39 protein-coding genes and 2 tRNA genes (1 of these 41 cut by a window edge) are annotated in these 46,093 nt (G+C 61.4%); 29 read left to right on the forward strand and 12 right to left on the reverse strand.

Features of this window, described 5'->3' with window-relative positions; translation table 11 throughout:
• A protein-coding gene (locus tag MSKU9_RS11290; RefSeq protein ID WP_227002470.1) for a hypothetical protein crosses the window boundary here: on the forward strand, positions 1 to 272 show its 3' portion. It extends 271 nt beyond the left edge of the window; 272 of the gene's 543 nt are visible here — the last part of the coding sequence; its start codon lies off the left edge, out of view; it ends in the stop codon at positions 270 to 272.
• A gap of 44 nt (positions 273 to 316) precedes the next feature.
• The gene (locus MSKU9_RS11295) at positions 317 to 1,732 is read left to right on the forward strand and encodes a sugar porter family MFS transporter (protein ID WP_141261543.1); all 1,416 of its coding nucleotides are present in this window, start codon (positions 317 to 319) and stop codon (positions 1,730 to 1,732) included.
• Positions 1,733 to 2,019: 287 nt separating this feature from the next.
• Here MSKU9_RS11295 and MSKU9_RS11300 read toward each other — a convergent pair whose 3' ends face one another.
• The 4 genes from MSKU9_RS11300 to trpB form a co-directional block, all read right to left on the reverse strand.
• Positions 2,020 to 3,342, reverse strand: coding sequence for a bifunctional folylpolyglutamate synthase/dihydrofolate synthase (locus MSKU9_RS11300; protein ID WP_141261544.1), 1,323 nt, complete (start codon positions 3,340 to 3,342; stop codon positions 2,020 to 2,022).
• Positions 3,343 to 3,363: 21 nt separating this feature from the next.
• On the reverse strand, positions 3,364 to 4,233 hold the full coding sequence (gene accD, locus MSKU9_RS11305) for an acetyl-CoA carboxylase, carboxyltransferase subunit beta (protein ID WP_141261545.1): 870 nt from the start codon (positions 4,231 to 4,233) through the stop codon (positions 3,364 to 3,366).
• A gap of 221 nt (positions 4,234 to 4,454) precedes the next feature.
• Positions 4,455 to 5,288, reverse strand: coding sequence for a tryptophan synthase subunit alpha (gene trpA, locus MSKU9_RS11310; protein ID WP_141261546.1), 834 nt, complete (start codon positions 5,286 to 5,288; stop codon positions 4,455 to 4,457).
• Positions 5,285 to 6,514 carry a tryptophan synthase subunit beta gene (gene trpB, locus MSKU9_RS11315; RefSeq protein WP_141261547.1) on the reverse strand — a complete coding sequence of 410 codons (1,230 nt, stop codon included), beginning with the start codon at positions 6,512 to 6,514 and terminating at the stop codon, positions 5,285 to 5,287. The genes trpA and trpB overlap by 4 nt, the downstream gene beginning before the upstream one ends.
• 195 nt (positions 6,515 to 6,709) lie before the next feature.
• Here trpB and MSKU9_RS11320 point away from each other — a divergent pair, with 195 nt between their 5' ends.
• The 3 genes from MSKU9_RS11320 to rho all read left to right on the forward strand — a co-directional run bounded on the left by MSKU9_RS11320 (position 6,710) and on the right by rho (position 10,880).
• A complete protein-coding gene (locus MSKU9_RS11320; protein ID WP_141261548.1) occupies positions 6,710 to 7,675 on the forward strand; it encodes a magnesium transporter CorA family protein in 966 nt (321 codons plus the stop codon).
• 167 nt (positions 7,676 to 7,842) lie between these two features.
• A complete protein-coding gene (locus tag MSKU9_RS11325; protein ID WP_141261549.1) occupies positions 7,843 to 9,156 on the forward strand; it encodes an outer membrane beta-barrel protein in 1,314 nt (437 codons plus the stop codon).
• Between the two features lie 413 nt (positions 9,157 to 9,569).
• Positions 9,570 to 10,880, forward strand: coding sequence for a transcription termination factor Rho (gene rho, locus MSKU9_RS11330; protein WP_141261550.1), 1,311 nt, complete (start codon positions 9,570 to 9,572; stop codon positions 10,878 to 10,880).
• A 165-nt stretch (positions 10,881 to 11,045) separates the two neighbouring features.
• Here the strand turns inward: rho and MSKU9_RS11335 are convergent, their stop codons facing one another.
• Both MSKU9_RS11335 and MSKU9_RS11340 read right to left on the reverse strand, forming a co-directional pair.
• A complete protein-coding gene (locus MSKU9_RS11335) occupies positions 11,046 to 12,017 on the reverse strand; it encodes a quinone oxidoreductase family protein (protein ID WP_141261551.1) in 972 nt (323 codons plus the stop codon).
• A 29-nt stretch (positions 12,018 to 12,046) separates the two neighbouring features.
• Positions 12,047 to 12,502: a methylated-DNA--[protein]-cysteine S-methyltransferase gene (locus tag MSKU9_RS11340; RefSeq protein WP_141261583.1), complete on the reverse strand. Its 456-nt coding sequence runs from the start codon at positions 12,500 to 12,502 to the stop codon at positions 12,047 to 12,049.
• Positions 12,503 to 12,575: 73 nt separating this feature from the next.
• Between MSKU9_RS11340 and mnmE the strand changes: the two genes are divergently transcribed.
• From mnmE to MSKU9_RS11405, 13 genes are all read left to right on the forward strand, one after another.
• Complete coding sequence (gene mnmE, locus MSKU9_RS11345) at positions 12,576 to 13,910, forward strand: tRNA uridine-5-carboxymethylaminomethyl(34) synthesis GTPase MnmE (RefSeq protein WP_193557692.1); 1,335 nt, start codon at positions 12,576 to 12,578, stop codon at positions 13,908 to 13,910.
• A 13-nt stretch (positions 13,911 to 13,923) separates the two neighbouring features.
• Complete coding sequence (gene mnmG, locus MSKU9_RS11350; RefSeq protein ID WP_141261553.1) at positions 13,924 to 15,795, forward strand: tRNA uridine-5-carboxymethylaminomethyl(34) synthesis enzyme MnmG; 1,872 nt, start codon at positions 13,924 to 13,926, stop codon at positions 15,793 to 15,795.
• Positions 15,792 to 16,400, forward strand: coding sequence for a 16S rRNA (guanine(527)-N(7))-methyltransferase RsmG (gene rsmG / locus MSKU9_RS11355; RefSeq protein WP_141261554.1), 609 nt, complete (start codon positions 15,792 to 15,794; stop codon positions 16,398 to 16,400). The genes mnmG and rsmG overlap by 4 nt, the downstream gene beginning before the upstream one ends.
• On the forward strand, positions 16,393 to 17,220 hold the full coding sequence (locus MSKU9_RS11360; RefSeq protein WP_141261555.1) for a ParA family protein: 828 nt from the start codon (positions 16,393 to 16,395) through the stop codon (positions 17,218 to 17,220). The genes rsmG and MSKU9_RS11360 overlap by 8 nt, the downstream gene beginning before the upstream one ends.
• Positions 17,217 to 18,116: a ParB/RepB/Spo0J family partition protein gene (locus MSKU9_RS11365; RefSeq protein ID WP_141261556.1), complete on the forward strand. Its 900-nt coding sequence runs from the start codon at positions 17,217 to 17,219 to the stop codon at positions 18,114 to 18,116. The genes MSKU9_RS11360 and MSKU9_RS11365 overlap by 4 nt, the downstream gene beginning before the upstream one ends.
• Positions 18,117 to 18,198: 82 nt before the next feature.
• Positions 18,199 to 18,274: transfer RNA gene (locus MSKU9_RS11370), tRNA-Lys, on the forward strand.
• Positions 18,275 to 18,599: 325 nt separating this feature from the next.
• Positions 18,600 to 19,340: a gamma-glutamyl-gamma-aminobutyrate hydrolase family protein gene (locus MSKU9_RS11375; protein WP_141261557.1), complete on the forward strand. Its 741-nt coding sequence runs from the start codon at positions 18,600 to 18,602 to the stop codon at positions 19,338 to 19,340.
• Positions 19,337 to 20,113 carry a pseudouridine synthase gene (locus MSKU9_RS11380; protein WP_141261558.1) on the forward strand — a complete coding sequence of 259 codons (777 nt, stop codon included), beginning with the start codon at positions 19,337 to 19,339 and terminating at the stop codon, positions 20,111 to 20,113. Before MSKU9_RS11375 ends, MSKU9_RS11380 begins: the two co-directional genes overlap by 4 nt.
• Positions 20,113 to 20,688: a 16S rRNA (guanine(966)-N(2))-methyltransferase RsmD gene (gene rsmD / locus MSKU9_RS11385; protein WP_141261559.1), complete on the forward strand. Its 576-nt coding sequence runs from the start codon at positions 20,113 to 20,115 to the stop codon at positions 20,686 to 20,688. The genes MSKU9_RS11380 and rsmD overlap by 1 nt, the downstream gene beginning before the upstream one ends.
• 168 nt (positions 20,689 to 20,856) lie before the next feature.
• Positions 20,857 to 23,700 carry a DNA translocase FtsK gene (locus MSKU9_RS11390; RefSeq protein ID WP_141261560.1) on the forward strand — a complete coding sequence of 948 codons (2,844 nt, stop codon included), beginning with the start codon at positions 20,857 to 20,859 and terminating at the stop codon, positions 23,698 to 23,700.
• Complete coding sequence (locus MSKU9_RS11395) at positions 23,697 to 24,455, forward strand: RluA family pseudouridine synthase (protein ID WP_141261561.1); 759 nt, start codon at positions 23,697 to 23,699, stop codon at positions 24,453 to 24,455. Before MSKU9_RS11390 ends, MSKU9_RS11395 begins: the two co-directional genes overlap by 4 nt.
• A complete protein-coding gene (locus MSKU9_RS11400) occupies positions 24,437 to 26,545 on the forward strand; it encodes a hypothetical protein (RefSeq protein WP_141261562.1) in 2,109 nt (702 codons plus the stop codon). Before MSKU9_RS11395 ends, MSKU9_RS11400 begins: the two co-directional genes overlap by 19 nt.
• Before the next feature lie 26 nt (positions 26,546 to 26,571).
• On the forward strand, positions 26,572 to 27,348 hold the full coding sequence (locus MSKU9_RS11405) for a histidine phosphatase family protein (protein WP_227001060.1): 777 nt from the start codon (positions 26,572 to 26,574) through the stop codon (positions 27,346 to 27,348).
• Between the two features lie 60 nt (positions 27,349 to 27,408).
• Here MSKU9_RS11405 and MSKU9_RS18265 read toward each other — a convergent pair whose 3' ends face one another.
• Entirely contained in the window at positions 27,409 to 27,546 is a 138-nt protein-coding gene (locus tag MSKU9_RS18265; RefSeq protein ID WP_162853813.1) for a hypothetical protein, read from the reverse strand.
• A 229-nt stretch (positions 27,547 to 27,775) separates the two neighbouring features.
• On the opposite strand from MSKU9_RS18265, the gene MSKU9_RS11415 reads away from it, so the two are divergent.
• The 4 genes from MSKU9_RS11415 to MSKU9_RS11430 all read left to right on the forward strand — a co-directional run bounded on the left by MSKU9_RS11415 (position 27,776) and on the right by MSKU9_RS11430 (position 31,787).
• Entirely contained in the window at positions 27,776 to 28,249 is a 474-nt protein-coding gene (locus tag MSKU9_RS11415; protein WP_141261564.1) for a nucleoside deaminase, read from the forward strand.
• 120 nt (positions 28,250 to 28,369) lie between these two features.
• A complete protein-coding gene (locus MSKU9_RS11420) occupies positions 28,370 to 29,941 on the forward strand; it encodes a trypsin-like peptidase domain-containing protein (protein ID WP_141261565.1) in 1,572 nt (523 codons plus the stop codon).
• Positions 29,942 to 30,126: 185 nt separating this feature from the next.
• Positions 30,127 to 31,056 (forward strand): bifunctional methylenetetrahydrofolate dehydrogenase/methenyltetrahydrofolate cyclohydrolase FolD, encoded by a 930-nt coding sequence (gene folD / locus MSKU9_RS11425; RefSeq protein ID WP_162851950.1) that lies wholly within the window; start codon positions 30,127 to 30,129, stop codon positions 31,054 to 31,056.
• Positions 31,053 to 31,787: a methylenetetrahydrofolate reductase gene (locus MSKU9_RS11430; protein ID WP_141261566.1), complete on the forward strand. Its 735-nt coding sequence runs from the start codon at positions 31,053 to 31,055 to the stop codon at positions 31,785 to 31,787. The genes folD and MSKU9_RS11430 overlap by 4 nt, the downstream gene beginning before the upstream one ends.
• Positions 31,788 to 31,821: 34 nt before the next feature.
• On the opposite strand, the gene MSKU9_RS11435 is transcribed toward MSKU9_RS11430, so the two are convergent.
• Positions 31,822 to 32,397, reverse strand: a complete 576-nt coding sequence (locus MSKU9_RS11435) for an NUDIX domain-containing protein (RefSeq protein ID WP_141261567.1) — start codon at positions 32,395 to 32,397, stop codon at positions 31,822 to 31,824.
• Between the two features lie 198 nt (positions 32,398 to 32,595).
• Between MSKU9_RS11435 and MSKU9_RS11440 the strand changes: the two genes are divergently transcribed.
• The 5 genes from MSKU9_RS11440 (at position 32,596) to MSKU9_RS17910 (ending at position 35,678) form a co-directional block, all read left to right on the forward strand.
• Positions 32,596 to 33,798 carry an MFS transporter gene (locus tag MSKU9_RS11440; protein ID WP_141261568.1) on the forward strand — a complete coding sequence of 401 codons (1,203 nt, stop codon included), beginning with the start codon at positions 32,596 to 32,598 and terminating at the stop codon, positions 33,796 to 33,798.
• A 46-nt stretch (positions 33,799 to 33,844) separates the two neighbouring features.
• Complete coding sequence (locus MSKU9_RS11445) at positions 33,845 to 34,429, forward strand: LOG family protein (protein ID WP_141261569.1); 585 nt, start codon at positions 33,845 to 33,847, stop codon at positions 34,427 to 34,429.
• Positions 34,430 to 34,485: 56 nt separating this feature from the next.
• A tRNA-Pro gene (locus tag MSKU9_RS11450) sits at positions 34,486 to 34,562 on the forward strand.
• A 182-nt stretch (positions 34,563 to 34,744) separates the two neighbouring features.
• Positions 34,745 to 35,533 carry a polyprenol monophosphomannose synthase gene (locus MSKU9_RS11455; RefSeq protein ID WP_141261570.1) on the forward strand — a complete coding sequence of 263 codons (789 nt, stop codon included), beginning with the start codon at positions 34,745 to 34,747 and terminating at the stop codon, positions 35,531 to 35,533.
• 7 nt (positions 35,534 to 35,540) lie between these two features.
• Positions 35,541 to 35,678 (forward strand): hypothetical protein, encoded by a 138-nt coding sequence (locus MSKU9_RS17910; RefSeq protein WP_154670675.1) that lies wholly within the window; start codon positions 35,541 to 35,543, stop codon positions 35,676 to 35,678.
• A gap of 74 nt (positions 35,679 to 35,752) precedes the next feature.
• Here the strand turns inward: MSKU9_RS17910 and treF are convergent, their stop codons facing one another.
• Positions 35,753 to 38,164 (reverse strand): alpha,alpha-trehalase TreF, encoded by a 2,412-nt coding sequence (gene treF / locus MSKU9_RS11460; RefSeq protein WP_370685925.1) that lies wholly within the window; start codon positions 38,162 to 38,164, stop codon positions 35,753 to 35,755.
• Between the two features lie 741 nt (positions 38,165 to 38,905).
• On the opposite strand from treF, the gene tldD reads away from it, so the two are divergent.
• Positions 38,906 to 40,366, forward strand: coding sequence for a metalloprotease TldD (tldD, locus tag MSKU9_RS11465; RefSeq protein ID WP_141261571.1), 1,461 nt, complete (start codon positions 38,906 to 38,908; stop codon positions 40,364 to 40,366).
• 30 nt (positions 40,367 to 40,396) lie between these two features.
• Here the strand turns inward: tldD and MSKU9_RS11470 are convergent, their stop codons facing one another.
• The 3 genes from MSKU9_RS11470 to MSKU9_RS11480 are packed head-to-tail and all read right to left on the reverse strand — an operon-like array spanning position 40,397 to position 43,528.
• Positions 40,397 to 41,143 carry a pyridoxine 5'-phosphate synthase gene (locus tag MSKU9_RS11470; protein WP_141261572.1) on the reverse strand — a complete coding sequence of 249 codons (747 nt, stop codon included), beginning with the start codon at positions 41,141 to 41,143 and terminating at the stop codon, positions 40,397 to 40,399.
• Complete coding sequence (pdxA, locus tag MSKU9_RS11475) at positions 41,140 to 42,129, reverse strand: 4-hydroxythreonine-4-phosphate dehydrogenase PdxA (protein ID WP_141261573.1); 990 nt, start codon at positions 42,127 to 42,129, stop codon at positions 41,140 to 41,142. Before pdxA ends, MSKU9_RS11470 begins: the two co-directional genes overlap by 4 nt.
• Positions 42,122 to 43,528 (reverse strand): M20/M25/M40 family metallo-hydrolase, encoded by a 1,407-nt coding sequence (locus MSKU9_RS11480; protein WP_141261574.1) that lies wholly within the window; start codon positions 43,526 to 43,528, stop codon positions 42,122 to 42,124. Before MSKU9_RS11480 ends, pdxA begins: the two co-directional genes overlap by 8 nt.
• A 673-nt stretch (positions 43,529 to 44,201) precedes the next feature.
• Here MSKU9_RS11480 and MSKU9_RS11485 point away from each other — a divergent pair.
• Complete coding sequence (locus MSKU9_RS11485; protein ID WP_227002471.1) at positions 44,202 to 45,788, forward strand: glucosyltransferase domain-containing protein; 1,587 nt, start codon at positions 44,202 to 44,204, stop codon at positions 45,786 to 45,788.
• The last annotated feature ends 305 nt before the right edge of the window (positions 45,789 to 46,093 follow it).

Consider the following 46,093-nt stretch of genomic DNA (forward strand, 5'->3'; position numbering starts at 1 on the left):
CGGATCTGGAAACGATACAGGCCCGGGGCACCATCGTGTTTTCACCGCGCGCGCCACTGGTGCTGACGGAACGCCCCGGCGTGACACTATGGCTTGCAAACATGATGGAAGTCATGGAAACGGACGATATGGCAGGGCATACAGCAGATATGCCGGTCGTTTTTAGGGTAAAACGATTTGTAATCGATGAATTGCTGGAACATGATCCTGACCGGACGCGAAGACACGGTGTATCGTTCTTTCTACTGACCGGCCTGACCCGGCAGGAATAATCTGATCACCGGCAACAAGAAAAAGATCAAAGGACCGGACCTTAATGGAAAATCAGCCCGCGGCTACCGGATTTGACACGGCAAGGCTGCGTACCCTCATCATCGGCTGCCTTGCGGCCCTTGCCGGCCTTATGGCCGGGCTGGATATCGGGGTCATATCCGGTGCACTGGATCTGGTGGCCCAGGCATTCCATGCCAGCACGCTGCAGCAGGAATGGATTGTCAGCGCCATGATGGGGGGGGCAGCCGTAGGCTCCCTGTGTGGTGGCTGGATGTCGCACCAGATCGGTCGCAAGCATGCGCTGCTGGTGGGGGCTGCGGTGTTCGTGGCGGGGTCACTGGCCTGTGCGCTGGCATGGTCGATCCCGTCCATGATCGCAGGGCGCCTCATCATGGGGCTTGCGATCGGGGTGGCGGCGTTCACCGCCCCCCTTTACCTGTCCGAAATCGCCAGCGAACAGGCGCGTGGCGCCATGATCTCGACGTATCAGCTCATGATTACGGCGGGGATTTTCATCGCGTTTCTCAGCAACACCATGTTCAGCTATTCCGGTAACTGGCGCGGCATGTTCGCTGTTGCCGCAGTGCCGGGTGTGCTGTTTCTGATCGGTGTGCTGTTCCTGCCCTACAGCCCGCGCTGGCTTATGATGCGTGGCCGGCGTAAGGAAGCGCTGGAAGTACTGGTGGATCTGCGGGACGACCGTAGTGCCGCCATGCAGGAAATCCAGAACATCAGCCGCCAGCTTCAGCAGAAGCAGCGCGGCTGGAGCCTGCTGCGCAACAACCGCAATTTCCGCCGCTCCATCTTCCTGGGCATGACGCTGCAGGTCATGCAGCAGCTCGCGGGCGTGAATGTGGTGATGTACTATGCCCCCAAGATCTTCGCGCTGGCTGGTTACGTTGGCCCCGCGCAGTTGTGGTGCACCGCCATGGTGGGGCTGGTGAACATGCTGGCTACCTTCATCGCCATTGGCCTGGTGGACCGCTGGGGACGCAAGCCCATCCTGTATACCGGTTTCATCATCATGGCCGTGGGCATGGGCTGCCTGGGTTTCATGCTGAACCGGCCCAGCCTGGGACAGACGGAACAGATCATCTCGGTCTTCATGCTGCTGATCTACATTTCCGGCTTTGCCATGTCTGCTGGTCCCCTGATCTGGGTTCTGTGTTCGGAGGTGCAGCCGCTGCAGGGGCGTGATCTTGGTATTTCCATCTCCACGCTGACCAACTGGATCGCCAATATGATCGTGGGGGCGAGCTTCCTGTCGCTGCTGCAATGGATGGGTAACGGGCCGACTTTCTGGCTGTTTGCCGCGTTCAACCTGTTTTTCGTGCTGGTGACGTGGCGCTTCATTCCGGAAACACGCGACATGTCGCTGGAGAAGATCGAACAGCGCCTTATGGCGGGCCTGCCGCTGCGCGAAATCGGGCAGGGCAGGCCGCTGCCTGACAGCGAGTAACCGGGAGACCGGATTGCGTCTGCCCTGCGGCAGGCATGGTGCGGGGGCACGGTAATATAATGGATGGGCGTAGCCTTATGGCTGCGCCCGTTTTTATTTTGCCGTCTCCCTTTCCATAAGAAAAGGCGCGGACGACCAGCGACTGTTCAAAATAACCTGTTGATAAAAATAAAAGTTTTCAGGTGCCGCCTTTTTTCAAGAAGGCGGCGTTCTTCAAAGCTGTTTGGAAAAGCTTCGCCAGAAACTTCTTTATATTCTGTTGGGTATCTTATGGGCGGCCGTGCCCATCAGTCAGGCTCCCAGCCATCAAGCTGCAAGGCCACACCGGCCAGATACAGGCTGCCACATATGATGACGCGGGCAGGTGGAACATCTGGTCCCGCTGTCGCCGCCAGATGTGTCAGGGCGGCATGCAGGGTGGGACCTGCCGTAGCCCGGCCACCAGCCGCCGCGATGATGTCCGCCACGGGCTGCGCCAGATGCTGGTCCTTTTCCGCCACGGCCTGAATGGAGGCCGCATGCGGCAGCAGGGGCGACAGGAAGCCGGTGGCGTCCTTGGTCTGCTTCATGCCAATGACCAGATGGGTGGGGCGGTCCGCCCATTCCGCCATGACCTGTGCCAGTACCTCGCCCGCACCGGGATTGTGGCCGCCATCGAGCCATAATTCCCAGCCCGCAGGCAGCAGCGCTGCCAGGTGGCCGGACAGGCGCTGCATCCGCGCGGGCCAGCGTGCCTGTGCTATGCCCGCCCATGCCCGTTGTGGCAGCGGCAGGCCACTGGCGCGCAGGGTGGCGATGGCAAGGCCCGCATTATCGATCTGGTGCGCGCCACGCAGGCCGGGCAGGGGCAGGTCCAGCGCGCCATGAGGATCATTGTAGCGCAGACTGGCGCCATCCGGTGCGGGGGTGATGGACCATTCATGGTCCCGTCGCCACAGGGGGCTGCCATGCGTGTGTGCCGTGCGCATGAGCACGTCCATGACGGCGGCTGGCTGGTGGCCGGTGGTGACAGGAACACCCGGTTTGATGATGCCTGCCTTCTCGGTCGCGATTGCCCCCAGCGTATCACCAAGGAATGCCTCGTGATCCATCGAGATGGCCGTGATCGCACACGCCGTCGGGCGATCCAGCACGTTGGTGGCGTCATGGCGGCCGCCCAGCCCGACCTCGACAATTGCAAGATCGGCGGGATGGCGCGCGCACAGCATGAAACCCGCCGCCGTCAGGACTTCGAACACCGTGATGGGCGCGCCCGCATTGACCCGTTCGATTTCTTCCAGAACACCGGTCAGTTCGCGTTCCGTCACGATCCGGCCCGCGATACGGAAGCGTTCGGTTACATGCACCAGATGCGGCGATGTCAGCACATGCACCCGCCATCCACCCGCTTCGGCAATGGCACGCATGAGAGCGCATGTGCTGCCCTTCCCGTTCGTGCCTGCCACATGCACAACCGGCGGCAGGTGGCGCTCGGGGTGGCCAAGGCGCGCCAGCAGGGTTTCCAGCCGGGCCAGTGACAGGTCGATCAGGGCAGGATACAGCCGGTTCAGCCGTTCAAGTACCTGTCCTGTCCGGCCAACGAATTCCGGTCCAAGCGTGGGGGCTTTCATGGGGTGCGCCCTTTTTTGGGGTCAGGCCGCAGGCCGTGCCGTGATGTGACGATAGTTGAGCTGACCAATCAGTTGGCCAAGGGTCACAGGCAGGTCGCCACGTTTGACCACCATGTCCAGCATGCCGTGTTCCAGCAGGTATTCCGCGCGCTGGAAGCCTTCGGGCAGCTTTTCGCGCACCGTATCCTCGATCACGCGCTGCCCGGCAAAGCCGATCAGGGCATTGGGTTCGGCAATCTGCACGTCACCCAGCATGGCGAAGGATGCGGAAACCCCCCCCGTGGTCGGGTTGGTCAGTACGACAAAATAGGGCAGCCCCGCTTCCTTGAGCATCTGTACCCCAACCGTGGTGCGCGGCATCTGCATGAGGCTGATCATGCCTTCCTGCATGCGCGCGCCACCCGACGCGGTAAACACGATCAGCGGCGACTGCTGCAGGATGGCCAGGCGGGCGGCAGCCAGAAAGGCCTCACCCAATGCCGCACCCATCGTGCCCGCGATGAATTCGAACGCCATCACGGCGACGACCGCGTTGTGTCCGCCGATCCGGCCATGGGCCACGGCCATGGATTCATCAAGCTGGGACTTGGCGCGTTCATCCTTCAGCCGGTCCGTGTAGCGTTTGCGGTCGCGGAAGGAGAGGGGGTCAACCGGCACCCTGGGCAGTTCGATACGGGTGTATTCCCCGTTATCGAACGTCCATTCCAGCCGTTCGGGCACGGTGGCGCGCATGTGGTAGCCGCAATGCGGGCACACATTCATCGCCTTGTGCAGGTCCTTGGTCAGGATCATCTGCTCGCATGATTCGCAGTTGGTCCACAGGTTGTCCGGCACTTCCCGCTTGAGCAGGCCGCGGATCTTGGGACGGACATATTCGGTCAGCCAGCTCATGTTGCCTCTCCCTTAAGCTTTCTGGAGGCCTGTTCCATACAGGCAGATGAACGATTGGGCCAGATTGTCATTGCAGCGGGCATTCCAGAAAATCATTCGTGAAATGCCTTGCAGGTCATAAAAAAGTTTTTGGTGAAGCTTTTTACCGAAGCGTCTTCAAAAGACGCCGCCTTATTGAAAAAGCGGCATCCAAGAACTTTTGTTTTTTATCAATGTATTATTTATGAGACAGTTTTGCTTACAGCATGCACTGCGTCAGCCAGCCCGCGCAGTTGGTCCAGCACGGCAGGCACGGTCCGGGCAGTTGCTTTTCCATCCGCATCCAGCGTGCCCGCAAGCGTGTTGAGCAGAGCGGAAGCCACGACGGCGGCATCAGCCGCGCGTACGGCGTTTGCGGCCAGTTCCGGCGTGCGGATGCCAAAGCCGATGGCGATGGGCAGGTCTGTGGCATGGCGCAGGCGGGGCAGGGCCTGCGCCAGTTCATCGGTGCTGGCGGTGCGCGTGCCCGTTACCCCGGTGATGCTGACATAATAGACAAAGCCCGACGCGCCATTGAACACGACCGGCAGGCGGTCATCGGGTGTGGTGGGGGCGACAAGGCGGATGATGTCCAGCCCGGCCGCAGCCGCGGGGCCTGCCAGCAGGTCGGCTTCCTCCGGCGGCATGTCCACCACGATCAGGCCGTCCACGCCCGCTTTGCGCGCATCCACGCAGAAGCGTTCGGGGCCATAGGCCTCGATGGGATTGGTGTAGCCCATCAGGATGATCGGGGTCTCGTCATCACCTTTGCGGAAGGCGCTCACCATCTCCAGCACGCGCTTCATGGTCGAACCGCCCTTCAGCCCGCGCAATGCGGCCTTCTGGATGGTCGGGCCATCGGCTGACGGGTCGGAAAAGGGCACGCCCACCTCTATCAGGTCGGCACCGGCAGCCGGCATGCCGCGCAGGATGGCAAGCGACGTATCATAATCGGGGTCACAGGCTTCGACATAAGGGATCAGGGCACCACGGCCCTGCGTGCGCAGGGTGGCGAAGCGGCGGGCGATGCGGCTCACAGTTTCACTCCCAGATGTTCGGCTACGGTGAAGATATCCTTGTCCCCCCGGCCTGAAATATTGATGACAATGATCTGGTCCTTGCCCATGTCGGGCGCGATCTTGGCGGCGTAGGCGACGGCATGGGCACTTTCCAGCGCGGGAATGATGCCCTCGGTCCGGGTGCACAGCTGGAAGGCGTCCAGCGCTTCCTGATCGGTCGCTCCCACATATTCGGCGCGTCCGATGTCACTGAGCCATGAATGTTCGGGACCGACGCCGGGGTAATCAAGGCCCGCGCTGATGGAATGGGCTTCGGTGATCTGCCCGTCCGCATCCTGCAGGAGATAGGTGCGGTTGCCGTGCAGCACGCCGGGTTTGCCCCGTTCGATGGAGGCGGCGGTGCGCCCGCTGTCCAGACCGCAGCCCGCGGCCTCGACACCGATCAGCTTGACTTCGGGGTCGTCAAGGAAGGGGTGGAAGATGCCCATGGCGTTCGACCCGCCGCCGATCGCCGCCACGATCGCATCAGGCAGGCGACCTTCGGCGGCCATGATCTGTTCCCTGGTTTCCACGCCGATGATGGACTGGAAATCACGCACCATCTGCGGATAGGGGTGGGGGCCTGCCACCGTGCCGACAAGGAAGTAGGTGTCATGCACATTGGTCACCCAGTCGCGCATGGCTTCGTTCATTGCGTCCTTCAGCGTGCCGGCCCCCGCCGTAACGGGCACGACTTCCGCCCCCAGCAGCCGCATGCGGAACACGTTGGGCTTCTGGCGCTCGACATCGGTGGCACCCATGTAGATCGCGCATTTCATGCCGAACAGCGCACACACGGTGGCGGTGGCGACACCGTGCTGGCCCGCACCGGTTTCAGCCACGATGCGGGTGCGGCCCATGCGGCGGGCCAGCAGGATCTGCCCCATGACGTTATTGAGCTTGTGGGAACCGGTGTGGTTCAGTTCCTCGCGCTTCATGTAGATTTTTGCGCCGCCAAGCTGTTCGGTCATGCGGCGCGCAAACCACAGCGGACTGGGACGACCGACATAATCCTTGAGGTAATAATCCAGTTCACGCCGGAATTCGGGGTCCGCCTGCGCCGCCTTGTACGCGCCGTCCAGCTCCAGCAGGAGCGGCATCAGGGTTTCAGCGACAAAACGGCCGCCAAAAATTCCAAAACGGCCGCGACCGTCCGGCCCGCTGCGCAGGCTGTTGGCGCCTGCCTGTGTGTCTGTTGCGCTCAACTTCGCTACTCCGCAAGAAATAGGTGCGTGGCTCAATGGTATCATCATGCAGCCGTCCCGGGCCGCTTATCAGGCGGTTCTGGACCGGATGGCGGTAAAATACCAGCCCCGCCGTATCGTGTGGCGTGTCATGATTTGACATGCTTGCTGTCACATGATGGATGAACAACGACCCGAACCACAGAAAGACCGCCCATGTTTCTAGCCCATCGTCCCGGCGCCCCGGCCCGGACCGTTACGACTGCGGAGGATGCGGCCGGTGCGGCGTGGCTGGACCTGCTCAGTCCCACCGAGGAGGAGGAGGCCCTTGCTGCCGAAGTGACAGGCCTGCGCGTGCCCACCCGTGCCCAGCTGGATGAGATCGAAAGTTCATCGCGCCTCTTCATGGAAGGCAATGGCGTCTATCTTTCCACGCCACTGGTGCGCAAGACACCGGATGACTTTTTCGTATCCCCCGTGGGTTTCGTGCTTATGCCCGGTCGGCTCCTGACCATCCGTTATACCGGGTTCAGCGCGTTTGACGTGGTGGCGCGGGAGGTAGCGGGACAGGCGGCCCCGCTGGTTTCCAACGAAGCGGGGATCATGCTGCTGGAAGCCATCGTGGACCGGCTGGCCGATATTCTGGAACATCTGGGACAGGCGCTGGATGGCATGTCCAAGGATGTGTTCCAGTCGGAGGAGCCAAGCCAGGCGCAGGCAGGCGCGCTGCTGCGCAACATGCTGCGTCGGGTTGGCCGGTCGGGCGATCTGAGTTCATCCGTGCGCGACAGCCTGCTGGGGCTGGAGCGGATTTCCATTTTTCTGGGTGAAAACAAGCGTCATGACCTGTCCGAACGGCTGCAGTCGCGGCTGGCCACGGTGGAACGCGATATCCGTTCACTGAACGATTTCGTATCCCAGACAGCCAACAAGGTGCAGTTCCTGCTGGATGCGACGCTGGGATTCATCAGCATCGAACAGAACAATGGCATGAAGATACTGACCGTGGTCAGCTTTATTGGCGTGGCTCCCACGCTGGTAGCGGGCATCTATGGCATGAACTTCCATGATATACCCGAACTGAACTGGAAATACGGCTATTGGTATTCCCTGGCGCTTATGGCCGCGACGGTGGCGTTGCCACTGATCTGGTTCTGGCGGCGTGGGTGGTTGGGGAAATAGTCGTTTTTACCTGACATATCGACTTCATGATTATTATATTATCGAATCATTTCAATGATTTAGGTTTCAATGGCAAGGGAAACGAAATAAAAGAAAATTCATGAATGCCGGAGCGCGCGCGGATTACCGGTGCCTGCCCGGGTGTGGCGGGGAAGGGAAAGGCCATCATGAAACCGAACCGTACGCTGGGATGTTTTCTGGTCATCACCGGTATCCTGGGTGGGCTGTCCACCACGGCGCGTGCGCAGGTTCATGTCTTTTCCGGCCTGCGGCATGACAGCAACACGGGCCTTGCCCGGTGGCTGGGCGACATTACCCTGAGCGCGCAGATCGAAGGTGGGATCATGGCCAATCCCGCGCGTCCCCAGCCCGGTTACAACTATGGCGATTTTCTTGCCGACCATGCCAATCAGGTCCAGCTGAACCAGGCTGAATTCACGCTGCAAAAAGCGATCGACCCGACCCGGAATACATATCAGGTCGGTTTTACGCTGGAGGGCATGTACGGCTCGGATGCACGGTATTATCAGGTTCTGGGCATCAGTGACCGGGAATGGAATGCACGCTACCAGTTGATCCCTGCGCAGGCGCACATGGATGTCCATCTGCCATGGCTTACGCGTGGCGGGCTGGACATGCAGGCGGGCATCCTGCAGGCCCCGATGGGGGTGGAAGGGCTGGACCCGACCTCCCGGCCTTTTTACACGCTGGCCTATACATCCGAATATTCCGTGCCGTTCGAGCATGTGGGCGCGATGTTCAACTGGCATGTGACGCCCATGGTGGATGTGACATTTGGCATTGATACCGGCAACCAGACATCATTCGGGCATGCGGACAACAACAGCGCGCCAGCCGGGTATTTCGGTTTCAACCTGAACCATCTGGCCCATGGCAAGCTGCGCATTGTGGAACTGAGCCGTGTGGGGCCGGAAAATTCGTGGCGTGCCATCGGTCATTATGAAGCCGATCATACCCAGCGGTTCTGGAATGATATCAGCGCCTATTACCAGGTGAATGACCGGCTGAGCCTGACTGCGGAATTCAATTACCTGCATGACGAGGGTACGCGTGGCATTGGCGCACGCGGGCAGTTCGCGGGTGTGGATGCGGAAAGCTTCGTAAGCTTTCTCAGTTACCGCATCAACCGTGACCTGACCTTCAATTACCGTGGAGAAATATACCGCGACAACAATAACGCCATGGTGGCGACTTTCCGTGGGAACAACGCCTACATGCAGGCGCTGGCTGGAACGGGGGGGGCGGTCGTGCCTGGGCCGTCCGCTTCCAGCCATGGCACGACATATGGTGAAATGACGCTGGGTGTCAGCTACCGTCCCCAGCTTGGCCATCACATCGGGGTTTTCATGCTGCGTCCCGAAATACGCTTTGACCGTGCGCTGAATGGCACCATGCCGTTCAATGGTGGACGCAATAATGGCATGTTCACCTTTGGTGGGGATGCGGTCATCGGGTTCTGAACGTTCTGCCCATCAGTCCGTGCCGTTCATGATGGTGGCCATATCATGTCGCCATGCGGTGAACATGCGCATCCATCAGTGAAAATGCGGTTTGCGCCGGTCGGGTGCAGACGAATATTTTGACATGATGGCGCGTTACAGCCGTAATGACAGTATAATCATCACCATGATGCCAGCCGCCCATGGCATAAGGCCATGCGTATGCTTGACGGCAGGCGATTAAAGGCATATGGTCTGCACAGTCCGGAGCAGGCCACTTCCATGGCAGGCTTGGGATTCCCACCTCTCAGTTAAGCTGCATCAAACCGTTTCATCAGAATATGGTCAGAGGCCCCTTATCGGCGCGCCTTCTCAAACTGATTGCTGGCTTCTCTTTTCCTTTCGTGAACTGCCCACTTATAGGCATATCCTGCATGCAACTCGCCGAACTCAAGGCCAAATCCCCAGCAGACCTTCTGGCTTATGCTGAAAGTCTGAACATTGAAAACGCATCTTCTCTTCGCAAGCAGGAGTTGATGTTCACGATCCTCAAGACGCTGGCTGACAACGATCAGGCCATCTACGGGGACGGCACGCTTGAAATCCTGTCTGACGGATTTGGCTTCCTCCGCTCACCGGAAGCCAACTACCTGCCGGGACCGGATGACATCTACATCTCCCCAAGCCAGGTCCGTCGCTTTGGCCTGCGGACTGGTGATACGGTCGAAGGCCAGATCCGCGCCCCGCGCGACGGGGAACGGTATTTTGCCCTGCTGAAGGTCAACGCGATCAATTTCGAACCGCCCGAGGCCGTGCGCCAGCGGATCAATTTCGATAATCTGACGCCGCTTTACCCCGAACGCCGCCTGAAGATGGAGGTCGAGAATTCGACCGTGGGTGGTGCAGCGGAGCCGCCCGCCAATGGCAAGGGGAAGGGCAAGACCCCGAACCGCGATTTCACCTCCCGCGTGATCGACCTTGTCTCACCCATCGGCATGGGCCAGCGCGCGCTGATCGTCGCCCCCCCGCGGACAGGCAAGACCGTGATGCTGCAGAGCATCGCGTCCTCCATTTCCGCAAACCATCCCGAAGTGTTCCTGATCGTGCTGCTGATTGACGAGCGGCCGGAAGAAGTGACGGACATGGCGCGTTCGGTGCGGGGTGAGGTGGTGTCCTCCACCTTTGACGAACCCGCGACCCGTCATGTCCAGGTTACCGAAATGGTGCTGGAAAAGGCCAAGCGCCTGGTCGAGCACAAGCGGGACGTTGTAATCCTGCTGGATTCCATTACGCGTCTGGCCCGTGCTTACAACACCGTCGTGCCGTCATCGGGCAAGGTGCTGACCGGTGGTGTGGACGCCAATGCGCTGCAGCGCCCCAAACGTTTCTTTGGTGCAGCCCGTAATATCGAGGAAGGTGGTTCGCTGACCATCATCGCCACTGCGTTGATCGATACCGGCAGCCGCATGGATGAAGTCATCTTTGAAGAATTCAAGGGCACCGGTAACTCCGAACTGATCCTTGACCGCAAGCTGGCTGACAAGCGTACATTCCCTGCCATCGACATCACCAAGAGCGGCACGCGTAAGGAAGAACTGCTGGTCGATCGTGCCGATCTGGCCAAGATGTGGGTCCTGCGTCGTATCCTGGCCCCGATGGGTACCATGGATGCGATGGACTTCCTGCTCGACAAGCTGAAATACAGCAAGACCAACCATGATTTCTTTGATGCGATGAATACCTGAACGGGTTGTTTCGTGACGGATTGAAAAAACCCCGGCTGCAAGGCCGGGGTTTTTTGTTTTGAAAGGAAGAGGTTTTTGGTGAAGCTTTTTCATAAAGCTTCGGAAGGAACCGCTTTTTTTGAAAAAGGTGGCATCCAAAAACTTCTATTATTTTTCGACCATGATTTAGGGAATCAGGATCGTGCTGCCTGTGGTCTTGCGTGATTCAAGGGCGATCTGGGCCTGTGCCGCTTCGGTCAGGGGGAAGGACTGACCGATACGTGGTTTGATAATGCCCTGTCGCACCAGCGCGAGCAGTTCACTGGCTGCATGTTCCAGCGCGGGTCGTTGCGCGATATATGTCGTAAGGGTCGGTCGTGTCAGGTACAGACTGCCATGGGAGGCCAGCGTACCGACATCCACGCCCGTCACGGCCCCCGATGCGTTGCCATAGCTGACCATGAGGCCGCGCGGGGCAAGGCAGGACAGGCTGGTTTCAAAGGTATCGCGACCAATGCTGTCATACACGACCGGCAGCATCCGGCCATGTGTCAGGTCGCTGACCTGTTCTTTCAGGCGGTCCGTGCCGATGATGACATCCGCCGCCCCATTGGCCCGGGCCAGTTCTGCTTTTTCCGCCGTTGAGACAACGCCAATGGCGCGTGCGCCCAGATGACGCGCCCACTGGCACATAAGCAGCCCCACACCACCGGCAGCGGCATAGACCAGAATATCCTCGCCCGGCTGGACGCGGTGGACCTCGCGCAGCAACATGTGCACGCTCAGGCCACGCAGCATGATGGCGGCGGCGGTTGTTGCGGAAATATCATCAGGCAGTGCCACAAGCCTGTTGGCGGCAATGGTGCGGAACGTGGCATAACCGCCCGGGGTCGTGACATACGCCACCCGCATGCCGGGCTGGATGCCTTCCACGCCGGGGCCGATGGCAGTTACGGTTCCTGCGCCCTCCATGCCCGGTACAGCGGGCAGGGCAGGGAATTTGTAAAGCCCGGTGCGGAAATAGGTATCAATGAAATTGACCCCGATCGCTTCCTGCCGCAGCACCACTTCGCCTGCCGCCGGGGTAGGGACGGGCAGCGTTTCGGTGCGGAGGACATCAGGCCCCCCGTATTCATGGATGCGGATGACGGTATTCATGTCATGTAATCCCTGTTGGGGTAGGGGGGTTATGGCAGCGGTGTTGCGGAGAGGGTCTCCAGGTCGCGCAGGAACTGCCGGTCGCGCGCACCTTCATCACCGGGATAGGTTTCTGGATCGTATTGGGCACAACCAGTAAAATCTATGCGGTGGCAGGGGATCAGGATAGGGATGGGATTTTCCGAACAGGCGCTGATGATGGTGTCAGTCGAAACATCAGCCAGACGCGCTGCATCCTGCCATGAAACCTGCTGGCCCACGGGAATGGTCTGCATGAACTGCCATGCGCGTATCTGCTCAGGTGTGCCATAGGGCGCAAGGGGCAGGCGGCACAGGGTGGCTTCCCCATCAAAATAGGCATCCAGCCATGTGCGGGCTTCCAGCAGCAGTGGCGTTTCCTCCTGATCGCGGCCCCAGCCCCAGTCCAGCGCCACGATCTTTCCATCCTCGGCAGAGACAGTCAGGGGGGCTAGTGGCGAATGCATTGAAAGTTGTGGCATGTGTCACCTTGATCAGGACAAAGAGGTGAACGATAACGCCGTTCCCGGAACCGACAAAATGATGATGGCCACCATGGAGATGTTTGTGCAGGAAAGTGATCGTCATCCCCCCGTTATTTTTGCACTGGCCAGCGGCCTGTCCCGTGCCGCTATTGCCGTCATGCGGCTGAGTGGCCCGGGGACCGCTGGAATTCTCGAAAGTCTGTGCGGTCGTCTGCCAGCACCCCGTCGCGCTTCGCTGCGCGGGTTGTGGCGGCGCGATGGGGATGCGCCCATTCTGCTGGATCGTGCGTTGGTGCTGTGGTTTCCGGGACCGGAAAGTTACACGGGGGAAGACAGCGCGGAACTGCACCTGCATGCGGGACCGGCGGTCATCAATGCCATGGCCGACACACTGGTGGCACTGGGCGCGCGGCCTGCGGAACCGGGGGAGTTCAGTCGTCGCGCCTTTACCCATGGGCGTCTTGATCTCATGCAGGCGGAAGGGATTGCCGACCTGATCGATGCTGAGACCGAGGCCCAGCGGCGGCAGGCGCTGGCGCAGGTCGATGGTGCGCAGAGCCGCCTGTATCAGGAATGGGCTGACAGGCTGCGTGTGCTGCTGGCACATCAGGAAGCACTGATCGACTTTCCTGACGAGGAACTGCCACCGGAAGTCGAGCAGGGGCTGGTGAACGGTCTGCAGGAACTGCATGCGACCATGCAGGATTATCTGGCCACGGGGGATGGGGCCGAGCGCCTGCGGCGTGGGCTGGTCTTCGCTATTGTGGGGGAGCCGAATGTTGGCAAGTCCAGCCTGCTGAATGCCCTGTCGGGGCGTGATGCCGCAATCGTATCTACCCGGGCGGGCACAACGCGTGATGCGATTGAGATCCGGGTTGTCATGGGGGATGTGCCGGTCACGCTGGTCGATACGGCCGGCCTGCGAGAAACCGATGACGAGATTGAAGCCGAAGGCGTGCGCCGTTCATTGTTTCACGTGAAACAGGCGGATTGCGTGGTACATGTATTTGCAGGTAATTCTCCACCATCCAGGCTGGAGGGGGATGGTATAATGGTATGCAACAAGACCGACCTGTCGCCCGCGCCTGATGGCGTGATCGGGATCAGTGTAGTCACCGGTTCGGGCATGGATGTGCTAAAAGGTATTCTGGCTGACAGGGCGCGCGCCCTGACTGCTGATCGTGCCAGCGCACCGTTTACCCGTGCGCGGCATCGTGCCGCGATAGAGGAAACGGTACACCATATTGGTCGGGCACAGACAATGGCGTGGCCGGAAATGCGCGGGGAGGAAATGCGTCTGGCCATGCGCGCCCTTGGGCGCCTGACGGGGGCTGTGGATGTGGAAGCCCTGCTTGATACGGTGTTTGGCCAGTTCTGCATTGGCAAATAGAGGAAGTGCCGGAATGAGTCGCGTATATGATGTGATTGTCGTGGGTGGCGGTCATGCGGGATGTGAAGCCGCATCCGCCGCCGCGCGCACGGGTGCGCGAACAATGCTGCTGACACATCGGCTGGATACGATTGGCATCATGTCCTGTAATCCGGCTATTGGCGGGATTGGCAAAGGCCATCTTGTGCGTGAAATCGATGCGCTTGACGGCCTGATGGGGATTGCGGCAGATCGGGCCGGAATTCATTTCAAGCTGCTGAACCGTTCCAAGGGGCCTGCCGTGCATGGTCCGCGCGCGCAGGCGGACCGTTCGCTCTATCGTCAGGCCATTCAGGATCTGCTGGCCCGGACCGAAGGGCTGGATATTGTTGAAGGGGCGGCGGGCGATCTGCTGGTTGACGGGCAGGGCCGGGTCGAGGGCGTTGTCTGTGAGGATGGTCGTACCTTTACCTGCGGTGCGGTGGTTCTGGCAACGGGCACTTTCCTGCGCGGGACGATCCATGTCGGACATGACAGTCAGCCGGCAGGAAGGGTTGGGGACCGGCCCGCGAATGCACTGGGGGAACGTCTGGCGGCACTGGGGCTGCGCATGGGACGGCTCAAGACCGGGACACCGGCCCGCATCGCGCGCGACAGTATCGACTGGGATACCCTGGCCGAAGACAGGGGCGATGCCGTGCCAGAACCGTTCAGCCGCATGACGGATGCCATTACGAACCCCATGGTGTCGTGCCGTATCACGGCCACCACGCCGCGCACACATGCAATCATACGCGAAAACCTTCAGCTTTCCGCCATGTATGGCGGGGCGATATCAGGGCGCGGTCCACGCTATTGTCCGTCGATCGAAGATAAGGTCGTGCGGTTCGCGCAGCGTGAATCCCATCAGATATTCCTTGAGCCCGAAGGCCTGCCCGGTACACCCGATGGAGAACTGGTCTACCCCAATGGTATTTCCACCAGCCTGCCCGAAAACGTGCAGGTGGAAATGCTGCGCAGCATCCCCGGTCTGGAACACTGCCGGATCGTCAGGCCCGGCTATGCGGTGGAATATGATTATGTGGACCCGCGCGAACTGGCTCCCACGCTGGAACTGAAAACCATGCCAGGCCTGTTTCTTGCCGGTCAGATCAACGGCACGACCGGATATGAGGAAGCTGGGGCGCAGGGACTGCTGGCAGGGGTGAACGCCGCCCGTTGTGCAGCAGGGCAGGATGGTGTGACGCTTGACCGCGGAGAAGCCTATATCGGCGTGATGATCGATGATCTGACCACGCAGGGCGTGTCCGAACCCTATCGCATGTTTACGTCCCGTGCCGAATATCGCCTGACCTTGCGGGCTGATAATGCCGATCTGCGGCTGACCTCGCGTGGACTGGAATGGGGGTGCGTAGGGAATGCGCGCGCACAACGATATCGTGCGGATCGTGCGGCGATCGAGGTCGCCACAGAGCGTGCACATAGTGAAACTTATAACCCGGAAACATTGCGCAGGGCGGGGGTAAATGTTTCGGCCGATGGGCGTGCGCGCTCGCTTGTGGATGTGCTGGCCACGGATGTATCGCACGAAACACTCGTCCGGATCGCGCCATGGTTTGCAGACCTGCCGTCCCGTGTTGCCCAGCATCTGGCGACCGAAGCCCGCTACAGTGGCTACATTTCCCGGCAGGATCGCGAAATCCGCCAGCTTGCCAGTGAAGGGCGCATGGCCCTGCCAACGGATCTGGACTATGGTCAGGTCGGTGGCCTGAGCACGGAAATGCAGGAACGGCTTGCGCGCGTCCGGCCTGTAACGTTTGGCGCGGCGCAGCGCATTCCCGGCATTACGCCCTCGGCGCTGGTTGCCCTGCTGGCGCATGTACGGCAAAGGCAGGTTGCGGTATGATGGACGTGCCCGATGTTTCACGTGAAACACGTGACAGACTGGAGCGCTATGCCGATATCCTGTTGCGGTGGAACCAGCGGATCAATCTTGTCTCGCCCCATGATCTGCCGCATTTATGGTCGCGTCATATTGCTGATAGCCTGCAACTGGCGCGGTTGATTCCCCCCGGTCCCGTAAGTCTGGTGGATATGGGGTCTGGTGGCGGGTTCCCCGGTCTGGTTATCGCCTGTGCCACGGATGCGCAGGTGACACTGATCGAATCGGACCAGCGCAAGGCTGCCTTTTTGCGCGAAGCTGCGCGGATGGCAGGTGTGCAGGTCCGTGTCTGCGCACAGCGGCTGGAGGTGGCCGATGTGCCGCCCGCGCAGGTCGTGACGGCGCGCGCACTGGCGCCCCTGTCGCGCCTGCTGGAGTGGGGGGCACGCTTCCTGCAGCCCGGTGGCTTCTGCCTGTTTCTGAAAGGACGGAATGCGGAAGATGAACTGACGACAGCCAGCGCAGACTGGCGCATGGCGACAACCCGGATTCCAAGCCGCACGAATGCGGATGGTGTGATTCTAGAATTGAGCGATATCAGGCGTGTCAGAGACCACAACAATGAATGATACGGGAAGCGGGTTTGCATCTTCCCCCCGCATTATTGCGCTGGCCAACCAGAAAGGGGGTGTGGGCAAGACAACCACGGCCATCAATCTGGCGGCGGCTCTGGCGACATCGGGGCTGAAGGCCCTGCTTGTCGATATGGACCCTCAGGGCAATGCCTCGACCGGGCTTGGGGTGGGGTATGATGCCCGTCGAAGCGGCACCTACGCCATGCTGGAAGACGGTGCGCGCGCAGCCGCCGTGGTGCAGCCCAGCGCCGTACCCGGCCTGTCGCTGATTGCGGCGGATACGGAGCTGGCGGGGGCGGAACTGGAACTGGTCATGTCCGACCGGCGTGAATACCGTCTGCAGGATGCGCTGGCGCAGGTCGGGGCGGAATATGATGTTATCCTGATTGACTGTCCGCCCAGTCTCGGCCTGCTGACCCTCAATGCCCTTGTGGCGGCGCAATCCGTGATTGTGCCGCTGCAATGTGAATTCTTCGCGCTGGAAGGGATCAGCCAGCTGGTACGGACCGTCAACAGTGTAAGGCAGTCACTTAACCCGGCGCTAAAGCTCGATGGTATTGTGCTGACCATGTATGACCGGCGTAACAACCTGTCGGAACTGGTGGCCGATGATGCCCGCAGTTTTTTCGGGGATAGGGTGATGGAAACCCTCATTCCCCGCAATATCCGGATTTCTGAGGCGCAGAGTCATGGACAGCCGGTCATGAATTATGACCAGCGTTCGTCCGGCAGCCAAGCCTATCAGGCGCTTGCCATCGAAGTCACGGAGCGTCTGGGACTGCATGCCGTGCAGAAAGGGAAGACCAGCTTATGAAAACCAGGAAGGATGCCGGTCGTCCCCGGCTCGGTCGCGGGTTGGCAGCCCTGCTGGGTGAACAGGTCAACATGCTACCCGCCGCACCGGCTGTGGAAGCACGCAAAACGCCCGAAGCCATTTCCAGTCTGCCGGTTGATGTCATGGAGCCCAGCCCCTTCCAGCCACGTCAGCAGATGGAACCCGGCGCGCTGGATGAACTGGCCAGTTCCATTCGCGTGCGTGGCATCCTGCAGCCCATCCTTGTACGTCCCCATCCCGGGCGTAAGGGGGTTTACCAGATCATTGCGGGCGAACGTCGCTGGCGTGCCGCACAGATTGCGGGGCTGCATGATGTGCCCGTCCATATCCGTCCGCTGGATGACGGGGACGCCATGGCGGCGGCATTGGTGGAAAACCTGCAGCGTGCCGACCTCAACGCCATTGAGGAAGCCGAAGGCCTCCAGCGCCTGCTGGATGACTATGACCTGACGCAGGACGAACTGGCCAGCGCCATTGGCAAGTCCCGTCCGCATGTAGCCAATATGGTGCGCCTGTTGCAGTTGCCACCGCCCGTGCGGGATGCGGTACGTCATCAAAGCCTCTCGGCGGGACATGCCCGTGCCCTGCTGGCGCATAGCGATCCCGTTGCAGCACTGAAGGTCGTGCTGGCGCAGGGGCTGAATGTCCGGCAGACGGAAGCCCTGGCCAGGCAGCAGGAACGTAAGACTGCCGCTGCGCGCGACAAGGCGGAAAAAGCAGCCCGCAATCCTGAAATCACCGCGCTGGAACGTGACCTTGCCGCCAGACTGGGGCTGAAGGTACAGATTGCCTTTGACGGGAAGGGCGGCAGCATCCGGATTGATTACCGCTCGCTGGAGCAGTTCGATGGCCTGCTGCGCCTGCTGCAGCAGTAGGAATTTAAAAAAGTCAAAAATTCCCCTTGCCAGACAACAGGGTGACTGCTAGAAGCCCTCTCACCCAAGCGGGTAACCCTGTGGGCGCATAGCTCAGTTGGTAGAGCAGCTGACTCTTAATCAGCGGGTCCAAGGTTCGAGCCCTTGTGCGCCCACCATAGGGTTAACAGGATTACAGAAATCCCCATCAAGGCATTGCCGGTGGGGATTTTTTGTATTCCGGACCCGGCGGCATATCGGGCAATGGCACATGGCACATGGCACATGGCACATGGCACATGGCACATGGGGCGGGGCGTCGTCATTCCTTTTGACCGGATATGCCTTTAAGGATTGTTTCAGGAACGCCCGTCGATAAAAAAGTAGTGAACGTTTCCGGGTGTCCCTTTTGTCGAAAAGGGCGAAGCGTCACCAAAAACTTTCTTACTGATCTGCAGGATATTTCGTGAGCAGACTTTTGAAACAGTCATATGGGCAGGCGGGATGAAATCCCATTTTCCCCTGATCGGGGTCACGCTGGACAGCGAACTGCCCGCAACGGAAGACAGGGCCGGGTATTCCCGCTTTCCATGGTATGCGATCCGTCAGAATTACATGGACATGATTGCGGCGTGCGGTGGGCTGCCGGTCGCCCTGGGCCATGACGCGTCGCAGGCGGCGGCCATGGTCGCACGACTGGATGGTCTGGTGGTGACGGGGGGCGCGTTTGACGTGCCGCCTGACCTGTACGGCGCATCCGACCAGCATGCCAGCGTGCAGACCAAGCCCCGGCGGACCGTGGCGGAAACGGACCTGATTCACGCTGCGATGGCGCGGGGCATTCCCATTCTGGGTATATGTGGCGGCATGCAGCTTCTTGCTGTCATGATGGGGGGATGGCTGGTGCAGCACATCCCCGATACCTATCCCGCAGCCCTCGCGCATGAGCAGCTCAATCCGCGGGATGAGGCCGGACACGCGGTGAACGTGGTTGCCGGCACGCATCTGGCGCGGCTGGTGGGGCAGGATCGGCTGGCAGTGAATTCATCCCATCATCAGGCAGTAGGGGATGCAGGACGTGCGGTGATCTGTGCTACAGCGCCTGATGGGATTGTCGAGGCCATTGAACTGCCCGGCCATCCATTTTGCATCGGGGTGCAGTGGCATCCGGAATTTGGCATATCGGCAGGAGACCGTCTCCTGTTCGAAGGGTTGATCGACGCTGCGAGGCAGATACGAACATGACACAGGACCATTCCCCACCGTCTACCCCGGAACGGGGCGACCGTATCGCCAAGTGGCTGGCCCGGTCCGGCGTCGCCAGCAGACGTGATGCGGAACGCATGATTGCCGAAGGCCGGGTCAGGCTGAACAGTGCGGTGGTCACCCATCCGGCAACGTTTGTGGATGCTGGTGATATCGTTCAGGTGGACAACAACGTGGTCAGCGCGCCTGACCGCACGCGGCTGTGGCGGTACCACAAGCCAGATGGTCTGGTGACAACCCATCGAGATCCCGAAGACCGCCCGACCGTATTCGATTCCCTGCCGCCGGGACTGCCGCGCGTCATAAGTGTGGGGCGGCTTGACCTGAACAGTGAGGGGCTACTGCTTCTTACCAATGATGGCGAACTGGCCCGCAGGCTGGAACTGCCCAGCAATGGCTGGATACGCCGTTACCGCGTGCGTGTGTTCGGGGTGGTGGATGAACGGATGCTGGCTGCCCTTGCCCATGGCAGCGAATTCGAAGGCGTGCGTTATGGCCCGATCGAAGCGCAGCTGGATTCCGCCAAGGGGGATAATGCGTGGCTGACCGTTTCCCTGCGTGAAGGCAAGAACCGCGAGGTCCGTAAGGTCATGCGCGGGCTGAACCTGCATGTCAGTCGTCTGATCCGCACGTCTTATGGTCCGTTCCAGCTTGGCACGCTGCAGCGTGGCGAGCTGGAGGAAGTGACCGGCAAGGTCATCCGTGAACAGGTGCCCGGCCTGCCCCCCGCCAAGTCACAGCGCAGGGCGTAATGCGTATTATCGCGGGTGAATGCCGCGGCCGCACCCTGCATGCTCCGTTGGGACAGGCCACGCGCCCCACGGCGGACCGTGTGCGGCAGGCGCTGTTTGATACGCTGGCCCATGCGCCGTGGGCGGGAACAGACCGCCTGCGTGGTGCGCGCGTTCTGGACGGATTTGCGGGCACGGGGGCGCTGGGGCTGGAAGCCCTGTCACGCGGTGCCGCCAGTGCCGTGTTTATCGAACAGAATCGTGCTGCCCTGCGGTCCTTGCGTGAAAATGTTACGACCTGTGGCATGGGTGATCGCGCCACGATCCGTGCAATGGATATGCTGCGCCTGCCGCCACGGGGGGTAGCCGGGCCGGTGGATCTGGTTTTTCTGGACCCGCCCTATAACCAGGACCTGCCAGTCCGCGCGCTGGCAATGCTGGAACGCGGCGGCTGGCTGCATTCCGCGACATTGGTAGTGGTTGAAACGGCGGCAGCGGAATCCGCCCCGGTGGCTGCTGACCGGCTTCTGCTTGAACGCAGGCATGGGGCCGCATGTCTGTATGCATGGCGACATGGGCCGGACGACGCGGCATAATTGATTGCCGTATTTTTGCCAGCGGCCTTCTGTCTATGGGGTGGACGGGGTTATAGTGGTGCCGTTTGACGGAAATGGCGGCCATGAAGTGAAATGGTCGCTTCCCGTGTGCGTTCGGTCCCGGCTGGTATGCCCATGCCGGGGTCTCTATGATCAGGATATGGATTTTTGGCGATTTTCAGCCGTTTTGTCCCTGACTCGCTGTCCTCTGACCCGGTGCGGTCGCGCCTGCGCGACCGGTTGACCGAAGCGGGGGGGCTGGGGTTGTGGAGTCTGGCGCTGTGTCTTGCCATTGCCTTGTGGAGTTATGATCCCCGCGATCCGTCGGCCAATACGTCCAGTGCGCAGCCGCCTGACAATCTGCTGGGGCGGCCTGGTGCGTACATGGCTGATTTCATGCTCCAGAATTTCGGGATCGTGGATGTCCTCGCCATTTTCTGCCTGCTGGCATGGGGATGGCGGCTGATCCGGCACCATGGCCTGGCATCGGCCCTGCTGCGTATCATCGCACTGGTCTGCGCGCTACCGGTCATCGCGGCGGACATCGCTGCCGTGCCGCTGCTGCTACCGGCACTCCAGACCCCGCTATGGCCGACGCAGGCCGGGCCGGGCGGGGCTGTCGGCCTGTCAGTGGCGCACATGTCCATTCAGGCTGCCACGGTTTTCGTGGGGCGAGGCGGGCCGCCTGTTGTCTGGCTGCTGGGGCTGGTGCTGGGGGGGCTGCTGGTGCTGCTGGCCCTTGCCCTGTCCCTGTCCGAATGGCGGGGGATTGGGCGCGGGATCAGGATCCTGCTGCGTCAGCCCATGGTTCTGGCCATCTGGCTACGGCGGGTAACCGGGGAAAAGGCGCAGGCGCGGACCATGCCGGATCCGGCCCCGTATCCCGACCGCCCGCAGCGTACGACTCCGGCTGTTACGCCGTATTCCGGTGGAGGGGCCGCAGCACGGGATCCATCTCCCTTCCATGCGCCGCCTGTCGATACGGGCCAGAAAACGGGGACGGACCCTATACCGGCCACAGGGCGTGCAACACCCGGTACGGCCATGATGCCCATGGTCGACCCAAAGGCGGCCACACCGTCAGGGCAGAAGAACATGCCCGCACCCACCACAAAACCGGAGACTGCGCGTCCGGCACTGGGTGGTCGCAAGGTGGATGGCGGCAAACCCGCACAGGTTTCGCTACAGACCAGCTGGATGCACCCGCCGGGCATGGATGAGGAAATTACCCAGCCCCTGCTGATGGGCGGCCCCTCGCCGGTATCTGATCAGGTGCCGTGGCATGAGGATACTGACGCGCAGGATATCCAGCCCGTCATTGCATCCCCGCATGATGACCTGCCGACGGCGGCGAAGGAACCCGCGCGCCCGACACTGCTGTCACGCTTTTTCTCCGGCGCGGGGCGGGCGGCGGAGGAACCGGTGGCGAGCACACCGGATTATGCCCCCATAACGCCTGTAGTGCAGACGGAAGATACCTATACGCCCCCGCCTCAGCCGGAATGGCAGTTTCCGCCGCTGTCGCTGCTCAGGCCGCCGCCATCGAACGAGGCCACCAAGCCGACCGAGGAACTGCTGCACGCCAATGCGACCCAGCTTGTCACCGTGCTGTCGGAATACGGGGTGCAGGGTGAAATCGTCGCCTATCACGCAGGCCCGGTGGTAACCCTGTATGAACTCCAGCCCGCACCGGGCATCCGCGCGGCCCGTGTGATTGGCCTGGCCGATGATGTGGCGCGGTCCCTGTCGGTGCTCAGCGTGCGTATCGCAACCGTTCCGGGTCGCAACGTGATCGGGATCGAGGTGCCCAATACAAGACGCGAGACGGTCTATTTTTCCGAACTGCTCATGGACCCGCAATGGGCGCATGCGCGTGCGCGCCTCAACCTTGCGCTGGGCAAGGATATTGCGGGCGAGTCGGTTTACAGCGATCTCGCCGCCATGCCGCACCTGCTGATCGCGGGGACCACCGGGTCAGGCAAATCGGTGGGCGTTAACTCCATGATCCTGTCGCTGCTCTATCGCCTGTCGCCCGAGCAGTGCCGCCTGATCCTGATTGATCCCAAGATCCTTGAACTCTCGATCTATGAAGGCATTCCCCACCTCATGACGCCTGTGGTGACGGAACCTGCCAAGGCTGTTGCGGCACTTAAATGGGCCGTGCGGGAAATGGACCGTCGTTATCGCGGCATGGCGCACCTGCAGGTGCGTAACATCGCAAGCTATAACGAGCGCGTGGCCGAAGCGCGCGCGCGTGGTGAAATCGTGACCCGGCGCGTCCAGACCGGCTATGATCCCGAAACCGGCAAGCCCACGTTTGAAGAACAGCAGCTTGCCCTCGATTCCCTACCGTACCTCGTCATCGTGGTGGACGAGATGGCCGACCTCATGATCGTGGCGGGCAAGGAAATCGAAGCCCTTCTGCAGCGTCTGGCGCAGAAGGCACGCGCGGCAGGCATTCACCTGATTCTTGCCACCCAGCGTCCGTCGGTGGACGTGATTACCGGCACCATCAAGGCGAACTTTCCGACCCGTATTTCCTTTCAGGTCATAAGCAAGTTCGACAGCCGCACCATTCTGGGCGAGCAGGGGGCCGAACAGCTTCTGGGACGCGGAGACATGCTGTTCATGCAGGCAGGTGGCCGGATCACACGCGTACATGGCCCGTTCGTGGATGATAGCGAGGTCGAGGCCGTCGTCGCCTTCCTGCGCACGCAGGGTGAACCGATCTATGATGATGACGTCATTTCTCCACAGGAAGAAGACAGCTCCGGCAAACCTTTCGCGGCCCCCGCAGGTGGGGCAGAAGAAGATGGCCTGTTCGCGCAGGCGGTGGAGGTCGTGGCGCGTGAAGGCAAGGCGTCAACCTCCTTTATTCAGCGCCACCTGTCGATCGGCTATAACCGTGCGGCCAAGATCATAGAGCAGATGGAAAAGGAAGGCCTGGTCAGCGAGGCCAACCATGTCGGCCGCCGCGAAGTCCTGATGCGCCGGAATACGGAAGACGAATGAAGCCCCTCGCCATGCAGCGCGGGGCGGGGCAGGCGCCTGTCGCCCTGCCATTTACGGTCCTGTACCGCGATAACCGGCTTGTCGTGCTGGACAAGCCGCCGGGCCTGCCGGTCCATCCGGGTCGCGCCGGGGGGGCGAGTGTCGAGGACTGGTTTCCAGCCCTGTCACGACACCGCAACGGGCCGTGGCTTGCGCACCGGCTGGATCAGGATACGTCGGGCTGTCTGGTGATCGCCCTGCGCAAGCAGGCGCTGGTTGCGGTGCAGGCATGTTTTGCGGCGGGGCGGGCGCGCAAGACCTACTGGGCCATTGTGCAGGGCACGCCCGATGCCGCGCAGGGTGTGATTGATATGCCGCTTGCGCGGGTGGAACAGGGTGGGCAGTGGCGGATGCAGCCAGTGAAAACCGGCGGCCAGCCCGCCCGGACGCGCTGGCACGTGCGGGCGACGGGGCGTGATGATGCGGGGATGCCCGTAAGCTGGCTGGAACTGGTTCTGGAAACCGGGCGCACTCATCAGGCCCGCGCGCATTGCGCTGCGATCGGGTGTCCCATACGGGGCGACACGCGCTATGGCGCACGCAACGCGGGGGCGCTACATCTCATGAGCCGGAGCATCCTTCTGCCACTGGATGTGCCCGTGCATGCCACGGCCATGCCACCGGAGCATATGCGCCGTATCATGGATCAGGCGGGCTGGACCGTGCCACCTGACAACGTGGAAAAGGAAGTGACACGGTGTTCGCCCACACATTGACGCAGGAACTGCTGCGCGTTCTGGAACGACCGGACCTGCGGGTGATTGCGGGTGAGCGGCAGATCACGCTGGACCCCATGCTAAACCTGCCGTTTCGGGTCCAGCACGACGGGGCCATTGTGCTGGGACTGCCTGTGCAGGGACAACAGGAGGAAACGGCCTTTTTCCTGCGGCATGCGCTGGAACTGGCCCCGCTGCTGGAAATTGCGCCGCATAAAGCCCTCTGCGCGGCCTTCTGTGCCGCGCGTACGGCGGCCCTGTTCTGGTATCTTGATACCGGTCGGTCGGATATGGATGCACCGGCGGCATGGGTACCACAGATGGCGGTGGCGCAGGTACCCTCCGCCACCGCCCTGCGTCAGATATGGTCCGTCCTTGCACCGTTGCAGCCTGCCGTATCGTTACCGGACAGATCGTGCCCCTTTGGTGCGCTGCATGACGCACTATGCGCCCTGTGGTCCATGCTGGGACCGACCGAAAGCCTGATGGCCACGGGCGGCGATGCCCGTCTGGCCGTGGATCCGGCAACGGGGCTGAACCATTACGGCTGTTCGCACCGGCCCCGGCCATGGGCCATCACCTTTGCGTCCTCCACCGCGTCGTCGCTGTCCGAACGGGGTTTTGCGGGCGCGGAGACTGCGCGTCTGTCCCTGCTGGCCGGTGCATTGCACGGGCGGGGCGAGGATGCCGCGCGGACGCTGGACGGGGACATACAGGCCCGCATTGGCGCGCATTTCGGCCTTGAAGCGGGGGAAGGGGTTGTGCTGGCCCCATCGGGCACGGATTGTGAACTGTATGCGCTGGCGCTTGCGTGCCTTGCGCCCGGCGGGCGGGCGGTCAGCAATATCCTGCTTGCGCCGGAGGAAACCGGCAGCGGCGTACCGCTGGCCGCCATGGGGTGTCATTTCGCCAATGACACCGCCCTTGGCCATCCGGTGACACGCGGCGCGTCCATCGCGGGTTTCCCCACGGATACGCTGGTGGTGAATGTGCCGATGCGTGATGCGGCGGGTCATGTGCGCCCGGCTGCGGATGTCGATGCCGAGACCTGTCGCCTGACCCATGAAATGCGCGCGGCGGATCGACATGTGCTGCTGCACCGGCTGGATCTGTCCAAGACCGGACTGCTGGCGCCGGGACTGGCTGCACTGGAACAGGCCTGCGCGCCGGTTGGCAGGTCGGAAGATTGTCCCGATGTGGTGGTGGATGCGTGTCAGGCCCGGCTGGACCCGCTGCGGGTGCGGGATTATCTGGACCGGGGCTGGATGGTCATGGTCACAGGGTCCAAATTCTTTACCGGCCCGCCGTTCTGTGGGGCGCTGCTGCTGCCTGCGGCCGTGCGGCGCAGGCTGGATGGCCCGCGTCCCGTACCCGTGGGGCTGGGGGATTACAGCTACCGCCATGCATGGCCGCAGGGCGGGGCGGTGGCCGCGCTGCCTGCGGGGCATAATATCGGGCTGATCCTGCGCTGGTGCGCAGCACTGGCGGAAATGACCGCGATCAGCCGCATTCCGCGCGCGGTGATCCATGACCGGCTGCACGGTTTCCTGTCTGCTGTCACCGCCCGTATCATGGCGGACTCCGCGCTGGAAATCCTGCCCCCGGTGCGTCCCGATCGTGCGCCCATGGACAATGCATGGGACACCCTGCCGACCATCATCTGCTTTTTCGTGCGGACGCCGGGCAGTGACATGGAGACTTTCCATCCGCTGGCCCTGCCGGATGCGCGGCGGCTTTATGCCTGGCTCAACACCGACCTGTCCGGCCTGATCCCGCCTGATGATCCCGATGCGGCCATTGCCAGCGTGCTGTGTCATGTGGGCCAGCCCGTGCCGCTGGCGCATCCCGGCCTGCCCGGTGTGATCGTGGGGGCGCTGCGTATTTCCGCGGGCGCCCGGCTGGTCGCGGGGGAACCGTCGCATGAAGGCATGGACCCGACAGAACGTCTGCGGCGCGAAGTGCGTAATGTGGGTCGGATTCTCGACAAGATCAGCCTGATCCTGCGGCACTGGTCGCAGCTCAGCACGGCGGCACCGGTACAGACCTACCTGCCGCGTGGCTGGCAGGCGCGGGCCATTCTGCCTGCCTGAGTTTTCATGACCTACCCGTTCAATGGATGTCCAGCGTGAGTATACAGACCAACCACGGCAATTTCCTTGATACCCCCCAGCTGCAGAAAGGGGTGACCCGCTTCTGGCTGATCCGTCACGCATTGGTGGAACAGAACGCCCGCATGCGGCTGTATGGCGCGATGGATGTGCCCCTGTGTCCGGACAGCCTTGTGGCCCAGCGCTGGATGTATGAAGCCCTGGCGCGCCGTCTGCCACGCCCGGCATTATGGTTTACGTCCCCCCTGTCGCGCACACAGCAGACGGCGCGCGCCATCCAGCAGGCGGGCTACGGCCTGCATGACTGGCAGGTCGAGCCGGGTCTGACCGAACAGTCCATGGGCGAATGGCACGGCATTACACATGATACCCTGCCCGACAGGCTGAGCCTGCCTGCGCACCCGTTCTGGTCCGTCAGCGCGACCGAACTGCCGCCGGACGGCGAAAGCATGGTGCAGGTCTGTGCTCGTGTGGGTGCGTGTCTTGACCGTCTGGCGGCCGAACATGCCGGGCAGGACATGGTAGTGGTCAGCCATGGGGGTGCCATTCGCGCAGCACTGGCCCATGCATTGCGTATCCATGCGGAAACGGCGCTGCATTTTTCCATCCAGAACCTGGCGCTGAGCGTGATTGAACGCCTGCCGGAGGGATGGCGTATCGTCACCGTCAACGAACTGCCCATGCCCGTACCGGTTCTACCCGACCGGATGGGCGAAACCTTGGCCCGGCCCGGATCTGATACGGCACAGCCTGCAATGGTCGCTCCTGATTTCAGGAGCTGTTGAGGTTGTGGTACGTGGCCGCAATCCATGCTGGAGTGGTTCCCGGCATGGAAAAGCGGGTTGTCAGCGCAGGTCTGACCGCAGCATGCAGGTCAGGACACAGGTTTCGCTGACCTGCGCTGTTCTGTGGCGCAGGTCGTCCGAGGCGGCCATCCCCGCCACGATGGCGGCAGTGGCAAGAACAAGCGTGAGCGTATGCATCACCTTACTCCCAGTACGGTCACCCACACCCCGGATGGGTGCATGATCCGGGACGGGATCGGCCTGTTGCGGTCTGCCATGATGCCAGAGGGGGGCCTTCCCCGACTGTCACATGTGTGAAACGATAGTGTCAGGCTGTAGTTGTGCCAATCCACAAAAAAATGGGTGATCGTGGACATGCCGTGCAACAGGAGCGGCTGACCTTGCGGGCAAGGGGGATTGCTATCGTATGCGCATGATACGTTCACGCCCCCTGCCGGCGTATTTCATGGATATCGCGATGGAAGAAGCCTGTGCCGCCGCAGACCGCGGGGAGGTCCCGGTGGGGGCCGCCCTGTCCGGGCCGGACGGGCAGCTGCTGGCGCGCGCGGGCAACCGGGTGGAGGAATGGAGCGATCCGTCCGCCCATGCGGAAATGCAGGTGATGCGGACAGCTGGCGTGCAGCGTGCCGGACAGCGTCTGGCGGACTGCACGCTGTATGTCACGCTGGAACCGTGTCCGATGTGCGCGGCCGCGGCCACGCATTTTCGGGTGGGAAAGATCGTATTCGGGGCCTATGACCCGAAGGGCGGTGGTGTCGAGCACGGCCCGCGCCTGTTCGCGCAGCCACGCTGCCTGCACCGCCCCGAAACCGTGGGCGGCGTGCGCGAACGTGAGGCCGGGCGGCTGCTACGGGATTTTTTCCAGCGCCTGCGTGCCTAACCTATTTGTCATGCAACGGTATAACACGGGTCGGCTGTCTTGCGGCACAATGCGGTCAATGGGACTGTAAGCCCCGGCGGTCGGTCCCGTCCGTCGTTTCGAGATTTCAGCAGGACAACCATGTTCAGGGATGCCATGTCAGACGTATTGCGGTCGAACACCCTTTCCCCCCGTCGGCGCCATAGCCGGATGCTGGCGGCACTTGTGGCCAGCACCGTAATGGGGGGATGCCTGCTCTCGGCACCCCTTGCGCGGGCGGAAGACAGCGGGGTGATCCACCCTGACACCCAGATCCAGCAGCTGCCGAATTTCGTCAACCTGGTCAAACAGGTCAAACCCGCCGTCGTATCCATCACGGCGCGGATCAAGGACGCGGATACGGGTGAGGATGGCGGGCAGGGTGGCATGCCCGGCGGTTTCCCGTTTCCCTTCCCCTTCCAGATGATGCCGCAGCAGGCCCATCATACGGTTGAGGCCCGTGGTTCGGGCTTTGTCATCTCACCCGACGGGTATGTCGTCACCAACAACCATGTGGTGAAGGGTGCGACCAAGGTTACCGTAACACTTGATGACGGCACGGCGCTGCCCGCCAAGATCGTTGGGCGTGATTCCAAGACGGATATCGCACTGCTCAAGGTCTCGCCGTCGGGCAAGCTGCGTTTCATCGAACTGGGGGATTCGGACAAGGTCGAACCGGGTGAATGGGTTGTTGCCGTGGGCAACCCCTATGGCCTTGGCGGTACGGTGACGGCGGGTATCGTCTCGGCCCGTGGCCGTGACATCGGTGATGGTCCGTATGATTCTTTCATTCAGGTCGATGCCCCGATCAACCGGGGCAACTCCGGCGGCCCGCTGTTCACGCAGGATGGCAAGGTCGTGGGCGTAAACACCGCCATCCTGTCGCCTTCTGGCGGGTCGATCGGGATCGGGTTCGCCATTCCGTCCGATACCGTGAAGAACATCGTCGACCAGCTTGAAAAGACCGGTCATGTCACCCGTGGTTACCTTGGCGTTACGGCGCAGGCGATCACGCCGTCCATGGCCAGTGCGCTGGGCATGAAGCCGTCGCCTTCCGGCGCGCCGGCGACTGGTGCGCTGGTGGCCAGCGTCAGTTCGGGTAGTCCTGCGGAGAAGGCGGGGCTGAAGGCGGGGGATGTCGTTACTGCCCTGAACGGCCAGGCCATCGACACGCCGCATACGCTTGCGGTCAAGGTGGCAGGCATCGTGCCCGGCACCAAAGCGACGATTGCCTATCTGCGCAACAACAAACCGCAGACCGCCAGTGTCCTGATTTCCAGCCTGGGCAAGGGAGGCACGGCCGATGGCACGGTTGGCGATACATCCCATGACGCGGACAAGGGGCCGAAACTGGGTGTGACGCTGGCGCCCCTGACGCCTGACCTGCGCCAGCAGCTTGGGCTGGAGGAAAACGTGCGCGGCGTGGTGGTCAGTGACGTGCAGGCCGGTTCCGCTGCCGAACAGGCCGGGATCCATGCGGGTGACGTCATCCAGTCCGTGGGCGAGGTACCGGTGGAAAACCCGCGCGCCACGGTTTCCGCCATCCGTCAGGCCCTGCAGGCCAATCATTCCGTCCTGCTGCGGGTCGTGCGCAACGGGCAGAGCGTTTTTGTGGCTGTCAGCCCCAACAGCGATGATTCCGACACGACCAGCACCGACGAAGACGACCAGTAACATCATTCTCCATCATTGGAGCGTGGCACAGGTCGGGGCAGTACTGCCCCGGCCTTTTTCGTGTGCAAAAAGCGAAAAAGCCGTTTTTTTACCGTATGGGCCAGAAAAAACGGCAGGTGATGATTGTCGCGCCATGGTTTCTTGCCTTATCTGCTGCCATCGCCATGTTCGTTTCCGGAGGGATGATGACCGGTCCAGCAGTATCCGATACGCAGGAACCTCCTGCCGCGCGCCTGATTGACGGCAAGGGCTTCGCGGCCCGCATGACGCAGGATATCGCGACCGATGTCAGCGCCTTCTATGACCGGCACCACATCACCCCCGGTCTTGCGGTGGTGCTGGTGGGCAATGATCCCGCCAGCGAGGTCTATGTGCGTAACAAGGCGCTGCAGACCCATCGCGCGGGTATGCGGTCGTTCATGCACATGCTGCCCGCCACGACATCGCAGAAGGAACTGCTGGGTCTGATCGAACGGCTGAATGTTGATCCCGAAATCCATGGCATCCTCGTGCAGCTGCCGCTGCCCAATGGGCTGGACCCGGTTGCGGTGACCAACGCGATCATTCCCGAAAAGGACGTGGACGGTCTGGGCGTGGTCAATGCCGGGCGGCTGGCGCTGGGGCTGCCGGGTATCGTACCCTGTACGCCGCTGGGCTGCCTGCTACTGCTGCGCCATTATGTGGGCGACATGCGTGGCAAGGATGCGTTGGTGATCGGGGCATCCAACCTTGTCGGCCGCCCCATGGCGGAACTGCTGCTGCGTGAAGGCTGCACCGTAACCGTGGCCCATATCGATACGCGCGATACCGCGTCCCTTGCCCGGCAGGCGGATATCGTGGTGGTGGCGACGGGCGTGCGTGAACTGGTGCGTGGCGACTGGATCAAGCCGGGGGCCACGGTGATCGATGTCGGCATTTCCCGTGTTACGTTGCCCAATGGCAAGACACGACTGGTGGGCGATGTGAAGTTTGATGAAGCGGTCCGGCGCGCGGGCCTGATTACGCCCGTTCCTGGCGGGGTTGGCCCCATGACGATCGCCTGCCTGCTGCGCAACACCCTTGATGCGGCCCGCATGCTTGTGGAGGGCAAGGCGCGTTCTGGAGAAAATACATGACGCTGACATCCGTTGAACTGATTCCGCGCGACCAGGAAACGCTGCTGCGTGATGCGGGGGATGTCAGCAGGCTGTTTCCCGATGCGCAGATGATCAACATTCCCGACCTGCTGCGTTTTCCCATTCGCAGCTGGGAGGCGGCTGCCCTGATCCGCCCGATTTTCCCCCGTGTTATCCCCCATATCCGCGCCATCGACATTGCGCCGGATGCGCCTCTGCCGGGTGCCGATGACCCGGGGCTGCATGAGGTGCTGGTGGTCAAGGGCGACCCGCCGACGGACCTGAAGCACCGCACCTATCCCAACACCAGCGAGAGCGTGATTGCCCGCTACCGGCGTGAGGCCCCGCATCTTACGGTCTATGCCGCGTTCGATCCGTACCGCCGTGCGCCGTACAAGGAAATGGAATCCATCGTGCGCAAGAAGGAAGCGGGCGCGGCAGGGTTCTTCACCCAGCCCATTTTTGACATGCGCATGCTGGACCTGTGCATGAACTGGCTGCATGGGGAAAATGTGTTCTGGGGTATTTCCCCCGTGGTTGGCCCCAGATCGCGTTCGTACTGGGAAACGACGAACCACGTCATCTTTCCCCATGATTTCGAGCCGACACTGGACGCCAACATCGCATTCGCGCGCCAGATGATGGATGCGGTGGCGCAGGAAGGTGGCAATACCTATCTCATGCCGCTGCGCGTCAATCTGGAACGTTACCTGACGCCGCTCCGCCGTTAAAAACTGTTTGAAAACAGGCGGCGTCCCGGCCCGGTCAGATCCAGCCGCGCGTACGGATCAGGCCGAATGCCGCGATCGTGACCATGCAGGTGATCCGTCCGTCCACGATCATTGCTTCCATTTCCTTCAGCGTGACGATGTGGGTTGTAATGTCCTCCTCCGTCTCCTCACGCTGGTGCGGACCCTGCTGTAATCCGGTGGCAAGGTAGGCCCGGCCTTTCTGGGTTGTGTAACCCGCGCCCTGGTACATCAGGCCGGCATCGCGCATCTCTCCGGCGATCAGGCCGGTTTCCTCCCGCAGCTCGCCACGCGCCACGTCTTCAGGCGTGGCGTCGGGGCGGTGTTCCCACATGCCCATGGGCAGTTCCCACATCCGTTTGCCGATGGGATAGCGGTACTGGCGGATCAGTGTAACGCGGGGACCGTCCGGGCCATCCCATAGCGGCAGGACCACGACAAAATCCCCCCGTTCCACCACGCCATACAGTCCCTGTTTGCCGCCGGGGCGGATGATGATGTCCTCGCGTACTCGGGTCCATGGATTTTCATAGGCGGTGCGGGTGGAAACGGTTGTATAGCCACCAGCGTCCGGTTTGGGGGACTGCGTCATGATGTCTTGAATCCTTCCAGGTCACGGGTGCATGCATCCCGCACAGGGCAGTCGTGCGGGAACGAATGGCCATGGGTTGGTTTTTTCAGGTTTTTCCATAAGCCCTATGGTGCTTTTGCTCCACAGTGATTTTGTGAAGCAGACGGTATTGCTGGTATCCGCGTTTGATCGGGGCGCTTGTTTTTTATTACGGAGTTTATGCGTATCATGACCGGGCCGCAGGCTGCATCGGGGTCTCCTACACGGCGGATATTGCCCGTCGTGCTGTTCAACCTCCTGTGTTACATCGATATTGGCCTGCCGATGGCGGTCATCCCGGTCTTTGTGCATCAGGTATTGGGGTATAACACTGTCCTGGCCGGGCTGGCGGTATCCGTGCAGTACCTTGCCACCTTCGCCTCCCGCGCCGGGGCCGGGCGGCAGGCTGACCGGCGGGGGGCGAAGCCCACGGTGGTGGTTGGCCTTGCGGTGTGTACCCTGTCGGGGGCGGCGCTCATGCTGTCGGGGATGTTGCTGCATTTCGCGGCCCTGTCCGTTGTCCTCCTGATCGCAAGCCGCATCCTGCTGGGGATCGGGGAAAGCTGGACGGCTACCGGCGCCATCATGTGGAACATCGGACGTGTCGGCGCGGCCCGCACGGCGCAGGTCATATCGTGGAATGGCGTGACGTCGTATGGCGGCATCGCCCTCGGTGCGCCCATCGGGCAGATCCTGTCGGGACTGCCGCTGCCATATGGCGGATTGACGGTGGTGGGACTGCTGTCAGCGGGGCTGACCCTGTTCGGTTTCGTGCTGGCGCGGCAGTACGCCCCTGTGCCGCCCGTGCCCAGCAAGGCGCCGCCCATGCCGTTTCATGCCGTCTTCAGGCGTGTGCTGCCCCATGGAATGGTGCTGGCCTGCGGGTCTGTTGGATTCGGGACGATTTCGGCCTGCCTTGCGCTGTTCTACGCCCATAACAACTGGAGCGGGGCGGCAACCGCGCTGACCGGATTCGGCCTCTCGTTCGTGATGATGCGGTTCCTGTTTGCCCGGCAGATCGACCGTCGTGGCGGGCTGGTTGTTACATTTGTCTCGCTGCTGGTGGAAACGCTGGGACTGTGCGTGCTGTGGCAGTGTTCCTCGGTCGGGGGGGCGGCGTTGGGGGCCGCGCTGACAGGGGCGGGGTTCTCTCTCGTGTTTCCGGCCATGGGCGTGCTGGCGGTGGCGCGTGTGGGCCCGGAAAACCGGGGGGCGGCACTCGGGGCCTTTTCCGTGTTTCTGGATATTGCCGTGGGCCTGTCCGGCCCCCTGCTGGGGCTGGTGATCCAGACGATGGGATATGGTGCGCTGTTTCTTGTATCCGCCCTGTTTACGCTGGCGGGTGTGGGTGTAACCATAATGTTGAAATTCCTGCCACGCTGAATCGCGTGGCGGGCCGATAGAGTCCTGTGGGAGCTGAGCTGGATAGATGCAGATTTCATCCGTTGCCGTTTTTTGTGGATCGCGTTTTGGCTCCCGGCCGGAATACGCGGCGCAGTCGCGGGCGCTGGGTACGGCGCTGGGGCAGGCCGGGGTCAGGCTGGTCTATGGCGGGGGCCATGTCGGCCTGATGGGCACCGTGGCCGATGCGGTCCTGGCAGCGGGCGGGGCGGTGACCGGGATCATCCCCGCCTTCCTGCATTCGCGTGAGATCATGCATGAAGGTGTGACGGACCTGACCGTGACTGACAGCATGCATGACCGCAAGGCGCGGATGTTCGCCCAGTCCGACGCTTTCGTGGTGATGCCCGGTGGGCTTGGCACCTTTGACGAGACGATCGAGATCATGACATGGCGGCAGCTGCGCCAGCATGACAAGCCGATTTATATCGTCAACGTTGCGGGCTGGGCCGATTCACTGCTGGCCCTGGTGGATGGCTGTATCGCGGATGGGTTTGCTTCCCCCTCGGCACGGAACCTGTTCGAGGTGGTGCCCGATGTCGCAACGCTGATGACAGCGCTGGCGACCCTGCCGGTGCAGGCGGATGCACGTGACAGGGTCAGCACGCTGTAAATCTTTCATCTATACCCCTTGCCTTAAATGCAGCGGGCCTGTATAGCCGCCTGCAACGGAGTGTAGCTCAGCCTGGTAGAGCACTGTGTTCGGGACGCAGGGGCCGGAGGTTCGAATCCTCTCACTCCGACCAGTTTTGCAAGCCGGTTATTTTCGGATAACCGGCTTGTTTCCGTTTTGCGGTGTCCTTTCCGTCATGTTGCGGCAGCGCGGGAAATCCTTTATCCCCAACTTCCCAATGGATCACGATCTGGTTGGCTATATCTCTGGTCGTATGTCCGTCTGGTATGTGAACCCCGGGGACCTTGATTGATCATGCACGTTTCTTCCGCCTCATTGCAGCAGGACACGCACACCGGGTGCAGGGTCCGGCCGGGGCCGGTACTGAGCATCATCATCCCGTGCTATAATGAGCGCGGAAATGTCGAGCCCCTGTTCCACGCAGTGGAAAAAGCTGTAACTCACCATAGCTGGGAACTGATCTTCGTTGATGACAGTTCGCCCGACGGCACCATAGACGAAGTATGGCGTCTGGCGCAGGTGGACAGCCGCGTGCGCGGTATCCTGCGTGTAGGGCGTCGTGGCCTGTCATCTGCCGTGATCGAGGGGATCCTGTCTTCATCCGCCCCCGTAGTGGCGGTGATGGACGGGGACCTGCAGCATGATGAAAGACTGCTGGAACAGATGGTCAATGCCATCGAACTGCAGGGTTATGATATCGCGGTCGGCAGTCGTCATGTGGAAGGTGGCGACAATAGCGGTCTGGCCAATTCGTGGCGACTGTTCCTGTCCAATGCCGGGATACGCATTGCACAGTGCTTCCTGTCCGTGCGGGTGCGCGACCCGATGAGCGGCTTTTTTGCTGTCAGGCGCGATCTGGTTGTCAGATCCCTGCCGCATCTGTCAGGTATCGGGTTCAAGATCCTGCTGGATCTGCTGATGGCACAGCAGGCGGTACCCAAGGTGATTGAATTACCTTTTGTTTTCCGTTCACGGCATGAAGGCGAAAGCAAAATGGACAGGAAGGTGCTGATCCAGTTTGCCCAGATGATTTCGTATCATATGCTGAAAAAAAAGCTGACCGGGGTGAAGGCTTCTTCCTGATCCCGACATGACAGGGACGGTTGCACCGGACATGATCGGCTTACCTGCGGCCTGCAAATTTATAAGGAAGTTTTTTGGTGAAGCTTTTTTTAAAGGCGGCACCCAAGAATTTTCATCAGATACAATCACCGTTCCTGTCATCTGATGGAAAAGGCACAACATCTGCTGCTTCACCCGGCAGGCAAAAAAAGAGGGAAGGCAGAAGCCTTCCCTCTTTTTTTATGATGGCGGCAAGGCGCTGTCATGGTCTGACGGCTTGGGGGCTGCCTGTCCCGTTTCCGGATGGGCCGCTGGGGATGCCGTGGCTGTCGGGGCCGGGTGGGCCTGTTGCGTTGGTGCCTCGGCAGCGGGGGTTGCCTGTGTCGTGGTTGTAGCAGGCTGCTGCGCGGTGGGTGTATCGGGCGTAGCAGGCGCATCCGATTCTGGTGCAGGCGTTGGTGCCGCGCCCTGTGGCGTGGTCGCCGCTTTGTCCGGCGTGCTGGCAGGCGCGGGCGTGTCCGCATGCTGGTCCGTGCCGGGGGCTGCGGGCGATGAAGCCGGGGTGGCAGGCGGGGTTGCCATGGCTGGCGGATTTGCCACAGTCTGCGGTGCAGGTGCAGGTGCAGGTGCAGGTGCAGGTGCAGGTGCAGGTGCAGGTGCAGGTGCAGGTGCAGGTGCAGGTGCAGTGGTGGGCGGGATCTGTGTGGCTGAAGATGGCGCGCTGGCCCCCACGGTTGATATCTGCGGCAGGGCGGGGGTCGGGGCCACGGGGCGTGGGGTCAGGGTTACGGTGGGCTGGCTGTAACGGCTCAGCGCATCATCGTCGCTCTGCACGCCATAGGCATTCATGGGGGGCAGGGGCTGTGGTGATGGCTGGTCCGCCGCCGGGTTGCGGTCAAGCACGACACGGGTGTTCTGCGGATAGCGGTTCATAAGCCCCAGCAGCGTGCCGTTGGTCCAGCCAAACCCGATCTGCATAGGGTATTCGCCGCCACCCTTGCCGCCCTTGGGGCTGATGAACGGATTGACCACGTCATATTTTTCCAGCAGCACGCCGGATTTTTCATACGTGCCGATCACACGGCCCATCCAGCGGGCGGCGATATCGCTGGCCAGCGCGTCATATCCGTACTGGTTCAGCCCCTTGACCGCCATCCATTGCAGTGGCGCCCATCCGTTGGGGGAATCCCACTGCTGTCCGCTGCCGCTGCGTTCGGTGGCGATCAGACCACCAATCTTGAGCAGATTTTTGCGCACGGTTTCGGATACGGCCTTGGCCTGCTCGGGTGTTGCCATCTGCATGAACAGGGGGACGACGGTGGCCCCTGACAGGATGGAGGTCGATTCCCCCTTCTTCCAGTCATAGTCGATGAAGGCAGCGCGGCGTTCATCCCACAGGATACGCTGCACCGCGTCGATGCGCTCCTGCGCCAGACGGTTGTAGCGGGCAGCCGCGTCCTTGTTGCCCTTCAGCTCATAGGCATGGGCCAGCGTCTGTTCCAGATGCGGGATCATGCAGTTCAGTTCGACCGTCAGCAGGTCGGTGGTGTGGATGGTGGACAGGGTATGTCCGTCTGCCAGCCAGCGTGACGAGAAATCCCATCCTGTTTCAGAACCGGCGCGCAGGTCGCGATAGACCTCTTCCTTCGGGCGGTCGGAATGGGCGGCGGTGGCGATATCCTGCGGATAGCTTTCGTCACGCGGGGTATCCATGTCATCCCAGTGACGGTTCATGATCGTGCCATCGGGCAGGCGCACCACATGGCGGTACGCACCGCCGGGCGGGACGGAATCCTGCCCGTCCATCCAGTAATCGTATTCCGCCTGCAGTTCGGGCAGGAAGGTGGTGTAGGCCACCTGACCATCATGCATGGCCAGCAGGTCCACCATCAGCGAGAAGAACGGCACCTGCGACCGGCTGAGGTAATAGGTACGGCTGCCATTGGGGATATGGCCGTACCGGTCGATCATTGACGCCATGTCGCGCACCATGTCGCGCATGAGGTCGATCTTCTGGTTTTCGTACAGCCCGATCATCGTGAAATAGCTGTCCCAGTAATACAGTTCACTGAAACGCCCACCGGGCACGACATAGGTATAGGGCAGGGGAAGCTGTGATGAATACGCCACCTGGATATCGGGCGGGCGGCTGAGGACTTCCCACATGCCATTGATGTAGTCGCGCACGTTTTCATCAGGACTGCGCTGGTAGGAAACCGTCTTGCGTTCGGGCAGGGTGAAATGCCGCGCCACGAAATCCTTGAGCGAGAAATCAGGCCGCAGCTTGGCAACGTTGTATTCCGCCATAAGGTCCGTCGGGGATTCGTCCGGCACGGCGTCAGCAGCTGTCTTGGCGTCAGTATAGATATGGGCTTCGCCAATCGCCTGGAACAGCCCGTCCAGCACGATCGAAGGAGGACGCAGGTCCTGCACCAGCGCGGCTGGTGCGGCCGCATCGGACAGCAGGGCATCGGCTGGCGGTACGGGACTGCTGCCGCTGGAAGCCGGACCATCCTTGTGTACGGTCTGGACCGGATTCGTACCCGGGCTGGATGGCGCGGTGTCGGCGTGATCTGAACTGTCCGCCGCTGGCATGCCCGCAGGGGCCGGAGGGGTTGCCGCGGGGGCAGGCGTGCTGTCGCCAGCAGGCATTGTCGCGCCATCGGGCGCGGCGGGAGGGGGGGATGCCTGCGTGGCGGGGGCCGCGTCCGTCGGGCCGACCGGGACCTTGCTGTCTCCGCCGGGGGCGACGGGTGCCGGGGATGCGTCACCTGTGCCTGCCTGTGCGGGCGGGGACCGTGTCGCGGCATCCGGTGTCGTGGCGTGGGCGGGTGGCAGCATGTTTCCGCTTCCCGACAGGGGTTCAGGTGTTGGTACGGAATAGGTCTGGTCCGCCTGTCCCTGCGGCTGCGCTGATATGCCGGTGGCAGTCGCAGTGGAAGCCGGGGCGGCTGTTGTCCCATCCGTGCCCGTGGGGGGCGAGGAGGGGACAGCAGCGGGAGACGACGGCGTGGGGGCCACCTGCGATGTGGTCGGCGCTGTCTGGGCCAGGGCGGGTATCCCCGCGTAAAGAAGACTGGCCAGCAACAGCCCGGCCTGGCGGGGCGCGGACCGGGACAGACTAGAACCGCACAGGAGGGAAACTTTCACGAGACGCCATTTCTCCAAACAATGAAAACCTGATCTTTGCACAATGCCCTGCCTTGCGTCCCTACCACAAAGGGAAACCGTCCAGATGGAGGGAAGTTCATTTTCACGCATGGTACCTGTCATGAAGAGAGACCAGCTTTTCCCCAGTGGGCAAAACCGGTTATGCTGCCTGCCCTCCCGGCCCGCGCGGCCCGAGCGTTCATGTCTTTTCATTCCTGTTCCGCCAACCGGAGTCACCGTTTCATGCCCTTATCCCTTCAGGGTCTTTCCCCGCTGGCTGCAACCGATGCCCTGTTTTTCGAACGGGCGGGCGCGCGCCTTGGCCGCCCCGATGCCGAACGCCTGGTGCGCCACGCGCTTGAGGGAATGGATGATGGCGAGCTTTTTCTGGAATATCGTGAAAGCGAGGGGATTTCGCTGGATGAAGGGGTGATCCGGTCCGCCACCTTCGATACCTCGTCCGGATTCGGCCTGCGCGCCGTGCTGGAGGCGGAAACCGGTTTCGCCCATTCCGATGACATAAGTGAAAGTGCGATCCGCCGGGCCGGGGAAACCGTCAGCCAGATCAGGGCGGGCCGTTCGGGCACGCTGGCCATAGGCCCGCGTTCGACCAATCACCGTCTGTACCCCGACATCAACCCGCTGGAAGAAGGGGCCTTTGCCGCGCGCGCGGCCATGCTGTCGGAACTCGATGCCTATGCCCGCGCGCGCGACCCGCGCGTGGTACAGGTCATGGCGTCCATTTCCGCTGAATGGCAGGCGGTCCAGATCGTCCGCCCCGATGGGCAGCGCATGGCCGATATCCGTCCGCTGGTGCGCATGAACGTATCGGTGGTGGTGGAACAGGACGGGCGGCGTGAAAGTGGTGGCCACGGGCTGGGTGGCCGCTATTCCTATACCCGCCTGCTGTCGCCGCAGGTGTGGCAGGGTGCGGTGGACGAGGCCCTGCGCATGGCGCTGGTCAATCTTGATGCCCGCCCCGCACCTGCGGGGGAAATGGAAGTGGTGCTGGGGGCCGGCTGGCCCGGTATCCTGCTGCATGAAGCGGTGGGCCATGGACTGGAAGGCGATTTCAATCGCAAGGGCACGTCCGCCTTCGCGGGTCTTATGGGCAAGCGGGTGGCGGCCCCCGGCGTGACGGTGGTGGATGATGGCACCCTGCCCGAACGCCGGGGCAGCCTGACCATTGATGATGAAGGCACGCCCACCGGCCGCACCGTAATGATCGAGGACGGCATCCTGACCGGCTATCTGCAGGACCGCCTCAACGCCCGCCTTATGGGGGTCGCCCCCACGGGTAACGGGCGGCGGCAGTCCTATGCCCATGCGCCCATGCCGCGCATGACCAACACCATCATGCTGGGGGGTGACGCCACGACCGATGACATGATCCGCAGCACGAAGCGCGGGCTGTATGCGGTCAATTTCGGTGGTGGGCAGGTCGACATCACATCGGGCAAATTCGTGTTTGCCGCATCCGAAGCCTACATGATCGAGGACGGGAAGATTACCACCCCCGTGCGCGGTGCTACCCTGATCGGCAATGGTGCGGACGCCATGACCAAGGTGACCATGATTGGGGGCGAACCCGCCCTTGACCCCGGTATCGGCACCTGTGGCAAGTCCGGGCAGGGCGTGCCGGTGGGCGTGGGCCAACCGACCCTGAAAATGACCGGCCTGACCGTGGGCGGCACAGGAGGTTAATAAATCAAAGGCTTTTGGGTGCCGCCTTTTTCACTTTCGTGCGGCAGCGATCACATCCTTCATGTGGCGGATTACGGCAGGCAGCCCATCAAAAATTGCCTGCCCGATCAGGAAATGCCCGATATTCAGTTCCATGACCTGTGGCAGCGCGGCAATCGGAGGCACGTTGTCATAGGTCAGCCCATGGCCCGCATGGACTTCCAGCCCGCATCGCGCGGCGTGTTCCGCGCCTGCCGTCAGGCGGCCCAGTTCCACCGCGCGCGCTGTCGCATCCATGGCGTCGGCATACGCACCCGTATGCAGTTCCACCACGGCTGCCCCCAGCTTCGCCGCGGCCTCGATCTGTGCGGCATCCGGGTCAATGAACAGCGAGACACGAATCCCCGCATCCCGCATGCGGGCAATGCGGGGGGCAAGGCTTTCGGTCTGCCCACGCACATCCAGCCCGCCTTCGGTCGTGACTTCCTGCCGCCGTTCGGGCACCAGGCAGCACGCATGCGGGCGCAGGCGGATGGCGATAGCGGTCATTTCCTCCGTTGCGGCCATTTCCATGTTCAGCGGGACCGACAGGTCCGCGCGCAGACGTTCAAGGTCGGCATCGCGGATATGACGACGGTCCTCGCGCAGGTGGGCGGTAATGCCGTCGGCGCCTGACGCCTGCGCCAGCAGCGCCCCCTTCACCGGGTCGGGATGTGCACCACCCCGTGCGTTCCGTACGGTGGCGATATGATCGATATTGACACCCAGCCGGATGGGCGTGGGAAGGGATGTAATCATGACCTGTTCCTGTGTTCGGCCATCTGCATGGCCATGCGCAGTGCTGCGACAAGGCTGGACGGATCGGCCACGCCCCGTCCCGCAATGTCGAAGGCTGTGCCGTGATCGGGCGATGTGCGGATGATGGGTAGCCCCAGCGTGGTGTTGACCCCCTGCGTCATGTCGATGGTCTTGAGCGGGATCAGCGCCTGGTCATGGTACATGCACATCGCCACGTCATAGCGTGCCCGCGCGGCAGGGGTGAACATGGTGTCGGGCGGCCATGGCCCGCTGATATCCATGCCATCGGCGCGCAGGGTGGCGATGGCGGGGGCAATGATGGTCTGTTCTTCCGTGCCCATGCTGCCGTCCTCGCCCGCATGGGGGTTCAGCCCGGCAATGGCAATGCGCGGTGCCGCAATGCCGAAGTCACGCTGTAGGGCCGCATGGGTGGTGCGGGTGGCGGCGATGATGACACTGGTATCCAGTTCATCCAGTGCGCGGCGCAGGCTGACATGGATGGTAATGGGCACGACCCGCAGTTCCGGGCAGGCCAGCATCATCACCTCGCGCCCCGACACTTTGCACAGGGCCGCAAGGTATTCGGTATGGCCGGGATAGGGGAAACCTGCTTTTTTCAGCACGATCTTGCTGATCGGGTTGGTCACCACGCCTGCGGCCTGTCCATTGCGGGCCAGTTCCACCGCGCGCGCGATGGAGGTGGTGATGGCGGGGGCATTGGTACTGTCCGGCCGGCCTGCATGGACAGGCGCCTGCAGCCCGACCGGCAGCACCGGCACGGCATGGGCGAAGACATCACCCGCCTGCGCAATGGTGGTGATTTCGCGAACCGGCACATCATGCCGTCCGATCAGCCCCGCATCACCCAGCACCGCGAACGGTGTCGCGCCCTGCCGCATGGCCCGCCATGCACCTGCTGTGATTTCCGGCCCGATTCCCGCCGGGTCCCCCATGGTCAGGGCAAGGGGCAGGCTGACATCAGGCATCAGTCGTGCCCATGGCGTGCAGGATGCGGATCCATGACCGGATGCCCTTATGGAAGGACGTCAGGTCATATTTTTCGTTGGGTGAATGCACACGGTCGTCATCCAGCGCGAAGCCCACCAGCAGGGCGGACATGCCCAGGATACGCTGCATGTCGGCGGCCACCGGGATCGACCCGCCACAGCCGATGGTGACGGCAGGTGTGCCCCATTCCGCTCCCAGCGCCCCCAGCGTGGGCTGCAGGCCAAAGGTGTCATCGGGCACGACACTGGCGACCGATCCGCCACAGGGCGTGAAGGTGACAGTGCAGTCCGGCGGTAACCGGTCACGCACATGGGCGCAGAAGGTCTGGCGGATACGCACCGGGTCCTGTCCTGCCACCAGCCGGAACGACACCTTTGCCATGGCGTCACCCGGCAGCACGGTCTTGAACCCTTCGCCGGTGTAGCCGCTGGAAATGCCGTTGATCTCGAAACTGGGGCGGCACCATGTCTGCTCGATGGCGGTGTACCCCTTTTCCCCGGCAGGCTGCGACAGCCCGACATCGCCAAGGAAGGCTGCGTCATCCGGGGCGATTTCACGCCAGCGCGCGCGCAGTGCTTCCGGCGGGTCCTGCACGCCCATATAGAAACCGGGCAGGGTAACGCGGCCTGTAGCGTCATCGCGGATGGAAGACAGGACCTGGCACAGCACTTCCGCCGGGTTGCGCGCGGCATTGCCGTAAATGCCCGAATGCAGGTCGCGGCTTGCACAGCGCAGGTGGATTTCCTCTCCTACCATGCCGCGCAGCGTGGTGGTGATGGCGGGCACGCCGGGCAGCATGGCGGTATCGCAGATCAGCCCGACATCGGCACGCAGTTCTTCCCGGTGTGCTTCCATGAAAGGCAGCAGGCTGGGGCCGCCGCATTCTTCCTCGCCTTCGATCAGGAGCGAGATACGCACCGGCATCTGCCCTGCCGTGGCGCGGATGGCGCGCAGGGCCTCGATAAAGGTCATGACCTGACCCTTGTCATCCGACGCGCCGCGTGCGGTGATCTGCCTGCGCCCGTCCTGTCCTGTCACCAGCGCGGGTTCGAACGGGTCGCTGGCCCACAGTTCCAGCGGATCAACGGGCTGCACGTCGTAATGGCCATAGAACAGCACATGCGGGCCTGCGGGTGGTGTGCGGTCATGTGCCACCAGAATGGGGTGGCCGGGGGTTTCGTGCAGTGTCACGTCAAAGCCGAGACGGTCGAGTTCACCGTGCAGCCACTGCGCCGCCTGCCTGCAATCCGCCGCGTGTTCAGGCTGGGTGGATATGCTGGGAATACGCAGGAACGCGAACAGCCGCGCAAGGGCGTCATCAAGCGTGCGGTCCGCCTGTTCCAGCACAGGCGCGAGGGATGCGGGTAAATCAGTCATGAACTTTCCATTTTTGCAGCACGCGTCAGGCAGCCCGAATGGGACGGGGTGCGATTTTGCCTGTTATGGGGGCAAAAGCAACATATCTCCGTATCAGGGCTGCCTGACAATGTGCGCGGGTCATGGCAGCACGGGACGGAGGCCGGGCAGAGGCATGAACAGTCGTGCTTGTTTGGGAATAATATATTGATAAATAAAACTTTTTAAGTGCTGCCTTTTTTCAGATAAAGTGGCGATCCCTGAAGCTTTTCAAAAAAGCTTCATCCTCACAGGCAGGTTTTTCAAACAGTCTCCTGCTTCCGGCGATCAATGGAACGGGAAACGCGAAGACGGCAAAGGACTGGCCAATCGCCATGGTCTGTATTGTAGGGCAGTATATTGAAAATACATAAAGTATAATTTAAAAATTGTGACTTGAAGGCAAAAATAAATAATCTATTCAAGTTACGTAATCAAGATAAGGTTTTAATTGTTCCTGATGGAAACTAAAAGTATAAATTTGTATATTTTCATGAATATCTGTTGATTAATGGCATAAATTTATTTCTATAAATCCGCCTGCCCCTTCTTCCGTGAATATTGAGACCATGTCATGTTTATTTCCAAAGAAACCCCACGAAACACTGCCATATCTTCATTTTTTCTGTGCAGGCGGGAATTCTACACGCGTGCGATGCTGTTTTTTCTGGTGTTTATTTTATTCACCTATCCCATAATTCATGCCAACGTCTATTATGCGGATGATACGCTGCATGCACTCAGCAACATACATTGGGAACGTGACGGTCGGGTATTGGGGCAGTTGCTGCTGCTGTTTATGGGAAGATTCGCGACGATAGATTACGCGCCCCTGCCACAGATCATTGGCCTGCCATTTATTGCAGCGGCACTTGCGGCGTTTAGCATAAGGTGGGGATATAGCAGGATATCTTCTATAATATGTCTGTCTTTTATCGTATGTAATCCATTTTTTCTTGAAAATATCTCTTACAGATTTGATGGCATGATTATGGAATGTGCCGTTGCCTGCGCCATCATGCCATTCGCACTTCCGTTTTTCCTGCCGGAACATAGCCGGAAATCCCTGATGCCGTGGCAGTTGCTGGCGCTTTTTTCGTGCCTGAATTTATATCAGCCTGCCTTGAATGTATACTTGTGCCTGTGCTGCCTGACCGCCATCCTGTCTTTACTTGAAAAGAAAAAAGCCGGACAGGTTGCAAATATGCTTATCGCAAACGCCATTACTCTCTCCCTGGCCCTGTTGATATATAAACTGGAAACATTAATACTGCCCGGCGGGGACGATTATGCGGATGCACATAAACAAACCGTTCATTCCATCAGCCAGATTTTTGGAAATATTCCAGGCTTTTTCCAGACGATTGCTCCGGCCCTGATCAAAGGCCCGCAGAGTATCATTTTTTCGGCCATCATCGTATCGGGCTGTATTACGCTTGTATTCCGTGCCGTGCGTATGCTGCGTACGGGCAGCCTGACACCCGCAGCCGGTGGCCTTGTGGCATTCTGCCTTGTGGCCCTGCCTTTCTGCATTCCGGGCATACTGCTCCTGCTTGGCTGTCCCATCCATTCCCATCGGGTCATGATCGGGTTTGGTTCAGCGGCCGCGTGTTTCATTACCTTCCTGCTTGGTGTGGCGCCTTCCTTCAGGTGGCGTGCAACCTGTCTTGCATGCATTCTTGCAGGCTATGGGCTGTGGTCTGAAATCACCCTGTCGGCAGCCTATGCGAATGCCCTTTCGGCGCAGTCGCGTTTTCGCGACCAGATGGCGCAATCCATGGTCGATGATGCGGTTCAGCTGGCACGTGAGGCAGGCCAGCCGGAAGGCGCATCTTTCTGGTGGGGTACGCGTGGGGATGAACCAGTCGCGCCTCTGGCCCTGTATATCCTGCGCAAATACGAGATTCTTACGGATATCGTTCTTGTGTCTTACGTTCCGCCTCTGCCTGCGCCATGGATGATGCACGACATCATGCTGACTCATGGCCTGCCCGCCAATATCCTTTCAACGGGCGGTATGCCCGACAGGGGAAAGTCGATGTGGAAAGCGCAGCAGGCCGACCTGCAGCATTGTGCCATCAACGGCAGTCGGGAACATGGCCCGTTTATTACCTACCGGATCGGGAATTCCATTATCGTGGATTACGACAAGCGCTGCGTTTTACATGGCAACGGATACGAGCGCGTTCCGTCGCCCCGGCAAAACGTGTTCCATGGCAGAATGGTGGAATCCAGCAGGTAGCATGTCCGATAGCTTCCCCTCTGACCATTCATGGTATCCGTCCTGATCGGGGAACGCCATGCAGGACTGCATCAAGCGGTAAAAAACCGTTTTTAAAATAACCTGTTGATAAAAAATAACAAAATTTGGGATACTGTCCTGTTTTAAAAAGGAGGCGTTCCCTGAAGCTTTTTGGGGCCTGTTGGGAATTATCTTGAATTGATGATTGCGCCAACGAGATAGATCATGGCTTCGAATGATCTGTCTGTTTTTTCGCTGCGCATGGCGATGCGCTTGAACTCCTTGAGCTTGCAGAAGAAGTTCTT

Source organism: Komagataeibacter diospyri (genome assembly GCF_006538165.1).
In the GTDB taxonomy this organism is placed as follows: domain Bacteria; phylum Pseudomonadota; class Alphaproteobacteria; order Acetobacterales; family Acetobacteraceae; genus Komagataeibacter; species Komagataeibacter diospyri.

What these genes read in the sequence shown, in the direction of transcription:
- MSKU9_RS11435 (WP_141261567.1), bottom strand. Translation starts at nt 32,397, where the DNA reads ATGACGCAGTCCCCCAAACCGGACGCTGGTGGCTATACAACCGTTTCC.
- MSKU9_RS11335 (WP_141261551.1), bottom strand. Translation starts at nt 12,017, where the DNA reads ATGAATACCGTCATCCGCATCCATGAATACGGGGGGCCTGATGTCCTC.
- treF (WP_370685925.1), bottom strand. Translation starts at nt 38,164, where the DNA reads ATGCCTGCTGGCGACAGCACGCCTGCCCCCGCGGCAACCCCTCCGGCC.
- MSKU9_RS11405 (WP_227001060.1), top strand. Translation starts at nt 26,572, where the DNA reads ATGTCCAGCGTGAGTATACAGACCAACCACGGCAATTTCCTTGATACC.
- MSKU9_RS11300 (WP_141261544.1), bottom strand. Translation starts at nt 3,342, where the DNA reads ATGAAAGCCCCCACGCTTGGACCGGAATTCGTTGGCCGGACAGGACAG.
- MSKU9_RS11360 (WP_141261555.1), top strand. Translation starts at nt 16,393, where the DNA reads ATGAATGATACGGGAAGCGGGTTTGCATCTTCCCCCCGCATTATTGCG.
- mnmG (WP_141261553.1), top strand. Translation starts at nt 13,924, where the DNA reads ATGAGTCGCGTATATGATGTGATTGTCGTGGGTGGCGGTCATGCGGGA.
- MSKU9_RS11375 (WP_141261557.1), top strand. Translation starts at nt 18,600, where the DNA reads ATGAAATCCCATTTTCCCCTGATCGGGGTCACGCTGGACAGCGAACTG.
- MSKU9_RS18265 (WP_162853813.1), bottom strand. Translation starts at nt 27,546, where the DNA reads ATGCATACGCTCACGCTTGTTCTTGCCACTGCCGCCATCGTGGCGGGG.
- MSKU9_RS11295 (WP_141261543.1), top strand. Translation starts at nt 317, where the DNA reads ATGGAAAATCAGCCCGCGGCTACCGGATTTGACACGGCAAGGCTGCGT.
- MSKU9_RS11480 (WP_141261574.1), bottom strand. Translation starts at nt 43,528, where the DNA reads ATGACTGATTTACCCGCATCCCTCGCGCCTGTGCTGGAACAGGCGGAC.
- rho (WP_141261550.1), top strand. Translation starts at nt 9,570, where the DNA reads ATGCAACTCGCCGAACTCAAGGCCAAATCCCCAGCAGACCTTCTGGCT.
- accD (WP_141261545.1), bottom strand. Translation starts at nt 4,233, where the DNA reads ATGAGCTGGCTGACCGAATATGTCCGTCCCAAGATCCGCGGCCTGCTC.
- MSKU9_RS11455 (WP_141261570.1), top strand. Translation starts at nt 34,745, where the DNA reads ATGCACGTTTCTTCCGCCTCATTGCAGCAGGACACGCACACCGGGTGC.
- MSKU9_RS11325 (WP_141261549.1), top strand. Translation starts at nt 7,843, where the DNA reads ATGAAACCGAACCGTACGCTGGGATGTTTTCTGGTCATCACCGGTATC.
- folD (WP_162851950.1), top strand. Translation starts at nt 30,127, where the DNA reads ATGACCGGTCCAGCAGTATCCGATACGCAGGAACCTCCTGCCGCGCGC.
- MSKU9_RS11395 (WP_141261561.1), top strand. Translation starts at nt 23,697, where the DNA reads ATGAAGCCCCTCGCCATGCAGCGCGGGGCGGGGCAGGCGCCTGTCGCC.
- MSKU9_RS17910 (WP_154670675.1), top strand. Translation starts at nt 35,541, where the DNA reads ATGACAGGGACGGTTGCACCGGACATGATCGGCTTACCTGCGGCCTGC.
- MSKU9_RS11430 (WP_141261566.1), top strand. Translation starts at nt 31,053, where the DNA reads ATGACGCTGACATCCGTTGAACTGATTCCGCGCGACCAGGAAACGCTG.
- rsmD (WP_141261559.1), top strand. Translation starts at nt 20,113, where the DNA reads ATGCGTATTATCGCGGGTGAATGCCGCGGCCGCACCCTGCATGCTCCG.
- MSKU9_RS11445 (WP_141261569.1), top strand. Translation starts at nt 33,845, where the DNA reads ATGCAGATTTCATCCGTTGCCGTTTTTTGTGGATCGCGTTTTGGCTCC.
- MSKU9_RS11485 (WP_227002471.1), top strand. Translation starts at nt 44,202, where the DNA reads ATGCTGTTTTTTCTGGTGTTTATTTTATTCACCTATCCCATAATTCAT.
- MSKU9_RS11340 (WP_141261583.1), bottom strand. Translation starts at nt 12,502, where the DNA reads ATGCATTCGCCACTAGCCCCCCTGACTGTCTCTGCCGAGGATGGAAAG.
- tldD (WP_141261571.1), top strand. Translation starts at nt 38,906, where the DNA reads ATGCCCTTATCCCTTCAGGGTCTTTCCCCGCTGGCTGCAACCGATGCC.
- MSKU9_RS11365 (WP_141261556.1), top strand. Translation starts at nt 17,217, where the DNA reads ATGAAAACCAGGAAGGATGCCGGTCGTCCCCGGCTCGGTCGCGGGTTG.
- MSKU9_RS11440 (WP_141261568.1), top strand. Translation starts at nt 32,596, where the DNA reads ATGCGTATCATGACCGGGCCGCAGGCTGCATCGGGGTCTCCTACACGG.
- MSKU9_RS11470 (WP_141261572.1), bottom strand. Translation starts at nt 41,143, where the DNA reads ATGATTACATCCCTTCCCACGCCCATCCGGCTGGGTGTCAATATCGAT.
- MSKU9_RS11420 (WP_141261565.1), top strand. Translation starts at nt 28,370, where the DNA reads ATGTTCAGGGATGCCATGTCAGACGTATTGCGGTCGAACACCCTTTCC.
- MSKU9_RS11415 (WP_141261564.1), top strand. Translation starts at nt 27,776, where the DNA reads ATGCGCATGATACGTTCACGCCCCCTGCCGGCGTATTTCATGGATATC.
- pdxA (WP_141261573.1), bottom strand. Translation starts at nt 42,129, where the DNA reads ATGCCTGATGTCAGCCTGCCCCTTGCCCTGACCATGGGGGACCCGGCG.
- MSKU9_RS11320 (WP_141261548.1), top strand. Translation starts at nt 6,710, where the DNA reads ATGTTTCTAGCCCATCGTCCCGGCGCCCCGGCCCGGACCGTTACGACT.
- rsmG (WP_141261554.1), top strand. Translation starts at nt 15,792, where the DNA reads ATGATGGACGTGCCCGATGTTTCACGTGAAACACGTGACAGACTGGAG.
- MSKU9_RS11380 (WP_141261558.1), top strand. Translation starts at nt 19,337, where the DNA reads ATGACACAGGACCATTCCCCACCGTCTACCCCGGAACGGGGCGACCGT.
- mnmE (WP_193557692.1), top strand. Translation starts at nt 12,576, where the DNA reads ATGATGATGGCCACCATGGAGATGTTTGTGCAGGAAAGTGATCGTCAT.